This window comes from Pseudomonas sp. S1_E05 (assembly GCF_056337105.1).
The window spans coordinates 5,362,014-5,418,221 of sequence record NZ_JBFRHM010000001.1 but is presented as its reverse complement, the minus strand read 5'-3'; the positions used below and the strand labels follow the sequence as shown (position 1 = coordinate 5,418,221).

General features: G+C 60.9%; 57 protein-coding genes (2 of these 57 running past the window's edge). 29 read left to right on the top strand and 28 right to left on the bottom strand.

The annotated features are described in order from the left end of the window. Together AB4N33_RS25040 and AB4N33_RS25035 are read left to right on the top strand one after the other, a co-directional pair. On the top strand, positions 1-579 hold the 3' portion of the coding sequence (locus tag AB4N33_RS25040) for a DNA-3-methyladenine glycosylase (protein WP_476458846.1). The gene continues 120 nt to the left of window position 1, outside the view; only the last 579 of its 699 coding nucleotides appear in the window; the start codon falls outside the window, past its left edge; its stop codon occupies positions 577-579. Between the two features lie 147 nt (positions 580-726). Further along, positions 727-2,043 carry a bifunctional DedA family/phosphatase PAP2 family protein gene (locus AB4N33_RS25035; protein WP_460120549.1) on the top strand — a complete coding sequence of 439 codons (1,317 nt, stop codon included), beginning with the start codon at positions 727-729 and terminating at the stop codon, positions 2,041-2,043. Here the strand turns inward: AB4N33_RS25035 and AB4N33_RS25030 are convergent, their stop codons facing one another. The 3 genes from AB4N33_RS25030 to AB4N33_RS25020 are packed head-to-tail and all read right to left on the bottom strand — an operon-like array spanning position 2,044 to position 3,720. After that, entirely contained in the window at positions 2,044-2,634 is a 591-nt protein-coding gene (locus AB4N33_RS25030) for an LON peptidase substrate-binding domain-containing protein (protein WP_460120547.1), read from the bottom strand. It abuts the gene before it with no gap. Between the two features lie 10 nt (positions 2,635-2,644). Next, a complete protein-coding gene (locus AB4N33_RS25025) occupies positions 2,645-3,361 on the bottom strand; it encodes an LrgB family protein (protein ID WP_460120545.1) in 717 nt (238 codons plus the stop codon). Further along, positions 3,358-3,720, bottom strand: coding sequence for a CidA/LrgA family protein (locus tag AB4N33_RS25020; RefSeq protein WP_460120544.1), 363 nt, complete (start codon positions 3,718-3,720; stop codon positions 3,358-3,360). Before AB4N33_RS25020 ends, AB4N33_RS25025 begins: the two co-directional genes overlap by 4 nt. 183 nt (positions 3,721-3,903) lie before the next feature. Between AB4N33_RS25020 and AB4N33_RS25015 the strand changes: the two genes are divergently transcribed. The 3 genes from AB4N33_RS25015 (at position 3,904) to AB4N33_RS25005 (ending at position 6,850) form a co-directional block, all read left to right on the top strand. Then, complete coding sequence (locus AB4N33_RS25015; protein WP_460120542.1) at positions 3,904-4,359, top strand: MaoC family dehydratase; 456 nt, start codon at positions 3,904-3,906, stop codon at positions 4,357-4,359. A gap of 103 nt (positions 4,360-4,462) precedes the next feature. Next, a complete protein-coding gene (locus AB4N33_RS25010; RefSeq protein ID WP_460120540.1) occupies positions 4,463-6,181 on the top strand; it encodes a C13 family peptidase in 1,719 nt (572 codons plus the stop codon). Between the two features lie 27 nt (positions 6,182-6,208). Continuing rightward, positions 6,209-6,850 (top strand): oxidoreductase, encoded by a 642-nt coding sequence (locus AB4N33_RS25005; protein ID WP_476458462.1) that lies wholly within the window; start codon positions 6,209-6,211, stop codon positions 6,848-6,850. 121 nt (positions 6,851-6,971) lie between these two features. Here the strand turns inward: AB4N33_RS25005 and AB4N33_RS25000 are convergent, their stop codons facing one another. The 4 genes from AB4N33_RS25000 to AB4N33_RS24985 form a co-directional block, all read right to left on the bottom strand. Then, entirely contained in the window at positions 6,972-7,256 is a 285-nt protein-coding gene (locus AB4N33_RS25000; protein WP_476458461.1) for a YceK/YidQ family lipoprotein, read from the bottom strand. Continuing rightward, positions 7,249-7,881, bottom strand: a complete 633-nt coding sequence (ubiX, locus tag AB4N33_RS24995; RefSeq protein ID WP_460120534.1) for a flavin prenyltransferase UbiX — start codon at positions 7,879-7,881, stop codon at positions 7,249-7,251. The genes AB4N33_RS25000 and ubiX overlap by 8 nt, the downstream gene beginning before the upstream one ends. Then, positions 7,878-9,227 (bottom strand): UDP-N-acetylmuramate:L-alanyl-gamma-D-glutamyl-meso-diaminopimelate ligase, encoded by a 1,350-nt coding sequence (mpl, locus tag AB4N33_RS24990; RefSeq protein WP_460120532.1) that lies wholly within the window; start codon positions 9,225-9,227, stop codon positions 7,878-7,880. Before mpl ends, ubiX begins: the two co-directional genes overlap by 4 nt. Positions 9,228-9,382: 155 nt before the next feature. Next, positions 9,383-11,296, bottom strand: coding sequence for a sigma-54-dependent Fis family transcriptional regulator (locus tag AB4N33_RS24985; RefSeq protein WP_476458460.1), 1,914 nt, complete (start codon positions 11,294-11,296; stop codon positions 9,383-9,385). A gap of 298 nt (positions 11,297-11,594) precedes the next feature. Between AB4N33_RS24985 and exaC the strand changes: the two genes are divergently transcribed. The 12 genes from exaC to darG all read left to right on the top strand — a co-directional run bounded on the left by exaC (position 11,595) and on the right by darG (position 23,512). Then, positions 11,595-13,115 carry an acetaldehyde dehydrogenase ExaC gene (gene exaC / locus AB4N33_RS24980; RefSeq protein ID WP_476458459.1) on the top strand — a complete coding sequence of 507 codons (1,521 nt, stop codon included), beginning with the start codon at positions 11,595-11,597 and terminating at the stop codon, positions 13,113-13,115. A 204-nt stretch (positions 13,116-13,319) separates the two neighbouring features. After that, entirely contained in the window at positions 13,320-14,708 is a 1,389-nt protein-coding gene (locus AB4N33_RS24975) for an ethanolamine ammonia-lyase subunit EutB (protein WP_476458458.1), read from the top strand. Beyond that, entirely contained in the window at positions 14,705-15,541 is an 837-nt protein-coding gene (eutC, locus tag AB4N33_RS24970) for an ethanolamine ammonia-lyase subunit EutC (RefSeq protein WP_476458457.1), read from the top strand. Before AB4N33_RS24975 ends, eutC begins: the two co-directional genes overlap by 4 nt. Positions 15,542-15,655: 114 nt before the next feature. Beyond that, entirely contained in the window at positions 15,656-16,111 is a 456-nt protein-coding gene (locus AB4N33_RS24965; protein ID WP_476458456.1) for a GNAT family N-acetyltransferase, read from the top strand. Positions 16,112-16,382: 271 nt separating this feature from the next. Next, complete coding sequence (locus AB4N33_RS24960; protein ID WP_460140846.1) at positions 16,383-17,039, top strand: DedA family protein; 657 nt, start codon at positions 16,383-16,385, stop codon at positions 17,037-17,039. Between the two features lie 3 nt (positions 17,040-17,042). Next, a complete protein-coding gene (locus tag AB4N33_RS24955; protein WP_476458455.1) occupies positions 17,043-17,855 on the top strand; it encodes a M90 family metallopeptidase in 813 nt (270 codons plus the stop codon). A 90-nt stretch (positions 17,856-17,945) separates the two neighbouring features. Then, on the top strand, positions 17,946-18,473 hold the full coding sequence (gene ppa, locus AB4N33_RS24950; protein ID WP_007933577.1) for an inorganic diphosphatase: 528 nt from the start codon (positions 17,946-17,948) through the stop codon (positions 18,471-18,473). A gap of 226 nt (positions 18,474-18,699) precedes the next feature. Further along, positions 18,700-19,452 carry a S24 family peptidase gene (locus tag AB4N33_RS24945; protein WP_460140845.1) on the top strand — a complete coding sequence of 251 codons (753 nt, stop codon included), beginning with the start codon at positions 18,700-18,702 and terminating at the stop codon, positions 19,450-19,452. Positions 19,453-20,107: 655 nt separating this feature from the next. Further along, positions 20,108-21,028, top strand: a complete 921-nt coding sequence (locus tag AB4N33_RS24940; RefSeq protein ID WP_476458454.1) for a restriction endonuclease — start codon at positions 20,108-20,110, stop codon at positions 21,026-21,028. A gap of 181 nt (positions 21,029-21,209) precedes the next feature. Beyond that, a complete protein-coding gene (locus tag AB4N33_RS24935; RefSeq protein WP_476458453.1) occupies positions 21,210-21,785 on the top strand; it encodes a DarT ssDNA thymidine ADP-ribosyltransferase family protein in 576 nt (191 codons plus the stop codon). Continuing rightward, positions 21,786-22,430, top strand: a complete 645-nt coding sequence (gene darT / locus AB4N33_RS24930; protein ID WP_476458452.1) for a type II toxin-antitoxin system toxin DNA ADP-ribosyl transferase DarT — start codon at positions 21,786-21,788, stop codon at positions 22,428-22,430. It abuts the gene before it with no gap. Further along, positions 22,427-23,512, top strand: coding sequence for a type II toxin-antitoxin system antitoxin DNA ADP-ribosyl glycohydrolase DarG (gene darG / locus AB4N33_RS24925; protein ID WP_476458451.1), 1,086 nt, complete (start codon positions 22,427-22,429; stop codon positions 23,510-23,512). The genes darT and darG overlap by 4 nt, the downstream gene beginning before the upstream one ends. Positions 23,513-23,546: 34 nt before the next feature. Here darG and AB4N33_RS24920 read toward each other — a convergent pair whose 3' ends face one another. Genes AB4N33_RS24920 through AB4N33_RS24895 form a run of 6 tightly spaced genes read right to left on the bottom strand, consistent with a single transcriptional unit; the run spans position 23,547 to position 33,724 of the window. Beyond that, positions 23,547-24,353 (bottom strand): YfaP family protein, encoded by an 807-nt coding sequence (locus AB4N33_RS24920; protein ID WP_476458450.1) that lies wholly within the window; start codon positions 24,351-24,353, stop codon positions 23,547-23,549. Positions 24,354-24,356: 3 nt separating this feature from the next. Beyond that, a complete protein-coding gene (locus tag AB4N33_RS24915; protein ID WP_476458449.1) occupies positions 24,357-25,976 on the bottom strand; it encodes a DUF2300 domain-containing protein in 1,620 nt (539 codons plus the stop codon). 1 nt (position 25,977) lies between these two features. Next, complete coding sequence (locus tag AB4N33_RS24910; RefSeq protein WP_476458448.1) at positions 25,978-30,546, bottom strand: alpha-2-macroglobulin family protein; 4,569 nt, start codon at positions 30,544-30,546, stop codon at positions 25,978-25,980. After that, on the bottom strand, positions 30,543-31,208 hold the full coding sequence (locus AB4N33_RS24905; protein ID WP_476458447.1) for a DUF1175 domain-containing protein: 666 nt from the start codon (positions 31,206-31,208) through the stop codon (positions 30,543-30,545). The genes AB4N33_RS24910 and AB4N33_RS24905 overlap by 4 nt, the downstream gene beginning before the upstream one ends. After that, on the bottom strand, positions 31,178-32,890 hold the full coding sequence (locus AB4N33_RS24900; RefSeq protein WP_476458446.1) for a DUF2138 domain-containing protein: 1,713 nt from the start codon (positions 32,888-32,890) through the stop codon (positions 31,178-31,180). The genes AB4N33_RS24905 and AB4N33_RS24900 overlap by 31 nt, the downstream gene beginning before the upstream one ends. Positions 32,891-32,926: 36 nt before the next feature. After that, positions 32,927-33,724, bottom strand: a complete 798-nt coding sequence (locus tag AB4N33_RS24895) for a YfaP family protein (protein ID WP_476458445.1) — start codon at positions 33,722-33,724, stop codon at positions 32,927-32,929. Positions 33,725-34,197: 473 nt separating this feature from the next. On the opposite strand from AB4N33_RS24895, the gene AB4N33_RS24890 reads away from it, so the two are divergent. From AB4N33_RS24890 to AB4N33_RS24875, 4 genes are all read left to right on the top strand, one after another. After that, positions 34,198-34,440, top strand: coding sequence for an exodeoxyribonuclease VII small subunit (locus tag AB4N33_RS24890; RefSeq protein WP_007894317.1), 243 nt, complete (start codon positions 34,198-34,200; stop codon positions 34,438-34,440). Beyond that, the gene (gene ispA, locus AB4N33_RS24885) at positions 34,437-35,324 is read left to right on the top strand and encodes a (2E,6E)-farnesyl diphosphate synthase (protein WP_476458444.1); all 888 of its coding nucleotides are present in this window, start codon (positions 34,437-34,439) and stop codon (positions 35,322-35,324) included. Before AB4N33_RS24890 ends, ispA begins: the two co-directional genes overlap by 4 nt. Positions 35,325-35,415: 91 nt before the next feature. Next, positions 35,416-37,314: a 1-deoxy-D-xylulose-5-phosphate synthase gene (dxs, locus tag AB4N33_RS24880; RefSeq protein WP_460120497.1), complete on the top strand. Its 1,899-nt coding sequence runs from the start codon at positions 35,416-35,418 to the stop codon at positions 37,312-37,314. A gap of 79 nt (positions 37,315-37,393) precedes the next feature. Continuing rightward, on the top strand, positions 37,394-39,247 hold the full coding sequence (locus tag AB4N33_RS24875; RefSeq protein WP_476458443.1) for a TonB-dependent receptor domain-containing protein: 1,854 nt from the start codon (positions 37,394-37,396) through the stop codon (positions 39,245-39,247). Between the two features lie 116 nt (positions 39,248-39,363). On the opposite strand, the gene AB4N33_RS24870 is transcribed toward AB4N33_RS24875, so the two are convergent. From AB4N33_RS24870 to nrdR, 12 genes are all read right to left on the bottom strand, one after another. Then, positions 39,364-40,164, bottom strand: coding sequence for a cobalamin-binding protein (locus AB4N33_RS24870; RefSeq protein ID WP_476458442.1), 801 nt, complete (start codon positions 40,162-40,164; stop codon positions 39,364-39,366). Beyond that, positions 40,164-40,583: an MFS transporter gene (locus AB4N33_RS24865; RefSeq protein ID WP_460120491.1), complete on the bottom strand. Its 420-nt coding sequence runs from the start codon at positions 40,581-40,583 to the stop codon at positions 40,164-40,166. Before AB4N33_RS24865 ends, AB4N33_RS24870 begins: the two co-directional genes overlap by 1 nt. After that, entirely contained in the window at positions 40,580-41,197 is a 618-nt protein-coding gene (gene ribA, locus AB4N33_RS24860; protein ID WP_460120489.1) for a GTP cyclohydrolase II, read from the bottom strand. The genes AB4N33_RS24865 and ribA overlap by 4 nt, the downstream gene beginning before the upstream one ends. Positions 41,198-41,429: 232 nt before the next feature. Then, positions 41,430-42,161, bottom strand: a complete 732-nt coding sequence (locus AB4N33_RS24855) for a substrate-binding periplasmic protein (RefSeq protein ID WP_460120487.1) — start codon at positions 42,159-42,161, stop codon at positions 41,430-41,432. 23 nt (positions 42,162-42,184) lie between these two features. Then, entirely contained in the window at positions 42,185-42,688 is a 504-nt protein-coding gene (locus AB4N33_RS24850; protein WP_368555575.1) for a phosphatidylglycerophosphatase A family protein, read from the bottom strand. Beyond that, the gene (gene thiL / locus AB4N33_RS24845) at positions 42,685-43,650 is read right to left on the bottom strand and encodes a thiamine-phosphate kinase (protein ID WP_476458441.1); all 966 of its coding nucleotides are present in this window, start codon (positions 43,648-43,650) and stop codon (positions 42,685-42,687) included. The genes AB4N33_RS24850 and thiL overlap by 4 nt, the downstream gene beginning before the upstream one ends. Positions 43,651-43,668: 18 nt before the next feature. Continuing rightward, on the bottom strand, positions 43,669-44,169 hold the full coding sequence (gene nusB / locus AB4N33_RS24840; protein ID WP_460140838.1) for a transcription antitermination factor NusB: 501 nt from the start codon (positions 44,167-44,169) through the stop codon (positions 43,669-43,671). Further along, the gene (ribH, locus tag AB4N33_RS24835) at positions 44,166-44,642 is read right to left on the bottom strand and encodes a 6,7-dimethyl-8-ribityllumazine synthase (protein WP_224541369.1); all 477 of its coding nucleotides are present in this window, start codon (positions 44,640-44,642) and stop codon (positions 44,166-44,168) included. Before ribH ends, nusB begins: the two co-directional genes overlap by 4 nt. Before the next feature lie 91 nt (positions 44,643-44,733). After that, a complete protein-coding gene (gene ribBA / locus AB4N33_RS24830; RefSeq protein WP_460120481.1) occupies positions 44,734-45,825 on the bottom strand; it encodes a bifunctional 3,4-dihydroxy-2-butanone-4-phosphate synthase/GTP cyclohydrolase II in 1,092 nt (363 codons plus the stop codon). A 16-nt stretch (positions 45,826-45,841) separates the two neighbouring features. Continuing rightward, the gene (locus tag AB4N33_RS24825; RefSeq protein WP_460120480.1) at positions 45,842-46,507 is read right to left on the bottom strand and encodes a riboflavin synthase; all 666 of its coding nucleotides are present in this window, start codon (positions 46,505-46,507) and stop codon (positions 45,842-45,844) included. A gap of 45 nt (positions 46,508-46,552) precedes the next feature. Further along, positions 46,553-47,686 (bottom strand): bifunctional diaminohydroxyphosphoribosylaminopyrimidine deaminase/5-amino-6-(5-phosphoribosylamino)uracil reductase RibD, encoded by a 1,134-nt coding sequence (ribD, locus tag AB4N33_RS24820; protein ID WP_476458440.1) that lies wholly within the window; start codon positions 47,684-47,686, stop codon positions 46,553-46,555. After that, a complete protein-coding gene (nrdR, locus tag AB4N33_RS24815) occupies positions 47,683-48,147 on the bottom strand; it encodes a transcriptional regulator NrdR (RefSeq protein WP_460120476.1) in 465 nt (154 codons plus the stop codon). Before nrdR ends, ribD begins: the two co-directional genes overlap by 4 nt. A gap of 127 nt (positions 48,148-48,274) precedes the next feature. Here nrdR and AB4N33_RS24810 point away from each other — a divergent pair, with 127 nt between their 5' ends. The 3 genes from AB4N33_RS24810 (at position 48,275) to trxA (ending at position 50,441) form a co-directional block, all read left to right on the top strand. After that, positions 48,275-48,739 (top strand): YbaY family lipoprotein, encoded by a 465-nt coding sequence (locus tag AB4N33_RS24810; RefSeq protein ID WP_460120475.1) that lies wholly within the window; start codon positions 48,275-48,277, stop codon positions 48,737-48,739. Continuing rightward, positions 48,736-49,392 (top strand): class I SAM-dependent methyltransferase, encoded by a 657-nt coding sequence (locus tag AB4N33_RS24805; protein WP_476458439.1) that lies wholly within the window; start codon positions 48,736-48,738, stop codon positions 49,390-49,392. Before AB4N33_RS24810 ends, AB4N33_RS24805 begins: the two co-directional genes overlap by 4 nt. A 176-nt stretch (positions 49,393-49,568) precedes the next feature. Continuing rightward, positions 49,569-50,441 carry a thioredoxin gene (trxA, locus tag AB4N33_RS24800; protein ID WP_476458438.1) on the top strand — a complete coding sequence of 291 codons (873 nt, stop codon included), beginning with the start codon at positions 49,569-49,571 and terminating at the stop codon, positions 50,439-50,441. On the opposite strand, the gene AB4N33_RS24795 is transcribed toward trxA, so the two are convergent. Further along, positions 50,438-50,785, bottom strand: a complete 348-nt coding sequence (locus AB4N33_RS24795; RefSeq protein WP_460120469.1) for a hypothetical protein — start codon at positions 50,783-50,785, stop codon at positions 50,438-50,440. The genes trxA and AB4N33_RS24795 overlap by 4 nt on opposite strands. Positions 50,786-50,921: 136 nt before the next feature. On the opposite strand from AB4N33_RS24795, the gene AB4N33_RS24790 reads away from it, so the two are divergent. The 5 genes from AB4N33_RS24790 (at position 50,922) to AB4N33_RS24770 (ending at position 55,026) form a co-directional block, all read left to right on the top strand. After that, positions 50,922-51,512 carry a DUF2796 domain-containing protein gene (locus tag AB4N33_RS24790; RefSeq protein ID WP_476458437.1) on the top strand — a complete coding sequence of 197 codons (591 nt, stop codon included), beginning with the start codon at positions 50,922-50,924 and terminating at the stop codon, positions 51,510-51,512. Between the two features lie 138 nt (positions 51,513-51,650). Next, on the top strand, positions 51,651-52,361 hold the full coding sequence (locus AB4N33_RS24785; protein ID WP_460120465.1) for an ABC transporter ATP-binding protein: 711 nt from the start codon (positions 51,651-51,653) through the stop codon (positions 52,359-52,361). Between the two features lies 1 nt (position 52,362). Next, the gene (locus tag AB4N33_RS24780; RefSeq protein WP_476458436.1) at positions 52,363-53,628 is read left to right on the top strand and encodes an ABC transporter permease; all 1,266 of its coding nucleotides are present in this window, start codon (positions 52,363-52,365) and stop codon (positions 53,626-53,628) included. 11 nt (positions 53,629-53,639) lie between these two features. Continuing rightward, the gene (locus AB4N33_RS24775; protein ID WP_460120461.1) at positions 53,640-54,158 is read left to right on the top strand and encodes a DUF3299 domain-containing protein; all 519 of its coding nucleotides are present in this window, start codon (positions 53,640-53,642) and stop codon (positions 54,156-54,158) included. A gap of 169 nt (positions 54,159-54,327) precedes the next feature. Beyond that, on the top strand, positions 54,328-55,026 hold the full coding sequence (locus tag AB4N33_RS24770) for an OmpW/AlkL family protein (protein WP_460120459.1): 699 nt from the start codon (positions 54,328-54,330) through the stop codon (positions 55,024-55,026). A 78-nt stretch (positions 55,027-55,104) separates the two neighbouring features. Here the strand turns inward: AB4N33_RS24770 and AB4N33_RS24765 are convergent, their stop codons facing one another. Both AB4N33_RS24765 and AB4N33_RS24760 read right to left on the bottom strand, forming a co-directional pair. Then, positions 55,105-56,034, bottom strand: a complete 930-nt coding sequence (locus tag AB4N33_RS24765) for an NAD-dependent epimerase/dehydratase family protein (RefSeq protein ID WP_476458435.1) — start codon at positions 56,032-56,034, stop codon at positions 55,105-55,107. Beyond that, positions 56,027-56,208: the 3' end of a sugar nucleotide-binding protein gene (locus tag AB4N33_RS24760; protein ID WP_460120456.1), read on the bottom strand. Its footprint extends 703 nt past the window's final position; the window shows 182 of its 885 coding nt (coding positions 704-885); its start codon lies beyond the right edge, outside the window; the stop codon is at positions 56,027-56,029. Before AB4N33_RS24760 ends, AB4N33_RS24765 begins: the two co-directional genes overlap by 8 nt.

The following is a 56,208-nucleotide window of genomic DNA, read 5'->3' as shown; positions in this document are numbered from 1 at the left end:
CGAGTGGGCGATGTGTGGCTCAGCGCCCGCATTATCGAGACCGAGGCGTATTACTTCGAGGAAAAAGGCAGTCATGCCTCCCTCGGCTATACAGAAAAGCGTAAGGCTTTGTTTCTGGATGGCGGGCACATCTATATGTACTACGCCCGCGGCGGCGACTCGCTGAACTTCAGCGCGAAGGGGCCCGGCAACGCGGTACTGATCAAATCAGCCTATCCGTGGGTCGATGAGATAAGCGGCCCGAACAGCCTGGCGCAGATGCTGTTGAACAACCCCGACGCCCAGGGTCGCCCGCGCCCGTCGCAAAAACTCTGCGCCGGTCAAACGCTGCTGTGCAAGGCGCTGGGTTTGAAGGTGCCGGTGTGGGACGCCAAACGCTTTGATCATGAGGTACTGCTGGTGGAGGATGTCGGCCCGCTGTCGGGCCATATTATCCAGACTACCCGCCTGGGCATCCCCCAAGGCCGCGACGAGCATTTGATGTACCGCTTCGTCGATGCCGCCTATGCGCCGTATTGCACGCGGAACCCGCTGCGACGGGGGCAGGTCGAAGGTCGCGATTATTTTCTGGTTTCTTGAATTGAACAACGCTCCCCTTTAGGAGCGAGCTCGCTCGCGAAGCGCAGTGCCAGTCACTGACCCAATCGCTGACACACCGCCATCGCGAGCGAGCTCGCTCCTACAGGGTGTGCAGATGCATATAAAACAATCGATGGAGTTGTCTTTATGGGCCCATGGCTCGATAGCGTGACCGGATGGCTCGCGGCAAACCCGCAGTGGCTGGCCGCGGCCGTGTTCATTGTGGCTTTTGTGGAATGCCTGGCGATTGCCGGGCTGATCGTTCCCGGCACGGTGTTGCTGTTCGCGGTCGCCGTGCTCGCCGGCAGCGGCGCACTGTCGCTGAGCGAAACCTTGCTGCTGGGGTTCGTCGCCGGGGTGTTGGGCGATGTCGTGTCCTACTTCGTCGGGCGCCACTTCCACCAGAATATCCGGCGCTTGCCTGGCCTGCGCCATCACCCGGAATGGATCGCGGGGGCCGAAACCTATTTCCAGCGTTATGGCATCGCCAGCCTCCTGGTAGGACGCTTCATCGGCCCCTTGCGCCCAATGCTGCCCATGGTCGCCGGCATGTTCGACATGCCCTTCCCGCGCTTTGCCGCCGTCAGCCTGCTGGCGGCGGCCGGCTGGAGCGTGGCCTATTTGCTGCCCGGCTGGGCCACGGGCGCGGCCATTCGCTTGCCGCTGCCGGAAGGCTTCTGGCCTGAAGCGGGGATTGTTGCCGGCAGTATCGCGGTGATGATCGGCTTGAGTGTCACCAGCAGCCTGCGTCGCCACCGCAAGGCGACAATCCTGATCAGCGGTATGAGCCTGCTGATCCTGGCGGGCCTGTTCATCGGCTATCCACACCTGACCGCCCTTGATCAGGGCGTGATGACGCTGGTGCAGGAACACCGCAGTCCTTCACTGGACGAAGTTGCCGTCACCTTCACGCTGATCGGCGAGTTTCGCAACATGCTGCTATTCAGCGCCCTGCTGACCGCTTTGCTGGTGGTCACCCGGCAATGGCGGCAGGCGATCTTTGCCGGCAGCACCCTGTTGATCACCGCATTGGGCAACACCTTCACCAAACAGTTTTTCGCCCGCGTCCGCCCGGAGGTGTTGAGTGATCCGCTGACGAGCTACAGCATGCCCAGCGGCCATGCCTCGGGTTCTTTTGCGTTGTTTCTGACACTGGCGGTGCTGGCCGGTCGCGGCCAACCGCCACGCATGCGCTTGACCTGGTTGCTGCTCGGATGCCTGCCGGCGCTGGCGATCGCCCTGTCCCGAGTCTATCTGGGGGCGCACTGGCCAACGGATGTGCTGGCGGGAGCGATGCTGGCAGCGTGCGTCTGCGCGGCGACCCTGGGATTGATTCAACGGCAAACGCCCCTCGATGCCATGCCTCCCAGGATCTGGTGGCTGGTGCTGCCAGCGATGTTGGCGTTATTCGGGTTCTTTGCGTTACGGCACTTGCCGCATGCAATGCTGCGATATGCCTACTGATCAGGCAAACAACTCACCCTGCAATTCGTCCAACAATGCCTGGATCGCATCCAGGCGTTGCTGCGGATCATCCAGTTGCAGCAGGTCGATTTTGTCGACTTCGGCAAATGGCAGTAAATACGCCAATTGATTGGCCAGCGATTGCTGCCCGCTCGCCTCGGTGCCCATGTTCAGCGCTTCGACCATCGGGTGTTCGGCCAACGCCTTGAGTAAGGCGACCAGATCAGCGTCTTCATCCTGCAAGGGTTGTTCGGGCTCGTCCTCCAGCCACTCGACGTCAGCGACGGTCAACTGGTCGCGCTGGACCTCGGTGCGTAATACATGGAAACGCCGCCCCCCCTGCACGCGAATGCCCAGCAGGCCGTTGTCCTGCTGCTTGAAATCAGTGATCAACGCCTCACAGCCGACCAGCGCATAGCCCGCCGGAGCGATGCCGACCTCCTCGCCGTCGAGGATGCATACCACGCCAAAGCCGCCGCCCTGTTTCATGCAGCGGCTGATCATGTCCAGATAACGCGCCTCGAAAATCTGCAAGTCGAGGATGCAACCTGGAAACAGCACCGTGTTCAGCGGAAAAAGCGGCAGGCTCATAGACATTTCCTTACACCACCATCGACACTGCCAGTGGCAGCAGAACCGCCGTGGCCACACCCATCAGACTCATCGCCAGTGCCGCGAAGGCACCGCACTCTTCGTTTTCCTGCATGGCCACTGCCGTGCCTACCGCATGGGCGGTCATGCCCAGCGCCATGCCGCGTGCTTCCGGGCTGTGGACACCGAGCCGGGTCAACAGACTCGGTCCGAAGATGGCGCCGATCACGCCGGTGATCAACACGAACACGGCTGCCAGCGCCGCGACCCCGCCGATCTGTTCCGCCACCAGCATGGCAATCGGCGACGTCACCGACTTGGGTGCCATGGTCATGAGGATCATGTGCTCGGCGCCGAACCACCAGCCCAACAGCACACCCATGCTGGTGGCGACCACTCCGCCTATCACCAGCGTAGTAAATATCGGCCAGAACAACTGACGAATCCGTCGCAGGTTGAGGTAGAGCGGCACGGCCAGCGCCACAGTGGCGGGACCGAGCAAAATACTGAGGATCTCGGTGCTCTTGCGATATTCGGCGTAGGTCAAGCCGCAGCCCACCAGCACACCGATGACCAGCAGCATCGAGACCAGCACCGGCTGCAGGAAGATCCAGCGAGTTTTCTCGAATGCCGCCAGCACCAATTGGTAGGCGCCCAGGGTGATGCCGATGCCGAACAGTGGATGATGGATCACCGACGCCCACGCGCCTTGCCAGTCAAGAATCATTGCACGTCCTCGCGGTGCGCATGACGCTTGACCATGCGTTGCATCAGCACACCGGCGAACGCCATGGACAACAGCAGCGACAACACCAGCGCGCCGACAATCGCCCAGAAGTCTGCGGCAATGTCACTGGCATAAACCATTACACCCACGGCGGGCGGCACCAGCAGCAACGGCAGGTAACGCAACAGGCTGCTGGCGGCCTGGCTCAGTGGCTCGCCCACCTGTCCCCGTACGATCAGGAACATCAGCAAGAGCAGCAGGCCGATGATCGGCCCCGGCAACACCGGCACACACAAATGATTGATGGCTGTGCCCAACAATTGGAACAACACAAGCCACGTCAGGCCGCGTAACAACATCCGTCTTCTCCCCGCAAATTCGTGCCCGGCATTATAAGCATGCCAGCGCTATGGACCGGCATTCGCCAAAAGCATGGTCGGTTGACCGCAGCATTGGCTCATGGTGATCTACAGTGGTATTCCGGGAGGTCAAATCTCCCCCCCGACAAAACTATAAAACCGATGAATACAAGGAGAGTCTCAATGCCCTACGTTCCCGTTGCAGAGCTTAAAGACTATGTCGGCAAGGAACTTGGACGTTCCGAATGGCTCACCATCGACCAGGAGCGCATCAACCTGTTCGCCGAAGCCACTGGAGACTATCAGTTCATCCACGTCGATCCGGTCAAGGCCGCGCAAACGCCCTTTGGCAGCACCATCGCCCACGGTTTCCTGTCGCTGTCGCTGATTCCCAAATTGATGGAAGACATCCTCGTCCTGCCGCAAGGCCTGAAGATGGTGGTCAATTATGGCCTGGACAGCGTGCGCTTCATCCAGCCGGTCAAGGTCGACTCAAAAGTGCGGCTCAAGGTTGACCTGACCGAGGTCACCGAGAAAAAACCCGGCCAATGGCTGCTCAAGGCCACCGCCACCCTGGAGATCGAAGGTTCGGAAAAACCGGCCTACATCGCCGAGCCGCTGTCCCTGTGCTTCGTGTAAAACCTGCGAGATGCGAAGCAGCACATGCTGTTTCGCGACCTCTCTCTATATATGAGACATAGAGCTGCGGCATACTCGGTCGCCTAATTGCCCGGATCCCGCTATGCGCTCACTTGCACTGCTTACCCTGACCCTGATGCTCACCGCTTGCGGCAACGGCGAATCGCTGATGCCTCCCGACGCCCGCCTGCCGGACGGCGGACGCTATCGCGGTGACCTGGTCGACGGGTTGCTGCAAGGCCAGGGGCGTGTCGATTACCCGAACGGCAGCTGGTACGCCGGCAGCTTCGACAAAGGCCAATGGCATGGCCAGGGCGAATGGCACGGCAGCAACGGCGAAGTCTACCGAGGCAATTTCAACCAGGGGTTGTTCGATGGCCAAGGCACGCTGACCACCAGCGCCAGCAGCTACACCGGCGGTTTCAAGGCAGGTCGGCGCGACGGCGAAGGCCACCTCAAAGAAAACGGCATGACCTACCGCGGGGAATTCAAGGCCGATCAATATTCCGGATTGGGGCGCCTCGAACTCGATGACGGCAGTTCCTACCAGGGTCAGTTCGCCCATGGCAAACCCAACGGCGAAGGCCAGCGCGGCGACGGCAGTGGCAATCAGTTCACCGGCCACTTCAAGGATGGCCAACTGGAAGGCAACGGGACCTTCAACAGCGCGGATGGCGACATCTACGTTGGCGGGTTCAAGAACAACCAGTTACACGGCAAGGGCCGCTACGAGAACGCCGACGGCGATGTCTGGCTTGGCCAGTTCAAAGAAGGCGCGCTCAACGGCAAAGGCGAACTCATCGGCGCCGATGGCAGCCACTACATCGGTCAGTTCAGTGACTGGCGCTTCAGCGGCCAGGGTCGACTGAACCTGTCTGATGGCAGCTTCTACATCGGCCAGTTCGAGGGTGACAGCTACAACGGTCGCGGAACGCTGGTATTGACCGACGGCACCGTACAAAGCGGCACGTGGGCTAACGGCCAACGGGTACGCGATGCCGATGGCAAATTGCTGCCCGACAGCCTCGAACTTGGCCTGCTGGCCCAGGGTCGCCTGCTGGAGAATGCGCTGGCCAATGTGCCCGCCTCCACCTCTGCGGTTGAGTTGTATACGCTGACGCTCGGCGGCGACGGCAAGCAGAGCGTGTTCCTGCGCGAATCCGATTATGTCAGCAACATGCTCGCCAGCCGTTTTGGCGCGTTTGGCCAGATCCGCCTGGTCAATCATCGCGACCATCTTGTCGACCGACCGATGGCGACCCGGGAGAACCTGCGCCGCGCCGCCCTTACGCTGGCCGAACGCAGCGGGCCCGAAGACGTGATCTTCATCTACCTGACCAGCCACGGCACCAGCGAGCACGAACTGGTGCTCGATCAGCCGCGCATGGAGCTGGCCGACCTGCCGGCCGACGAACTTGCCGCCGTGCTCGCCCCGCTGAAAAGCCGCGACAAGGTCATTGTCATTTCGTCCTGTTACTCCGGCGGATTCATCCCTGCCCTCAAGGACGAACGCACCCTGATCATGACCGCTTCGCGGGCTGATCGCGTGTCCTTCGGCTGCTCGGAAGAAGCCAACTTCACGTATTTCGGCGATGCGCTTTTCGCCCAGGCCCTGAACCAGACCGACGACCTGGAACAGGCTTTCAAGCTGGCCAAGGCCACCGTGGCCGAACGAGAACTGGCGGACGGCTTCGAAGCGTCCGAACCTCAGATCTGGGCGCCCAAGACCGTACTCTCGCACTGGCAACTGCTGCGCAAACAGCAGGCACGAAAAGCACTACAAAGTGTCTCTATCAGCAGCGAGGATGCAAAGAGCAACTAAGCTGAACAGTATCAAGGGAGACACACTATGTACTTGACGCCTCAGCATGTATTGCTTGCCGGAGCTACCGGGCTGACCGGTGAGCACTTGCTTGATCGCCTGCTCAACGAGCCGACCATCACGCGCGTTTTGGCCCCTTCGCGCCGCCCACTGGCCGAGCACCCCCACCTGGAAAACCCGGTCGGTGACCCGGCGGTATTCCTGCCGCAGCTCAACGGCCGCGTCGACATCGCGTACTGCTGCCTGGGTACCACGATCAAGCAGGCGGGCTCCGAACAGGCGTTCCGCGCGGTCGATCTGGACATGGTGGTGGCCTTTGCCAAACGGGCGCGGGAAATGGGCGCACGCCATTTGATCGTGATCAGCGCCATCGGGGCCGATCCCAATTCATCTGTTTTCTACAACCGGGTCAAAGGAGAAATGGAACAGGCATTGCGCGCCCAGAACTGGCCGCAACTGACCATCTGCCGACCTTCCCTGTTGTTGGGAGAACGTATAGAGCCACGTCTGGCCGAGCAGCTCGCCGGTCCCTTGTCACGTTTGATTCCTGGCAAATACCGCGGCATCGAGGCATGCCAACTGGCTCGCGCGATGTGGCGGCTGGCGCTGGAAGAGCAGGATGGGGTGCGGGTGATCGAGTCGGATGAGTTGCGCAAGTTGGGCAAGTGATTTTCGGTGTCTGTGCAATCCAATCGCGGGCAAGCCCGCTCCTACAGGGCCTTGCGACATTCACAAACCTGTAGGAGCGGGCTTGCCCGCGATGGACGCGACACCGATCCAACGCCAAACGCTACAACCCACCTGTCGCCTGAAAACTCACGCCGATCACCGTCAACAACGACAACGGCAACAACAGCGTATCGAGCAGAGCACTGGCCGGCAGATCGACGCCTGGATAGCTGGGTGCCTCGGCGCCAAAACGGTCCATCGCGCAACAACCACCGTTCAACGCATACACATCCAGGCGCGTCCCGGCATAGACGACAGGCGCGCCCGGCTTGGCGGCGTCCAGCGTACGCGCCGTGGCGCAGCCCGTCAGTTGCAGCGCAAGCAAAATGGCCAGCAGCTTATTCATCGCTGCTCAGATGGTGCTCACCCCAGCGCGGCAGCATGTCCTGCGGAATGTTCAGCAGGTTGAGAATGCGCGCCACAACGAAGTCGATCAGGTCGTCGATGGTTTGCGGCTGATGATAGAACCCAGGCGAGGCCGGCAGGATCGTCACGCCCATGTTCGACAACTTGAGCATGTGCTCCAGGTGAATGCTCGAATACGGCGCTTCACGGGGCACCAGGATCAACTGGCGACGCTCCTTCAGGGTGACGTCGGCAGCACGCTCGATCAGGTTGTTGCAGGCGCCGGTGGCAATCGCCGACAGGGTTCCGGTCGAACACGGCACCACCACCATTGCCGCCGGGCTACCGGAGCCAGACGCTACCGGCGACATCCAGTCTTCCTTCCCGTACACGCGGATCTGCCCGTCGGCGGCACCGGTGTATTCGTTGAGAAACGCCTGCATCATCTGGGGCTTGGGCGGTAATGTAACGTCGGTCTCGGTGGCCATCACCAGTTGCGCTGCCTTGGAGATCAGGAAATGCACCTCGCGGTCTTCGCGGATCAGGCAGTCCAGCAGGCGCAAACCGTACTGGGCGCCTGAGGCACCGGTCATCGCCAGCGTGATGCGCTCAGGGCCATTGTTCATTGCAGCGCCTCGGCCAGCTTGCCGTGCAGGCCGCCGAAGCCGCCGTTGCTCATGATCACTACATGCGTGCCCGGCTGAGCCTGACTCTTCACCCGAGCGATGATGCCTTCCAGCGAATCGCTGACAATCGAAGGAACCGTGCACAAGGCTGCCGTCGCACCCAGATCCCAACCAAGGTTGGCGGGCGCATACCAGATCACCTGATCGGCATCGACCACGCTTTCGGGCAAGCCGTCACGGTGGGCACCGAGTTTCATGGAGTTGGACCGCGGCTCGATGATGGCGATCAACGGTGCATCGCCAATGCGCTTGCGCAGGCCGTCGAGGGTCGTGGCGATGGCCGTCGGATGGTGAGCAAAGTCATCGTAGATAGTGATGCCGTGCACCTCGGCCACTTTTTCCATGCGCCGCTTCACACTCTTGAATGCGCTCAAGGCTGCAATACCCATGGCCGGCACCACGCCAACATGACGCGCAGCAGCCAGGGTGGCCAAGGCATTGGCGACGTTGTGCTGACCCGTCAGATCCCACTCGACTGCGCCCTGAACCACGCCATCGAACATCACTTCGAAAGCCGATCCGTCTTCGCTGAGCAGCTTGACCTGCCACAGGCCACCGGCGCCGGTGGTCTGGACCGGGGTCCAGCAGCCCATTTCGATGACACGTTGCAATGCAGGCTCGGTGGTCGGATGAATCACCAGGCCTTCGCTCGGGATAGTGCGCACCAAGTGATGGAACTGCCGCTCGATGGCCGGAAGATCGGGGAAGATGTCGGCGTGATCGAACTCAAGATTGTTCAGGATCGCTGTGCGGGGGCGGTAGTGGACAAACTTTGAGCGCTTGTCGAAAAACGCACTGTCGTACTCATCTGCTTCGATCACGAAAAACGGAGTGCCGCCCAGTCGCGCCGACACAGAGAAGTTTTGCGGCACGCCGCCGATCAGGAAGCCCGGGCTCATGCCGGCGTGTTCCAGCACCCAGGCAAGCATGCTGCTGGTCGTGGTTTTGCCGTGCGTGCCCGCAACGGCCAACACCCAGCGGCCTTGCAGCACGTGGTCCGCCAGCCATTGCGGGCCGGAGACGTAAGGCAGGCCCTTGTTGAGTACGTATTCGACCGCCGGATTGCCGCGGGACATGGCGTTGCCGATCACCACCAGGTCGGGAGCCGGGTCGAGCTGCGCCGGATCGTAGCCTTGGGTCAATTCAATACCCTGGGCCTCCAGTTGAGTGCTCATCGGTGGATAGACGTTGGCATCGGAGCCGGTCACGTGATGGCCCAGCTCTTTGGCCAGGACCGCCATCGAACCCATGAAAGTGCCACAGATACCCAGAATATGAATGTGCATAGTCGACCTCGTAAAACATGGCCGCAGGTTAGCGTAGGGAGGGGAAAATCGCACCTTTGTTTCGATTGCGACGCACCGCCTCCCTGTAGGAGCGAGCTTGCTCGCGATGGCGTCCTCGAAATCGCCATCGCGAGCAAGCTCGCTCCTACAGGGGCTCAGCGGGAAATACCGTGCTTGCGCAGTTTGCGGTAGAGGGTATTGCGGCTGATGCCCAACTGTTGCGCGGTATGGCTCATGTGCCAGCGTTGCAGCTCCAGCGCAGCGAGCAACGCCAGCCGCTCGGCGTCCTCCAGCGGCTGCCCTGACGGATCCTGCACCGGCACTGTTGCGGCCGGCCTCGCCTGACGGATCATCGCCGGTAAATCCTCAAGGCCGATGCGCCCGCCGTCACACAGCGCTGCCAGGGTGCGCAACACATTGCGCATCTGCCGCACGTTGCCGGGCCAGGCGAACCCAAGCAGCGTCTGCCGAGCGGGCTCATCGATCAGCACCGTCTCGCCGCCCGCTTCCTGCGCCAGGAAGTAGTCGAGCAATTGCGCGCGATCACTGCGTTCACGCAAGGCCGGCAGACCGATTTCCAGCCCATTGAGCCGGTAATAAAGATCCTCGCGGAAGCTGCCGTCCTGCACCCGCGCCAACAGATCCCGGTGGGTCGCGCTGATGATGCGCACGTTGACCGACTCCGCCGCGCCGCCAATCGGCACCACTTGCCGGTCCTCGAGCACCCGCAGCAAGCGGGTCTGCAACGCCAGCGGCATGTCACCGATCTCATCAAGGAACAGCGTGCCGCCATCAGCCTGCTGCAACTTGCCGCGCATGCCCTCCTTGCGTGCACCGGTAAAGCTACCGCCGCGATAGCCGAACAGCTCGCTTTCGATCAGGCTCTCGGGAATGGCCGCGCAGTTGAGCGCGACGAAGGGCTTGTCGCTGCGTTGGCTGGCCTGGTGCACGGCCTTGGCGAACGCCTCTTTGCCGGAACCGGTCTCGCCGTTGATCAGCAGGGGCACGTCCCGCACGAACACACGCAGCGCCTTGCGAAAATCCGCCTGCAACCGTTCATCGCCCAGGCAAATACCCGCAACGTCCGACGGTTCGGCAACCGCAGGAACCGGCGCCACAGGCACTGCATGACTACGCGGCTGACCCCGCAACAGCGCAAACAGGCTACGACCATCACGGGTGCGCAGTGGCCAACTGGCGCTGGCATTCACACTCGCGCGGCCCAGCAACTCGTCCAAGGCGCAATCGAAAAACGCCTCCACTGGCTGCCCCAGCATAGAACCGCGACCATGCCCCAACAGGTTTAGCGCACTCTGATTGACCGCGCAGACCCGGCCCTCGCCGTCGAACGCCAACAGCCCTTCGCTGAACAGGCCGACGGATTCCGCCTGCAGGTGAAAACGCAACAGCCATTGATTGTCGAAGTAGCGCAGGAAATAACAGCTCTCGATCATCTTCGCCGACAGATTGACCAGGGCCATGGTATGAAACTGACTTTGCCGCGACACATCGTGCCGCGCCGAGGACACATCGAGCACCGCCAACAGCTCGCCATGAGGATCGAACACCGGGCTCGCCGAGCAGGTCAGGCCGGTATGACGGCCACGAAAGTGTTCGTCCTGGTGAATGGTCAGGGCCTGGCGTTCCACCAGGCAGGTGCCGATGCCGTTGGTGCCTTCGCAGGCTTCGCTCCAGTCAGCCCCGAGCCAGAGGCCGGCGCGCTCGAAAATCCTGCGTTCGGTGGGCGCGGTGACACAATTAAGGATCACCCCGCGAGCATCGGTGAGCAATACCGCATGGCCGGCACCGGAGAGTTGCTGATGCAGGCTGCTCATTTCATTACCAGCGATGTGCAGGACTTGCTGCAGACGCTCACGGCTTTCCAGCAGGCGACCATGTTCCAGCACGGTAGGCGCCATGGTCAGGCTCGGATCGAGGTGATAGTCCTCCAGGCAGCGTAGCCAGGAACGGGCAATCGAAGGATCGCTGCCAGGGCCCTGCAAGTGGGATTTGCCCTGGGTCACAGTCAGTACCTGCTGGGCATGGCGACTCAAATGGTTGTCGTGCATTTCCTTGTGTGCTCCCAGCAGGGTTGAGCCTGGCGCGTGAGCCTGAGCATCCTCCTGACCGTCGCGTAATGCAATGCTGGCTAAGCCGCGCCGCCACAAGCTGCGCCACAAACGATACAAAGTGTCACAGGCCACGTATCGAAAGCGTCACAGCGCGCATCCGCCCGTCCGACAAAAACCGCGCAACGCATTGATTTACCTGAGTGGCAAGGCGCTGGCCCAACCTTTGCTCTACGCTTGATGCACACGCAAAAATCGCGACTTCCTTATAAGTACAAAAAGCCAAGGAGAACCCACCATGCGTTACGCTCACCCCGGTACTGAAGGCGCTATCGTCACGTTCAAGAGCAAATACGGTAATTACATCGGCGGCGAATTCGTCGCGCCTGTCAAAGGTCAATACTTCACCAACACCTCGCCAGTGAATGGCCAACCGATCGCCGAATTCCCCCGCTCCACCGCCGAAGACATCGACAAAGCCCTGGATGCTGCCCATGCTGCTGCCGATGCGTGGGGTGCCACGTCCGTCCAGGCGCGCTCGCTTATCCTGCTGAAAATCGCCGACCGTATCGAACAGAACCTGGAAGCCCTGGCACTCACCGAAAGCTGGGACAACGGTAAAGCTGTCCGCGAAACCCTCAACGCCGACATTCCACTGGCGGCCGACCACTTCCGCTACTTCGCCGGCTGCCTGCGCGCCCAGGAAGGCAGCGCCGCCGAAATCGACGGCAACACCGTGGCTTATCACATCCACGAGCCCTTGGGTGTGGTCGGGCAGATCATCCCGTGGAACTTCCCGATCCTGATGGCCGCCTGGAAACTCGCTCCAGCCCTGGCTGCCGGCAACTGCGTGGTGCTCAAGCCTGCCGAGCAAACCCCGCTGGGCATCACCGTGCTGGTCGAACTGATCGGTGATCTGCTGCCACCGGGCGTACTCAACGTCGTTCAAGGCTTCGGAAAAGAAGCGGGCGAAGCGCTGGCCACCAGCAAACGCATCGCCAAAATCGCCTTCACCGGCTCAACCCCGGTCGGCTCGCACATCATGAAATGCGCGGCAGAAAACATCATCCCGTCCACCGTGGAACTGGGCGGAAAATCGCCGAACATCTTCTTCGAAGACATCATGCAGGCTGAACCGACCTTCATCGAGAAAGCCGCCGAAGGCCTGGTGCTGGCGTTCTTCAACCAGGGAGAGGTCTGCACCTGCCCTTCTCGTGCGCTGGTGCAGGAGTCGATCTACGACGAGTTCATGCAGGTGGTGATGAAGAAAGTCCTGCAGATCAAGCGCGGCGACCCCTTCGACACCGACACGATGGTTGGTGCCCAGGCTTCCGAGCAGCAGTTCGATAAAATCCTTTCGTACCTGGAAATCGCCAAGGGCGAGGGCGCAGAGTTGCTGACCGGTGGCAAGGTGGAAAAACTCGAGGGCAATCTGGCGAGCGGCTATTACATTCAGCCGACCCTGCTCAAGGGCACCAACAAAATGCGCGTGTTCCAGGAAGAGATCTTTGGCCCGGTGGTGAGCGTCACCACCTTCAAGGACGAAGCCGAAGCCCTGGCCATCGCCAACGACACCGAGTTCGGCCTCGGCGCCGGCCTGTGGACCCGCGACATCAACCGCGCCTATCGCATGGGCCGGGCGATCAAGGCCGGTCGTGTGTGGACCAACTGCTATCACCTGTACCCGGCGCATGCCGCATTCGGCGGTTACAAAAAGTCCGGCGTCGGCCGTGAAACCCACAAAATGATGCTCGATCACTATCAGCAGACCAAAAACCTGCTGGTGAGCTACGACATCAATCCATTGGGGTTCTTCTAAAGGCCTCGGGGTGACACTCAGAGATTTGTGTCGCCCCACCCATAGCCATCGCGGGCAAGCCCGCTCCCACAGGGTTTGGGCGTTCACACGTCCACTGTGGAAGCGGGCTTGCCCGCGATGGCGTCAGAGGGCTCTGGCTCAAGCCTTGCATGTTCGCAATACCCTTTCCCGGCAAGACATCAAACCTCAGGAGGACACCGCCCCATGGCCCTGTTCACCCACTCCATCGGCGCCCAGACCTATCGCTTCGAAAGCCTCAAGGAGGTCATGGCCAAGGCCAGCCCCGCGCGGTCGGGGGACTTTCTGGCCGGTGTGGCCGCGCTCAACGATGGTGAACGCGTTGCCGCGCAGATGACCCTGGCGGACATTCCTCTCACCCATTTCCTGCAGGAAGTGTTGATTCCCTACGAGGCGGATGAAATCACCCGGCTGATCATCGACACCCACGACAAACACGCCTTCTCCGTGGTCAGCCACCTGACCGTCGGCGGATTTCGTGATTGGCTGCTCAGTGATGCAGCCGACGAACAAAGCCTGCGTGCCCTTGCCCCCGGTCTGACACCTGAGATGGCCGCGGCGGTGTCAAAGATCATGCGCGTGCAGGACCTGGTGCTGGTCGCGCAGAAAATCCGTGTGGTCACCCGGTTTCGCGGCACCATGGGCCTGCGTGGACGAATGTCTACCCGCCTGCAACCTAACCACCCGACCGATGAACCGGCCGGCATTGCCGCGAGCATTCTCGACGGATTGCTGTACGGCAACGGTGACGCGATGATTGGCATCAACCCGGCCACCGACAGCATCGCCTCGATCTGTGCGATGCTGGAAATGCTCGACGCCATCATCCAGCGTTACGAAATCCCGACACAAGCCTGCGTACTGACCCATGTCACCACGTCCATCGAAGCGATCAATCGTGGCGTTCCGCTGGACCTGGTCTTCCAGTCAATCGCAGGCACGCAAGCCGCCAACGCCAGTTTCGGCATCAATTTGAACCTGTTGCAGGAAGGCTATGACGCCGGTCTCAGCCTCAAGCGCGGCGGTCAAAACCTGATGTATTTCGAAACCGGCCAGGGCAGTGCTCTGTCGGCCAACGCCCATCACGGCGTCGATCAACAAACTTGTGAAACCCGTGCCTACGCCGTCGCACGCCATTTCAAACCGTTCCTGGTGAACACCGTTGTCGGCTTCATCGGCCCGGAGTACCTCTATAACGGCAAGCAGATCATACGCGCCGGCCTTGAAGATCACTTCTGCGGCAAACTGCTGGGCGTGCCCATGGGTTGCGACATCTGCTACACCAACCATGCCGAAGCCGACCAGGACGACATGGACACCCTGCTGACCCTGCTGGGTGTTGCCGGGATCAACTTCATCATGGGCATTCCCGGTTCCGATGACATCATGCTCAACTACCAGACCACCTCGTTCCATGACGCGCTGTACGCCCGCAAGACCCTGGGGCTCAAACCTGGGCCGGAGTTCGAACAATGGCTGAAAAACATGGGCATCTTCACCCAGGCGGACGGCAGGATCGAATTCGGCAGCCAGCTGCCACCGGCGTTCCGCCAGGCCATGGCGCAATTGGGATGAGTGTCGATATGGAAAATCCGCCGGTTGATCCGCAAAACCCGTTGCTGCAATTGCGCCGCCTGACACCCGCCCGGATCGCACTGGGCCGTACCGGCACCAGCCTGCCGACTGGCGCGCAACTGGATTTCCAGTACGCTCATGCGCAGGCCCGGGACGCCGTGCACCTGGCTTTCGATCATGCTGGGCTGCGCGCGCAATTGGCCGACGGTGGAAGTAACACCTTGTTGCTGCACAGCGCGGCACACAATCGCGACCTCTACCTGCAACGCCCTGATTTGGGGCGCAGATTGAGCGACGAATCTGCGCAGACTCTGCGTGACCACGCCGCGGCACACCCTGGCGGCGTCGATCTGGTCATCGTGATCGCCGATGGCCTGTCGGCGCTGGCCGTTCACCGGCATGCGGTGCCCTTTCTGGCACGAATACAAGAACAGATTGCCGCCGACGGCTGGTCGGTGGCACCCGTGGTGCTGGTCGAGCAGGGACGGGTTGCGGTGGCCGATGAGATCGGCGAACTGCTGGGTGCAAAAATGGTGGTGATTCTGATCGGCGAACGCCCTGGGCTCAGTTCTCCGGACAGCCTGGGGTTGTATTTCACCTATGCCCCCAAGGTCGGCCTGACCGACGCCCATCGCAACTGTATTTCCAATGTCCGGCTGGAGGGCTTGAGTTACGGGATGGCCGCGCACCGCCTGCTGTATTTGATGCGCGAAGCCTGTCGGCGCAAGTTGTCCGGGGTCAATCTCAAGGATGAAGCGCAAGTGCCGACCCTGGCGTCGGACGCGAGAGAGGATATCAAAGGTAATTTCCTACTGGACACGCCGAAAACCTGAACCGTTTCCGCATTGCGTTTCGGCGTCCGTTTCAGGCAGGATCGATTCGCGGCCGCCAAGGGTTTCCTATCGCCGTCACGATGTAAGACAGCCACTTGAAGACGAGACCTATCGATGCGGATTATCCAAGCGACCCTCGAACACCTGGACCTGTTAACGCCGTTGTTTGTGAAGTATCGTGAGTTCTACGGCTCCCTGCCGTACCCGGATTCATCCCGCGCCTTCCTCGAGAAACGTCTACGCCGCAAGGAATCGGTGATCTATCTGGCCCTGTCCGATGACGACAAGCTGATGGGCTTCTGCCAGTTGTACCCGAGCTTTTCTTCGCTTTCACTCAAACGCGTGTGGATACTCAACGATATCTACGTCGCCGAAGACGCGCGCCGTCAGTTGGTCGCCGACAACCTGATCCGCACCGCGAAGAAAATGGCCAAGGAAACCAATGCCGTGCGCATGCGTGTGTCCACCAGCAGCGATAACCAGGTGGCCCAGAAGACCTATGAATCCATAGGGTTCAAGGAAGACACCGAGTTCAAGAACTACGTGTTGCCGATCAGCGAAGAGCTTTGACCCACCGTGAACCTTCAGGAGCGAGCTTGCTCGCGATGGCGGTGTTCCAGTCAACGATGATGTCGACTGACACGCCGCTATCGCGAGCAAGCTCGCTCCTACAGGGGATCATCTGACGAAATCCCCCGCTACAAACTCGACACGCTTTTCACCTGTCAGGCCGTATAATGCGGACCTTTCCGGCTTGTAAGAAAAACTACACTCGTGTGTAGGCTTTCGCGAAGTCATCCGCACAGGCCTGCCGAGTCGGGCCGCTTTTACAGGTGCCCCCATGGATTTCAACCCGCTCGACCTTGTCCTGCATCTCGATGTGTATCTCGACTTGCTGGTAAACAACTACGGGCCATGGATCTACGCCATCCTGTTCCTGGTCATTTTCTGCGAGACCGGCCTGGTGGTGATGCCCTTCCTGCCCGGCGACTCCCTGCTGTTCATTGCGGGCGCCGTTGCCGCGGGTGGCGGCATGGACCCGGTGCTGTTGGGGGGCCTGCTGATGCTGGCGGCTATCCTTGGCGACAGTACCAACTATGTCATTGGGCGAACGGTCGGCGAGCGACTGTTCAGTAACCCGAACTCGAAAATCTTCCGCCGCGATTACTTGCAGCAAACCCACGATTTCTACGACAAGCACGGCGGTAAAACCGTGACCATGGCGCGCTTCCTGCCCATCGTCCGCACTTTTGCACCGTTCGTCGCCGGCGTGGCGAAAATGCCTTATCCACGTTTCTTCTTTTTCAGCGTGCTGGGCACCCTCCTCTGGGTCGGCGGCCTGGTAACCCTGGGCTATTTCTTCGGCAACGTGCCATTCATCAAGAAAAACCTGTCGTTGCTGGTGGTGGGCATCATCCTGCTGTCGCTGGTGCCGATGATCATCGGTGTGGTCCGCAGCCGTTTCGGCAGTGCTGCATCCAAAGCCGAACCTCGCTGAGCGATGTGGTCGCTCAGCGCCTGGCGTCGTCGGCGCATCCTGGCCAGGCACCCGATTGACGATGATGTGTGGCAGCGGGTTCGCCATCACCTGAGCTTTCTCGACGGTATCACCGCCGAGCAGGACCAGTGGCTGCGCGAAGCCTGCGTGCTGTTCCTCGAAGACAAACACCTGACGGCCCTGCCGGGGGTCGAACTGCATCAGGAACAGCGGCTGCTGCTCGCCGCCCAGGCCCAGTTGCCCTTGCTCAACCTCGGCGAACTGAACTGGTATCAGGGCTTCCACGAAATCGTGCTCTACCCCGACGACTTCCTCAGTCCCCAGCGCCATCGCGATGCCAGCGGCGTCGAGCACGAGTGGGACGGCGAGCACAGCGGAGAAGCCTGGCAGCAGGGACCGGTCATTCTCGCCTGGCCTGGCGTCATCGCCAGCGGCGGCTGGGAAGGCTATAACCTCGTCATCCACGAACTCGCGCACAAACTCGACATGCTCAACGGTGACGCCAATGGCCTGCCCCCCCTGCATCCCGACATGCGGGTCAGTGAGTGGGCCAGGGTCATGCAAACCGCCTTTGATGACCTTGATCAGCAACTTGAACGCAATCCGGACGCCGAAACCGCCATCGACCCCTACGCAGCGGAGAATCCCGCCGAGTTCTTCGCCGTCACCAGTGAATACTTCTTCAGCGCCCCCGACCTGCTGCACGCGGCCTATCCAGAGGTGTATGAACAGTTGCAGCTTTTTTACCGCCAGGACCCGCTGGCCCGGCTGCGGCAACTTCTGGCGCACGACCCTGTCTATCAGGCACGCGACTAAGGTCCAGCCGACTTCTGGCGCATAGCGCCCAGAGCGGAATATGCCTATAATCGCCGCCACTTTTTGGTCAACTAACGGGGGCACAGCCCAATGAGCTACAGCAAGATTCCAGCTGGCAAAGACCTGCCGAACGACATCTACGTCGCGATCGAGATTCCGGCCAACCACGCGCCGATCAAATACGAAATCGACAAAGACAGCGATTGCCTGTTCGTTGACCGTTTCATGGCCACCCCGATGTTCTACCCGGCCAACTACGGTTACATCCCCAACACCCTCGCCGACGACGGTGACCCCCTCGACGTGCTGGTCGTAACCCCTTATCCGGTTGCTCCAGGCTCGGTGATCCGCGCTCGTCCGGTCGGCATCCTGAACATGACCGACGACGGCGGCGGCGATGCCAAGGTCATCGCGGTTCCACACGACAAGCTGTCCCAGCTGTACGTCGATGTTAAGGAATACACCGACCTGCCAGCGCTGCTGATCCAGCAGATCGAGCACTTCTTCGCGAACTACAAAGATCTCGAAAAAGGCAAATGGGTGAAGATCGAAGGCTGGGACGGCGCAGATGCCGCCCGTGCTGCGATCACCAAGTCGGTTGCTGCCTATAAAGGTTAAGAGCAGCTGCGAGCTCTGAGCTGCAAGCTTCAAGAAGAACCCCGGTTGAGCCGGGGTTTTTTTATGCCTGCAAGGCCACTTTCCACACAGCGTTTAACAATTGGATCGCTCGATTTTCCCTGTTTATTTTCTACAGGATAAGTCTTACATGAGGTCGCAAATTTCCTGCGTAATTTGAACGGGTCGTTTATTCAAAGCCCCGTGCTGCGGGCATAGACTCGTGTTTATGAAAAAGAACAAAACCTGCGGCCTCCGCTTCAAAATGCTCCTGAAAATGGCGGACATCACGACGACCGGCTTCGCCGATGTCCTGAATATCACCAACGCACAAACCGTTCATAACTGGTACTCCCGTGGCGTGCCCGACTACCGGATAGAGGAAGTGGCCAGGAAGCTCTCGGTCAACAGCGAATGGCTGAAAACCGGTGACGGCCCCAAAGACGCCCGACACCTGCGCCTGGTCAGCGATACCGGTGACACCTTCGATGCGCAGGCCTTGCGGGGCGTTTACACCGTTGTCGAACCCATCGATGTCGATCTGCCTTTTTACAAGGAAGCGCCGGCGACTCCAGGCTCCAGCAAAACCCACGTCGTCGTGGACAAGAGCCAAGTCATGCGCCTACCCCGCAGCTACCTCGACTCGCTGGAAATCAATTACGGCGACGCCATTTGCGCCACCATGATTGGCAACAGCATGGCCGAAAAAATTGCCGACGGCTCGACCGTCGCCATTGATCGCGGCCTGACCCAGATCGTCGATGGGGAAATCTACGCAATCGAGCACGATGGCATGCTGAGGATCAAATACCTGCACCGCCTGCCCGGCAACGGTTTACGACTACGCAGCCACAACAGCGCTGAATACCCGGATGAAATCTTCAGGGCCCCACAGATCGAAGAGCAGAACATCCGTGTGTTGGGCTGGGTGTTCTGGCGTGCCACCCTGAACAAGTCCCGCCCGCCTGTGCCGTTTTTATAAACCCACGCCTACAGGGGTGGGTGAACACCGCGCTGGGAATTTCACAAAAAAATCAGTATGCTGCGCCCCACATTTGCGCATCGCCCCGCCCTGCGGCGCAGAATCGCACTGACAAAGCAGATGATTTTCTCGCCGAGTCCCACAGCCGGACGCAAGATCCGGGTGTACGTTTTGAAGGCTGGCGAGGTTTACCAAAAATGAACCGAGCCAGTCCCCGAGAAGCCGGCCACAAGCCGGCTTTTTAATGTCTGAAAGAAACTTTTTAGCCGCACAACCTCTCAGAATCTTTAGCCGTAAAACTCTCCGAGTTTGCTCGCAATGAAGGCATCCTGGTCATTCAAAAGAATGATGCGAATCCAGGACAAAGAAACTCACTAACATCGAAATAAAGTTTCTTAACTCGCCCATCAGAAAGTTCAACCTCCAGTGATAGCGCCTGGACAAAGTTCCGTATGCCAGACGGCGGAATTTTGCGCAGGGAGGTTCTGTAGGACAAAACCTTTATCGGACAGCCACTCGGCGTATAAGTGAGCCGTTACACAACGGCTTACGCTTTCGTGGCACCAGCGCTAACTCTCGAGGGCATCCTCAACGAGCGTTAATTTATACTCGCCCTCCGGTCAGTTCAAAACACCATCAGCACAGAGATGCGCCCATGTCCGTTCCAACCTACGATCAGTTCATTGAGCCGATCCTGCGTTTTCTCGTCACAAAACCCGAGGGTGCAATCGCTAGGGACGCCCACGAGGCAGCAGCAAAAATGCTGCAACTGACCGAAGCACAGCGTGAAGAAGTGATCGCCAGTGGTCAGGCCACCTATAAAAACCGATCAGGCTGGGCACACGACCGTCTCAAGCGTGCCGGACTTTCGAGCAGTGCTAAGCGCGGTTATTGGAAGTTGACTGATGCGGGTGTGCAGTACGCCAAAGAGCATGCATTTCCACTGTCGGCCAAAGACGTGGAGCATTTAGCAATTGGCTACATGAACGTGAAGCTGAAAGTCGCACCGGACGCCGAGCCGTTGGATGAACAGCCAAGCATTGAGCCCGATCTGGCCTCCGCCACCGAAAGCCCCGACGACCGACTGGAGCGAGCGCTGAAGGAATTGCGCGATGCCACGGCGGCAGACCTTTTGGACAACCTTCTCCAAGTCAGCCCCAACCGCTTTGAAGTGATCGTGCTGGATGTGCTTCATCGCTTGGGTTACGGCGCCAGCCGCAATGACTTGCAACGTGTCGGCGGTTCCGGTGATGCCGGCATCGACGGCATTATCTCACTCGATAAATTGGGGCTGGAGAAGGTTTACGTTCAGGTCAAGCGCTGGCAGAACACGGTTGGCCGACCTGAATTACAGGCTTTCTATGGCGCGCTCGCAGGACAAAAAGCCAAACGAGGTGTGTTTATCACCACCTCTGGCTTTACGGCGCATGCTGTTGACTTCGCCAAATCAGTGGACGGCATTGTGCTGGTAGACGGTACGCGACTGGTGCACCTGATGATGGATCATGAGGTGGGTGTGACATCGCGTTTGTTGCGGCTGCCGACGCTGGATCGCGATTACTTTGATGAGGAATGAGCTCAGGAGCAATTCAATTTGGTCCATTGATCAATTTCCCTATTTGGCTTGCGGTTAAAAATAGTGGCACATTAGAATCTCAGCGACTGTTCTACCAACCCCGCGGATCGAGGGTTGCATCAGCGGGGCGAGGCTGGGACTGATTCCAGTTTAGGTTGATGTGCAGGTCAAGGAGGCCACAATGTCGGAAGTCAATATCAAGGATCAATTCTTCGTATACCACCTCACCTCTGTTGAAAATTTGATTGGGATTTTCAAGGATGGCCTAAAGCCCCGCGCCGACCTTGAAAATTTTACCGATGTAGCGGACAGCGAAATAATCAAGAAGCGCAAAGCTCATAATCTTGATCGCTTTGTACCTTTTCATTGGTTCGCTGCAAATCCTTTTGATGGACGGGTACAACTCAATCGGCCAAAAGAGAAATTTGTCCTGATCTCGGTCTTTCGGACATTCGCCAAACAGAACAGCTGGAAAGTCATCCCACAGCACCCCCTCGCCGATGACGACATTCAGGTGCTGGAATACAACGAGGGCTTTGAAGCAATCAATTGGGAGTTGATGAGCACCCGGGACTACCAGAATGCCGAATGCAAAAACGTCTGCATGGCCGAATGCCTTTCTCCCGGTGTGGTAAACCCCAAAACCTTTTCGAGGATTTATGTTCCGAACGAGGAGGTCAAAACGCTTTGTGAGGCTAAAATGCGCGAGGCCAAACTTACGACCCCTATCACCGTGAATCCCGGAATGTTCTTATAAATGACCTATACCAGCCTGAATCCAGAGAAAGCTCTGATTTGGCGTATCGTCCATCGCGATAACCTGCCCTGGATTCTGGACAACGGTCTGCATTGCGCTAACTCGAAGGTACAGGCACCTCAGTACGTGAACATCGGCAACGTCGACTTGATCGACAAGCGCCGTTCCCGTCAGGTGCCTATCGCACCCGAAGGGGTGCTGGCCGACTACGTGCCCTTCTATTTCACGCCCTTCTCGGTGATGATGCAGAACATTCACTCCGGGTGGAGCGTGCAGCAACGCAGCAATGACGAGATCCTGATTCTGGTCTCGAGCCTGTACCGCGTTCAAGAACTCGGCCTACCGTTTATCTTCACAAACGCGCATGCCTATCCGAGTTGGACAGACTATTACAGCGATCTGGCGAATCTCGATCAGATCGATTGGTCTATCCTCCAACGGCGAGACTTCAAGCGCGACCCTGATGACCCTCGCAAAATGGAGCGTTATCAGGCAGAAGCGCTGATCCACCATCACTTACCGATTACGGGACTACTGGGCATCATGTGCCACACCGATGCAATGAAAGTTCGCATAGAAGCAGACATCGCCGCCAGAGGGCTGACGTTGCCGGTCCATGCGCGTCCCAAATGGTATTTCCAATGATCAGATTCACCCAAGGCAACCTGCTGGAAGCCAAAACCGAAGCCCTCGTCAACACGGTGAATACAGTTGGCGTGATGGGTAAGGGCATCGCCTTGATGTTCAAGGAACGCTTTGCGCAGAACTATCGCCTGTATGCCGCGGCGTGCAAGGCTGGTGAAGTGGAAACCGGCAAGATGCACGTGACCGCCACAAACGAACTTGATGGCCCTCGCTGGATCGTTAACTTCCCAACCAAACGCCATTGGCGCTCCCCATCGCAAATGGCCTGGATAACGGAGGGCCTCTACGATCTGCGCAGGTTTCTGATTGAAAACGAGGTCAAATCCGTCGCTGTCCCGCCACTAGGTGCTGGTAATGGTGGATTGAAATGGCTTGAGGTCCGCGAACAGATCGTTGGGATCCTGAGTGATCTGGATGTTGATGTATTGGTGTTCGAACCTATAAATCAGTATCTGAACGTCGCCAAACGTAGTGGCGTAGAAAAACTCACGCCAGCCCGCGCCCTTATCGCCGAACTGGTTCGGCGCTACTGGATTTTAGGCATGGAGTGCAGCCTGCTGGAGATTCAGAAGCTGGCCTGGTTTCTAGAGCGCGCTATCGAGCAGTTTCCGAATACCGAAAATCCTCTGAATCTGAGGTTTGTCGCACATAAATATGGCCCGTACGCCAATCGGCTGGAGCACCTGCTTAATAACCTTGATGGCAGTTACCTGCATTGTGACAAGCGCATAAGTGACGCGGGTATTAGCGACGTGATCTGGTTTGATCAAGAGCGCAATGCCTTTTTGCAGACGTATCTGAAGACTGAGGCCAAGGAATACTCGCTAGCGTTGGAGCGTACGGCTCAACTGATCGACGGTTTTGAATCGCCATTCGGTATGGAGTTATTGGCGACGGTCGATTGGCTGTTGAGCCAGGAAGGGGTATCTGCGACCGTTCCTGCGGTGCGCGAAGCATTGAAACATTGGGACGGTGGTGCCGATGCTGCGGCTCGCAAGAACAAGCTGTTCGATGATCAAGCTCTTGAAATTGCTCTCAAACGCCTGACCTCCAGTAGTTTCCGGCCTGAATTAGCGGCCTGAGGGAGATTGGGCAGCAGCCAACTGCCCAATCCCCTCACGGATAACTGAACCCCTTCACCAACGTCAGCTCCCCCACCGCCCGCATCGGCACCAGGAACGTTTCCATCTTCTCATTCGGCGTCCCCTCCTCGGTAATCACTGTTACCTGGGCCGTGGTCAGCGCTTGTACCGCTTCTTCCTGCCCGTCTTCTTCCTGGCGATAACCACCGCCGAAGTAATTCACATAGACCAGGTACTGCCCCTTGATCGGTGCAGGCATGGCGAAAATTTCCGGGCCGTAGCCGGTGGTGACGTCGACATCCAGCGCTGCGCCGTTGGGTGCGACGCGGTCGCCGTACCAGATGTGGGCGCCGTCGGGGGTAATGAGGTGCAGGTCCAGGTCGGTGCCGTCGCTGTCCCAGGCCAGCAGCACGCGCAACTTCGCCGGCGTCGCTCCGCCGCTGGAGTTGAGGAACTGGGTACGGCGGCGTTGCTGGCCATCGGGGCTGCGCACCTCGACGCTGTTGCTGCCATTGGGGAACGAGAATGGACGGTCGAAGCGCCCGGCGGAGTCGACCTTGAGCGGCATGCTCACGCCATTGACGATCAGCCGGCCCGGCTCGCCGGACTTCGGCGTGGCCTTGATCTGGCCGCTGATGCGCGCGGTGTTGGCCTGTCCTGCGGGCGTATTGACCGATGAAGCCGGGTAGTTGACGGTTTGGCGAAAACGTTCGCCTTCACCCTCGGCCGCGCCGGTACGCCAACCGCCCACAGGGGTGTCGAGATCGACAGCAGCGTAAGTCGACGGCAACGCACCCAGTGCGTAAAGGAACAGCAAGACCTGGGGATAACGGAGTTTCATGGACTATTCCAGCAAGAGGTGGCGGGCGAGCCCTTCGATGTAAGTTTCATCCTGGCCGTTGGGATGTGCCTGGAAGGCCAGGTGCAGGTATTCGTGAGTCAGGTCGAGGCGATCTTGCAGCGTCAACACCCCGCGCACGTAGATGCGCTGGCGCTCGCGGTCGACGTAGGGGCGACCGAATGCCAGCCTGCAGACGGCGAAAGTGCTGACATCGGTGTAACCCACTTCACTCTCCAGGCGCTGGCGCCAGCTCCGGCGCTGGCTCTTCAGCCAATCTTGAGCGGCGGGCAGTGCCTGGCATGAAGCAACAGGGTTGTCCCAGCGGCTGAGGCTGGCACGTGGGTAGGCGTGCAGCAGGATGGTGTCGTAGCGTTGGCCGGCATTGGCCTGCTCGACAGCGTGTTGCCAGGACAGCTTGTCCGGGCCCGGTTGGTCGGAATGATAGGTGACGGTACTACCGGCCAGGACGAGGTCGCTGGTCCAGGCGGCGATGTTGCGTGATTCAGGTGAGGCCGGACGTGGTGCAACACGCTGACGGTTGCTGCTGTCGTCGATGCTCAGGCAGTCACCATTGCGCGAGGCGTTCTGCAGCAGGTAGGTGCGAATGGCGACGGCCAGGGCCTTGGCAGCTTCGACCGGTTGCGCCTTGGCTTCGCGCTGCAGGACGCGGGCGACGTACTCTTCGCGATCCAGGCGGGCGACGAGTTTGTCGTTGAGCAAAAACAATTCGCCATCGCTATGGATATCGAGTTGGTTGCCATTGCTGAACTCGACACGGTAATTACCCTTCATCGGGCCGGACGCCACCACACGCTCTGCGGCCAGCACCCGCTTGATCGGGTATCGGGCGAACAAACCGACTTCAACGCAACGCCCCGCATCCGCCGGCCAGGCCACCGGCAGCACGGACGCCAATGCGGCGCCGTAATGGCGCAAGACCCTTTGACTGGTGCCGCGGCCACCTGCCCAGATCGGCGTGCCGTCAAGGGTCCAACCGGCGAACCCACCCTGGCGCGATGCGGGGTCCAGATCACCCAGCCAGCTCCAGGTCTTCACACGCAGCCGACCGCCGAGTTCACCCACCACATTGCCATCCGCCGCGTTGAGCACCACATCAAGCAACACTCGCCGTGCCTGTTCCTGGGCCGGCATGGCGGCCAGCACCTGGAGCAACTCGACGACCGGCACACGCGCAGCAGGCTGCAACGATGGCAACTCCAGCAGCCATGGCGGTGCCCGCCGGGCCTGCCAGTATCGGCTCCAATCGGTGTCGACAATGCCCAGGCGCGCTGGCTCGAAATACAATCCGCAAGACTTCACCAGCGCCTGATCGCGACCTATGTGCTCACCCGTCGCGCAGCAATACACTTCCTCTTTCGACTGCCCGCGACACTCATAAGGCGGTTCCTGGGCGCCTGTGTCCACCAGCCAGGCGTATACGAACAATTTCCACAGGCTGCCCAGGGGTGTCTGCACGTTAGCCGAAAGCGGTTCGCGGGCAATCAGTTGGGTACGACTCAGCGATAACAGCTCACCGTTAAAACCCAGGCGCAGCGGTCCTTCCTGCGCCGTTGCCAGCGCAGGGATCAAATACAACCAAAACCCGAGCCAACGCCAGGGCATGTCAGTGGACCGTGACCTGGCCAAGCGCCGGTTTTTGCTCCTGGGCCTGATGTTGCGGTGCGTAGACCTGAGTGAAGCGTACCGGTGGCAGATTGAACTGCCCCTTTTGTGAGAAACGCACCAGATGCCGCAGGCGCAGCTCGCCGCTCAGGGCATCCACGGGAACCGCATAGGTCATCTGCCCCGGTTCGAACCGCGCCTTCTCCAGCGCCGTCGGTTCGCTACCTGCCTTGCCCAGTAACTTGATACCCCAGGTGGTTCGCTCGACATCCGCACCCGGCGGCAGCGGCACTTCGAGCATGCCGTAGCGCAGCGGTTTGGCGGCTTTGCTGGTGATGATCACTTCGTCCAGGTACAGGCTGTCGCTGGACAACGGCTGCGGGCCGACGGCTTCGAGCTTGAAGGTGAAGGCTTCGTCACCCGGCACCAGTCGCGACAGGCGGCGGGTAATGCTCACCGCCATCGGGTCAAGCGCCGGCTGTTGGGTCTGATAGCTCAGCATCGCGCGCAGCGGACGTTCCTGGGTGCCGCTCAGAGACAGCACACTCGGCACGGGCGCAGGGCCCTGCCACGTCCAGAACATCTCGCCGCTGGCACCGTAGCGTTTCTTCCAGCCTTCGCCTGGCGCCAGCGCAATGGTCGGCGACGCCTGCTCGATGCTGCGCTGCAGCCAGGTCAGCGCCAGTGCCCGCTCCAGGGTCGACTGCTGCGGTAACAGACGCTGCAACAACGCTTGTGCGCGGCTCTGATCGAAGGCCTGCAACGACAGGTTCAAGGCCTCGGCAAACGGCTGCGAGCTGACCGCCAGACGCTGTTGCGCCTCCGTCAGGCGGCGGTTGAACGCGTCCGGCAGATTGACTTTCGCCTGCCTGGCCAACGCGGCGGTCAATGTACGCGCTGCCGCCAGCCCCAAGGCCGAATCCGGGTCGCTCATGACCAGGCTGTCTTCACCATCCTCCATCGGGTTCGCGGCATGGCCCTCGCCTGCTGCGGCGAGATCGTCCATCAAGCCGCTGAGCAAGGTGTTGACCGGCAATTGCATCTGTTTGGCAAACGACAGAATCAGCGCCCGTTGCAACAACGGCGTGTTCCTGGCCTGTTTGGAGTAGACCTCCAGTACTCTCTGCCAATGCTCCGGCGGCAGGCTCAGCTCCAACGCTTTGCTCGCATGCCAGTCGGCGTAGTAGGCATACGCAGTGAGGAAGGCATCCGGTTCGCCGTCCATGCCCCACCAGGTAAAACTCGCCGATGGCCCGGCCATTTGCACCAACCGCAGACGGCTGTTCTGCATGATCAGGCGCAAGCGATCACGAATCTGCGGGTTCGACGCCAGTGTCGGATAGGCAATGCTCAACGGCAGCAAACGGCTGGCGGTCTGCTCGACGCCGCCGTACGGGTAGCTCAGCAGATCGTCGAGCGCCGAACGGAACAGCGCTTGCGGGCTGTCGTCCAGCCGCAGGCGAATGTCCGTCGCATCGCTCGGCACATTCAACGCAGTATCACCGCTGGTGGCGTCCAGGCTTTGGCTCTGCGTGACCTGCCAGCCGTTACCGCTCAACGCCAGGTTCACGGCCAGGGCATCCACGGTTTTGCCATCCTGGACCAGCTCGGCGCGCCACTCGCCATCGCTCAGGGCAAACGCTGGAAGCGCGACGTAGTTGATGCCGTTGCTCAGAGTGACCGGCAAGCGCTGTTCGCTGCCGGCGTAATGGATCAGCAACTCGGCCTTGACCGGTTGCTCGGCCTGGCTGAACGCGAACACACCAAGATCCGGTTTGTCGCCATTACGGAACCGGGTCGGACCGCTCCACTTCAGGTACAGCGGCTTCTCCGAACGCACGAACTGCTTCTTCTGCCCAACCTGCCCGTCATCGGCAATGGCCCGGGCGGTGATGCGCCAGCGGGTCAACGAGTCGGGCATGGTGAAGGTGAAGCGGGTTTTGCCACTGGCGTCGGTGACCAGTTCCGGCTGCCACGCAGCGGTGTCGACGTCTTCGCGACGCGGGCGCTCCAGTACTTTTACACCGCGCTCGCTGCGATTGGCCTTGCCCGGCGCACCAAGGCTACCCGGCAACGCAACGTCGTAGCTGATGAACGACAGACTGGCGCTGGTACGCACGTTGTTACGCCGTGGGTGGTAGAAGAACTGGTCGATGCTGGGCGCGACTTCCGGTTGCAGCGCGTAGACCATTTCATCGACCACACTGACCGTCAGGTGCGCCGCAATCGGCTTGCCGGCGAATGCAGCGGTGAGGTCCACCGACACGGTTTCACCTGGCTGATAGGCCTCTTTGTCGGTCGCGATGGCGACGTCGATCTGCGGCGCGATCACTTTGATGCCGGCGTTCTGGAAGCTGTACTGACCACCCTTGGTGTACAGCACGGAGAAAGTCAGGTTCGGCGCGAAATTATCCTTCACGGGAATACGCGCGCGGTATTGGGTGTCGCTGAGTTTTTCCATCTTCAGCCAGTCGCCGCCCTTGGACATCAGCGCCGTGGCCTCGACCTTGTCACGCTCCAGGGAAAGCAAGGCATCACTGACCGGCTCCGGGAAAGTGATCAGCGCCAGGGCCTCGTCACCTGCGTTGTACTCGGCTTTGTCGAGGACGATTTCCACGGTCCCGGGTACCGCCTTGATGCCGTCACCGGTGACCGAATGGCCGGTAGCGCCGACCACCCGCCCATGCTCGTCTTTCAACGTCAGGTTGTAGGTGCCTGGCCGTTCGAAAGCCAGGGTAAAGCCCTGGTCGCTGGCCGTGAGTTTGCCCTCACCGGTGCTCTGGTCTTCCAGGCGCACCCAGCTGTAAGCGCTCGGCGTCAACGCCTTGCCCTGCTCGCTGCCGCCTTCATTGAGGTAGTTGAAAACCACCTTGTCACCCACCGCACTGAAGCGTTGCGGCGCGCTTAACCGGAAGGTCGCGGCACCACGATCGATGAGGATTTCCTTGGTGGTCTTGACCCGATACGCCGCGCCATCGCTGGCGAACACGGTGAGCATGTAGCGGCTCGGTTTGTCGGTCGCCGGCAGGTCGAGGGTCGCAGTGCCCTTGGCGTCCGAGGTCAGTTCGGCGCTGGTGAGCTCCACCGGGAATTGCCCGAGGTATTGCAGCTCGTTGTCGACCATCGACAGTTGTTGCGCACGCAGGCTCAGGCTCAACTTGGCGTTGGCCACCGGCTTGCCGTCCGGATAGAGCAACACCAGGTTGCCCTTCACCGGCTCGCCGGTGCGGTAATCCTGTTTTGCCAGGTTCAGGGCAATTTCGAAGTGCGGCTTGATGTATTCGGCGACACGGAAGGCGCTGCTGTAGGCCTGATCCTTGTAGTTGAAACGCAGCTCATAACCACCGGCCACCGCGTTCTCCGGCAACTGGAAACGGCCCTGGGTGCCCGCCTTCGAATCCAGCTTGAGTGCCAGCGATTGCAGCGCGGTGCCCGTGGCGTCGAGCACGGTCAGGTTGACGTCGGCGGCGCCGGGCGCCACCGAGTCACGAGCGTTTTTGAACTCGCGCCCAACGATCTTCAGCGACACCCAATCCCCCGGCCGATACAGCGGCCGATCGGTAAAGGCATAGAGCTTGGTGTCGTAGATTTCGCTGTCGTAATAGAAGTTCTCGGAGACGAACACCCCGCCCTCTTCGTCCTCGCCGATCACGAACGAACGCTCGGGGCTGACGTGTTTCAAACGCAGCAGGCCATCGGCGTCGGTCGCGCCGCTGCTCATCACGCCCAGGCCATCTGTCCACAGCACATCCACCTTGGGCACCGAACTGCCTTCGTGTTTGCGCGCCGCCCATACCAGCAGTTCATCACCGGCAATCTTGCTCACCGCCACGGTGTTGGAGACGAACACCATGGTGGTGGCGCGGTACTTGCCGATCAGCGCTTCCACCAGGTACAGGCCCGGTTTGAGGTTGCCCAACGGAATGTAGACGTTACCCGGTGCGACGCTGACGAACTCACTGGACGAGCCGGCCAGGTTGACACCGGGTGGTGGCTGGATCGGCTTGGCTTGCCACAGCGGGTAGCGGAACTGGCTGACCACCGGCAAGCCCGGTATCAGGGCGAATTGCGGTTGCGCGTCGTAAGGTGTCGGCGCGGCGATCGCGGCGCCCATCTTCAACTCAGGCACCTCTTCGGTGACCTGCTGACGGGATTCGTAGGAAAACGCCCGTTGCATCACCCGACGGGATTTGCGGTACCAGTTGTCCCACAGGTAAGCGAGGGTGTTGGACAGGCCCTCGCCCTTGAACTGACCGTCGCTGACCACCCGATGCAGGTTCTTCTGGCGCTTGAGGAAGTCCAGTGGCTTGTCGATGCGGTAGACACGAATATCGGCGCCGCCGTAGGGCTCCATGCGGAAACGACGATAGTCGCGACCCGGCGCTTCAAGGCGCACCATCGCCTGTTCGTCGCTGGCAAAACTGCTGTCGGCCAGCAGGAAGAAACTTTCACCGGCCACCGGCGTGTAGCCGCTCGGCTCAACGGTGTCTTCGGCGTGGGCCAACGGCACCAGCAGCGCCAACAACAAAGAAATTCGTGAGCAAATGCGCAGCATGCGGGCACCGGTCATTGGGTGAGAAAATTCAGTCGATAGACGCCGATGAAGTTGGGGTTGGCTGCATCGGGTATCCATCGGGTGTCCTTCCATGTCATGAGTTGTTGCAGGCTTGCCGAGCGCATGCCGTTGTCAGTAGGGGTGGTGGTGCCGGTGTGGTAGGCGATGTAGCGGCCCATCCAGATCATCAGGTGCTGGTCGTCACCCTGATCGAAAAACATCAGGTCGCCGGGCCGCGCTTGCGTCACGTCACGGCCCACCAGGTGGCTGTTGAACTGGATCAGTTTGATCGCATTCACATACGGCCCGATCTTGCCGCCGCCCTGTTGCCATTGCTGCGCCAAACCGCGCTGGGCCTCGCTCAATTGCATTTCCGGTGGCAGGTAGCGGTTGGACAGGCCATTGCTGCGCAGCCATTTGTCGTCGTGCACCTTCAGCGCTTCGTTGGCGGCAAAACGGACCAGGCCCGCGCAGTCCTGCTGAAACCAGCGAGGGCTGGGCCCCTGGCTCAATTGTTCCTGGGCGATGCGCACAAACCAGGCGCGGAAGACCTGGGATTGCTGCGGATCGAGTGCGGCCGCCTCATTGGCGAATGCGCGACCGCCCAGCAACAGCGCCAGCAGGCCGAGGCTGCGGATAAGCGACTTCACAGCGCCTTCCACTCCAGTGGCAGCCATTGCCAGTGACCGTCAGGCTCGCTGCCTTCTGGCAGGGTCAGCGCATATTTGCCGTAGCCGCCGAACTTGCGCAGCTTGGGGATCAAGTAGGTTTGTGCGGCGTTGTAGAACACCGGTTCCATGTCTTGCGGCAGGCTGTCGAGGGTTTCGCGCTGCATCAGTTGCGCCATGGAATCGGGGCCGAAATAGACCGGCATCAGCAGGTCCTTGGGCACCACGTCGGCCATTGGCGGGAAGTGCTTGTCGAGGGTGTCGAGCGCCTTGCCCACCAGCTTGTCGTCGAGGGAAAACAACAGGGTCGAGCCATGGCGCGCCAGGCTGACTTTCATGAACGCCTTGCCCGTGATCGCGTCGGGGTTCTCGGCGTCTTTGGCCTTGTACGGGCCAAAATTGGAGCTGACCTGACGCACCCACTGATGGCTGGCGCCTTCCTGCTTCTCCGCTATCGGGAATACTTTATCTTCGACATTGCCCTCATAGGCGCCGACCATCGAGCCGAACAGCGTGCCCAACTCGCCGTCGAGACTGGCGTTGTCTTTGTCGTTGAGGCTGGCCACCAGCAGCGGCGTGTACAACCGCGAATCGGCGTACCAGCAGAGCCCGGCGGCGCCCGCCAGCTGTTCGGTCAGCGCCTGGGCGACCTTTTCCTCGGCACCCAACTTCACCAGCAGGGGCCTCTGCTGCTCGGCGGCCAGTGGCAGCGCCACGCAGGCGCTGGCGCCCATCGGCATGGCTTGCCAGATCGGCTTGAAGTCGAAGTCCGGCTGGTTCTCCAGCTCGTCCATGGCCAGGTAGCTGTGCCAGCCCTTGTCGTCCATGTCAAAACGCAATCCGGCGAAGTTGGGGATGAAGCGTTGATACCCCATGGCCAGGACGCTGGCATTGACGGCCAGGCGTTGCTTCACTTCGGGTGCACGAGGGGCGAGGCCAAAGGCTTCAGGGAACAGTTTGTCACCGCTGAGCAAGGCGCCAATGGCTTGCGTCGAGACGTTGCCCGGCTCCTGCTGCTCGCCGGATTGCGCGTCATAGAGTTTCGTCGGGTTGGACAGCACCACCAGTTTGTCGCCATGGGAAGCGAACAACAGCGCCTTGCTGGCGCTATAAGTCAGTTGATAAAGCGCCACATCGTCGGCCCCGACTTTCACGTCGCCGACCTTGCTCAACTGCGTATCGTCCAGCGCCACTTTCGCCAGTGGTTCCAGCACCTTGGCCAGGCCACCGCGATCCATCACCAACAAGAAGTCCTTCAGGCGGCCATCCGCCCCGCGCCACAGTGCCACGTCTGCCGGTTGGTCGAAGAGTTGTTCGATCAGGCTGTCCTGCAACTTCAGGTCATGCTCATAGATGATCCGCCGCAGACTGCCGATCAGGCCGAGGCGATCGGCATGGGTTTGGTAATAGAAGACGAAATCTTCCGTCAGGGTTTCCTTCAGGAAGGGCACCGCCAGCAAGTCCTTGGGCAACTGGCTCAAGGAGTGGGTTTCGAGCAGGCCGTCCGGGCGGCTCATGCCCAGTTTGTCGCTGGCCAGTTGTGCGGCTGGCAACTTGGGCTTGTGCAGGAACCAACCCAGCCCGCCCGCCACGCCGGCCACCAGGCACAAGCCAATCAGCAACGCCGGCCAGCGGCGGGGAATCTTGCCGGCAGGTGCTTCGGCGGCCGGGGTAACAGTGTTATCGCTCATGTTCACAAAGCCCAATTCATCCGTGGAGCGGGATGCTTAATAGTTGAATGTCTTGACCAGCAGCAGGTCACCGATGGCGCGCAGGGGGACGACGAAGGTCTCGCGTTTTTCGTCGACGGTGTTCTCGTTGAGCACCAGATTGATCTGCGAGGTGATCACCTCGTTCTGGTTGCTGGTCTCATCGAAGTTATAGCCGCCGCTGCCGAAGTTGCCCCAATAGTTCACGTAGACCAGATAGGTGCCGCGCATGGGAGCGGTCATGGTGAACATCTCGGGGCCCGGGCCGTCGACGCCGTCCGGGTCCAGGCCGCCACCATTGGTCAATGCCGTGTGGGCAAAAAACGCATGCTGGCCGTCCGGGGTAATGATATGCAGGTCGAGTTCGGCTTTGGGGTCGTCCCAACCCAGCACCACGCGAATTCGGGCCGGGGTGCGCAGGTTATTGGCTTCATAGAACTGAACACGCCTGAGCGACTGGCCCTCGGCGCTGCGCACTTCGACGCTGTTGGAGCCCGCGCCAAAGGCGTACGGCCGGGCGAAACGGCCCGTATCGTCGGTGTAAAGGTTCAATGGGTTGCCGTTGACCGCCAGCGTATGCGGCCCGCGCTGGCGGCCGATGGCCTTGAGCTGACCTTCGATCATCGTGCGATTGCGCTGCACGCCCCGGGCAATGGGTGGCGTGGGGTAGGCCACTCGAGGGTTTTCACTGCGATCGAGCAAGCCGTTGTAACGCCAGCCGCCCACCGGCTCGGACAACTCGGCCGTCGGCCCGGCCCAGGCTGCCGATGCAGCTACCAAGCCCAGGCCCATCAGCACCAGAATGAATGAACGCATGTGACGCCTCCTGCCATGCACAACGAAACCTTGCACCCGATCCTCGGCGCGTTACAGAGGCAAAACCTGCGTTTCGTCAGAAAGCCCCATGACCGTTGGGTCAGGGAAGGCGCGAAGGTTAGCCATTTGGTGGCTTTTTAACAATTGGTGGCCTTCTTAAATGCGGCCCCGTTCACGTCTGTTGCTGGACGGTGAGCCGAATAAAGCGATTATTCGGCTCATCTCAACCCGGAGCGAAGCGCCATGGCACCGCAATGGATCTGGCAGCAACCGGATTGGCCCAATACCCTGTTGTTGGGCCATCCTTCTCGCGATGTCGGTGTGTCAGTCAACATTGAGCTGCAAGACACTCCGCTATCGCGAGCAAGCTCGCTCCTACAGGGGAAGGGTCGCGATTCACACCCGTCAATTTGCCCATAACCCCCCTATCTGCTAGTGTCCCGCCGGTTTAACGTCAACCGGAATTAGCCGCCATGGCCCGCAAAAAAGCTGCACTGGATTTCGAACAATCCCTCGCCGACCTGCAAACGCTGGTGGAGCGACTGGAGAACGGCGAATTGTCGCTGGAAGACTCGCTGACGGCTTTCGAGCAAGGCATCGGTCTGACCCGTGATTGCCAGGCGGCGCTGGCCCAGGCCGAGCAGAAAGTGCAAGTGCTGCTCGAGCGAGACGGCGAACTGGCTGAAGAACCTTTCGACGCGGACCAGCCAGAATGATTGCTGCGTACTCCGCGACCAGCCAGGCCCGCGTCGACGCGGCACTGGAAAGACTGTTCACCGCGCCGAGCCCTGAGCTGGCACGGCTTTACGAAGCCATGCGCTACAGCGTGATGAACGGCGGCAAGCGCGTTCGTCCATTGCTGGCCTATGCCGCTTGCGAAGCGCTGGGTGGCAAGGCCGAGCAAGCCAACGGCGCCGCTTGCGCAGTTGAACTGATCCACGCCTATTCCCTGGTGCACGACGACCTGCCGGCTATGGACGACGACGATCTGCGTCGCGGCCAGCCGACCACCCACAAGAAATTCGACGAAGCCTGCGCGATTCTCGCCGGCGACGGCTTGCAGAGCCTGGCCTTCAGCGCTTTGTTGGATCCGGACCTTAGCTCGGTCGATGCCCAAATCCGCCTGCAAATGGTCAGCGCGCTGGCATTGGCCGCAGGTCCCGCGGGCATGGTTGGCGGTCAAGCCATCGACCTCGGTTCGGTGGGTTTGAAGCTTGACCAGAAAGCCCTCGAATACATGCACCGGCACAAGACCGGCGCGCTGATCGAGGTCAGCGTCAAACTCGGTGCCCTGGCCAGCGGCCGTGCCGAAAAAGACGAACTGAAGTCGCTGAAGACTTATGCACAGGCCATCGGCCTGGCGTTCCAGGTGCAGGACGACATTCTCGACGTCGAAAGCGATACCGAGACCCTGGGCAAACGCCAGGGTGCCGACATCGCCCGCGACAAGCCGACCTACCCGGCCTTGCTGGGGCTCGACGCGGCCAAGGCCTACGCCTTGGAACTGCGCGATCAGGCGCTGCACGCGCTGCGACCGTTTGACGCGGACGCAGAACCATTGCGCGACTTGGCCCGGTATATCGTCGGCCGCCGCAGCTGACGGCGTATCGGCCAAAAAAGACCAACGCGTGGGCAGGGGGCGATGCATCAGGTAAACTGCCGCATCTTTTATACCTATAACGATTCGCCTGATGCCCACGACGTTTCATGAGATTCCCCGCAAGCGCCCGACCACGCCCCTGCTCGACCGCGCCAACACGCCGGACGGCCTGCGCCGGCTAGGTGAAGCCGAGCTGGAAACCCTGGCCGATGAGTTGCGCCTGGAATTGCTCTACACGGTCGGCCAGACCGGTGGGCATTTCGGTGCCGGCCTGGGCGTCATCGAGCTGACCATCGCGCTGCATTACGTCTTCGACACCCCGGACGACCGGCTGGTGTGGGACGTCGGTCATCAGGCCTATCCGCACAAGATCCTCACTGGCCGTCGCGAGCGCATGGGCACGCTTCGCCAGAAGGACGGCGTAGCCGCCTTTCCGCGCCGCTCCGAGAGCGAGTACGACACCTTTGGCGTCGGTCACTCCAGCACCTCGATCAGCGCCGCGCTGGGCATGGCCATTGCCGCTCGCCTGCAAAACAGCGAGCGCAAGGCGATTGCGGTGATCGGCGACGGCGCGTTGACCGCCGGCATGGCCTTCGAGGCGCTGAACCACGCGCCGGAAGTGGACGCCAACATGCTGGTGATCCTCAACGACAACGACATGTCGATTTCGCGCAATGTCGGTGGCCTCTCGAACTACCTGGCGAAAATCCTTTCCAGCCGCACCTACGCCAGCATGCGCGAGGGCAGCAAAAAGGTCCTGTCGCGCCTGCCGGGCGCCTGGGAAATCGCCCGCCGCACCGAAGAATACGCCAAGGGCATGCTGGTCCCCGGCACCCTGTTCGAAGAGTTGGGCTGGAACTACATCGGTCCTATCGACGGCCACGACCTGCCGACGCTGATCGCCACCCTGCGCAACATGCGTGACCTCAAGGGCCCGCAGTTCCTGCACGTGGTCACCAAGAAAGGCAAAGGCTTCGCCCCGGCGGAAGTCGACCCGATCGGTTACCACGCGATCACCAAGCTTGAGCCGGTCGATGCCCCGGCCACTGCGCCGAAAAAGGCCGGCGGGCCAAAGTATTCCGGTGTGTTCGGCGAATGGCTGTGTGACATGGCCGCCGCCGACCCTCGCCTGGTGGGCATTACCCCGGCGATGAAGGAAGGCTCCGACCTGGTGGCGTTCAGCGAACGTTTCCCGCTGCGTTATTTCGATGTGGCGATTGCCGAGCAACACGCCGTGACCCTCGCCGCCGGCATGGCTTGCGAAGGCGCCAAACCGGTGGTGGCGATTTACTCGACGTTCCTGCAACGCGGTTACGATCAGTTGGTGCACGACGTCGCGGTGCAAAACCTCGATGTGCTGTTTGCCATTGACCGCGCCGGCCTGGTAGGCGAAGACGGCCCGACCCACGCAGGCAGTTTTGACCTGTCGTTCCTGCGCTGCATTCCCGGCATGCTGGTGATGACCCCAAGCGACGAAAACGAACTGCGCAAGATGTTGACGACCGGCCATCTGTACAACGGCCCGGCGGCGGTGCGCTATCCGCGCGGCACCGGCCCGAACGCAACCATCGAGAAAGACCTGCAACCGATCGAGATCGGCAAGGGGGTGGTTCGTCGCCGCGGTCAAAAAGTCGCGCTGCTGGTGTTCGGCGTACAACTGGCCGAAGCCCTGAAAGTCGCCGAGACGCTGGACGCGACCGTGGTCGACATGCGTTTCGTCAAACCGCTGGATGAAGCCCTCGTGCGCGAAATCGCCGGCAACCACGATCTGCTGGTGACCATCGAGGAAAACGCGATCATGGGTGGCGCCGGTGGCGCGGTCAGCGAATTCCTCGCCCAGGAAAACATCCTCAAGTCGATCCTGCACCTGGGCCTGCCGGACACGTATGTCGAGCACGCCAAACCGGCGCAGATGCTGGCTGAGTGCGGCCTGGATGAAGCGGGGATCGAGGCGTCGGTGCGCAAGCGCCTCGCATTGTTGAACACTTAAATTTCACACCCAATACAAAACCTGTGGGAGCGGCGGTGCGACGGTTCGACATTTGTTTTTAGTGCCAAATGGATTACCCATGAACCTCCCCCGCCTCGCCCTGGCGTTGACCCTCGTGCCATCCGCCCCGCTGCTGGCCGACACCTTCGAACGCGACCAGGCCCTCAAGCTGCCAGACGTGTTGATCAGCGCCAATCGCCAGGTCGAGGCACGCAATGACAGCAGCGCCGCCAATACCGTATTTACCCGCGAAGACATCGACCGCCTGCAACCGAGCAGCGTGACTGATCTGCTGCGACGCGTGCCGGGCGTGCAGGTTGGGCAAACCGGCGGTCGCGGCAGCCTGCCGGGCGTCTACATTCGCGGCACCAAATCGGCACAGAGCCTGGTATTGGTTGATGGCCAACGCATCGGCAACTCGACCTCCGGCGACAGCAACCTGCAACACATCAACATTGAGCAGGTCGAGCGCGTCGAAGTGCTGCGCGGCTCGCGCTCGGTGATCTACGGCAGTGACGCGATTGGCGGGGTGATTCAGATATTCACCCGACGCGGTGGCGAGCAGGGCCTGCAGCCGCGCCTTCACGTGGGTTGGGGCAGCAACCAGACCTGGGAACGCAGCGTGGGCTTGTCCGGAGGTGACGAGCAAACCCGTTTTAATCTCGGCGCCAGTCTCGATGAAACCGCCGGGATCGATCGCACCCGGGAGTCCTATCCCAACGATGGCGATCATGATGAGTACCGCAACAAATCCATCAGCCTTTCCTTGAGCCATGCGGTCAACGAAGACCTGGAAGTGGGCGCCAACCTCCTGGATAACCGCGGTAAAAGCGCGTTCGACAGCCCCTTTGTCCAGCAGCAACCCTACAACCGCTTCACCGTCAGCAGCCTGAGCAGTTACATCGATGGGCGTGTCAACGAACGGTGGAAAACCCGAGTCGAATTCGGCCACAGCGAAAACCGTGAAAAAACCTTCGATGAGCTCAGCGACGAACGCAGCGTATTCAACACTTACCGCGATTCGGTGACCTGGCAGAACGACCTCACGCTCGACGCCCGCAACAGCCTGATCCTGGGCGGGGACTGGTACGAGGACCGCATCAACAGCAGTACTGCCTTCGATGAAGACAGTCGCTGGAACCGTGCTGCGTTTGTGCAACATCGCTTCGAGGCCGACAGTTTTTCCACGGAACTGGGCCTGCGCCGCGACCAGAACCAGCAGTTCGGTAGCCAGAACAGTTGGAGCGGCACCGTCACCCTGCCGCTGAACGCGGACAATGACCTGCTGCTGACCTACAGCGAGGGCTTCCGCGCCCCGACCTTCAACGACCTGTACTACCCGGATTTCAGCAACCCGGACCTCAAGCCGGAAACCTCGAAAAGCTACGAGCTGCAATGGCGCAGCCAACTGACCGATACCAGCCGGCTCGAAGCCTCGCTGTACCGCACCGACCTCAAGGACGCGATCATCTTCGGCAGCAACAATCGCCCGCAGAACGTCGCCTCGGCGCGGATCAACGGCTTTGAGGCGGGATTAAAGCAAGAACTGTTCGGTTGGCAGAGTAATCTCGGGGTCGCGATCATCGACCCGCGCGACCGCGACAGCGGCCACACCCTGGCCCGGCGTGCGCGACGCACCTTGAGCCTGGACCTGGACCGTCAGTTCGGTCGCCTGGGTCTCGGTGCCAGTTGGCAAGCGGTGAGCAGCAGTTTTGACGATGAGAACAATCTGCAGCCGCTGGGAGGCTACGCGCTGCTGGGACTGCGCAGCAGTTGGGCGCTCAATCGCGAAGTCACGCTGGAGCTGAAGGTGGATAACCTGCTGGACAAGGGTTACAGCCGGGCGCTTTACAGCCATGACGGCGGTGAGTACGGGTATCGTGAGGAAGGTCGGGCGTGGATGTTCGGGGTGACCTGGACGCCGCAGCTCTGATCCGGATTGTTCGGTGTATTGACTGGCCTCATCGCGGGCAAGCCCGCTCCTACAGATTTCAAGAGCGCCACAACCCCCTGTAGGAGAGAGCTTGCTCGCGATAGCCGCACCTCGGTTCAACGGTCAGGCGCAATCACCCGGCACAACCTGGCCGTCGCCTCAACCATCTGCCCACTCGGCCGCTCCAGGCCTTTGTCAGTCACCAGCAGCAACCTGTCACCCGCCACCGCAGCCACCTGCGGCCAGGCCCGCCACGCATTGAGCTGCGCCTGATCACCGGCCAGGATCACCTCGGGATTACGCTGCAACACGGCCTCGACACTGACCTGCGGCGCCGGCAGCGTCAGGTCGGCGAACACGTTGCGTGCCCCGCAAACCTGAAGCGCATCACTGATGATCTGTCCGCCGCCGACGGTATACAGCGGGCGATCCCAGACCTGATAAAACACTCGCAGTGGCTCATCACGCCGATACCGCTGGCGCAGCGATGCCAGGCGTTCGCGCAAGCCGCTGGCCAATGAAGCGCCACGCTCGGGTCGACCCAGTTGCACGGCAATGGATTCGATTTGCGCGGTCATTTGCTCAAGGTCGTGCGGTTCGGCGACGTAGGTGGGGATACCCAGGCGCTTGAGCTGGTCACGTTGGGCCGGACCCACGCTGCCAGGCCAAAGCAGCAGCAAGTCGGGTTGCAGGCTGAGCAGGCGCTCGATGTTCAATTGGCCATAACGACCCACGGACGGCAGCGACCTGATTTCAACCGGGCGCTCTCCAGCATCCAGCACACCAACGAGAAGGTCGGCGGAGCCCAGTTCAATCACGACTTCGGATAATGACGGCGCAAGGCTGACGACACGCTCGGCAGCGCTGGCCAAACCGCTGGCAGCCAGTAACAGAACCGCCAGCCAGGCACGCGGCATCAGCTGAGTTGACGCGGGATGCGGTAGAGGTAAAACAGCACGGCAGTCGAAATGGCCAACAGCACCAGGGGCACCGCCTCCAACCCTACGAACACGGCCAGAGCGCCGATCCAGGCGGGCAGGCCAGCCGCGAGAAAGGCCGCGCGACGTCGGGCGGCCAGGATGATCCAGGCAGCGGGCTCTTCAGGCGTATCGAGGGCTTTTCCGGTGGCAATCAATGCATGTTTGTAGCGATTGAAAAACTTCAAGCTGACAAACATCGATGCCATGCCGGCGATGAACATTGGCATCGCCAGCACCGGCAGAAATGGCTCACTGGTGCCAAACACGCCATTGATCACGAACAGTGGCAACAGACCCAGCGCCAGGTATTGCCACCAACTGACGGCCAGTCGCCGTCGCACTTGGCCACGGGTCACGCCCGATCTACCTCGCCCTGGTGCTCGTTCCCCATCATATGGTCGAGCTTTGTCGCCTTGGTCGCCAGATAGAGTTTGTTGTGCGGGTTATGGCCGGTGTGCAGCGGCACACGCTCGGCGACCACGATGCCCATGTCGGTCAGGGCTTTGACCTTGCGCGGGTTGTTGGTCATCAGGCGCAGGGACTTCACCCCCATGTGTTCAAGCATCGGCAGGCACATGGCGTAGTCACGCTGGTCGGCGGCGAAACCCAGGCGCTCGTTGGCTTCCACGGTATCGGCACCGCCATCCTGCAATTCATAGGCGCGGATCTTGTTCAAAAGACCGATGCCCCGGCCTTCCTGGCGCAGATACAGCAATACGCCACGGCCTTCACGGGCGATGGCCCGCAGCGCGGCTTCGAGTTGCGAGCCGCAGTCGCAGCGCTGGCTGAACAGAGCGTCACCGGTCAGGCATTCGGAGTGCAAACGCCCGAGTACCGGCGTGCCGTCGTCGAACTCACCCAGGCTCAGCACGACGTGCTCTCGCCCACTTTCCTCATCGAGGAAACCATGCATGGTGAATTGCGCAAAGGGCATTGGCAGCTTGCAAGCGGCGACAAAAACGACGGACACCGGGGTGCTCCTGATCTAGGTACTGGAGTTTCACAGAGGCGGCATTGTAACAGCACGTTCCGAGAGACGCTTAGGCTGAATTATGGGGCATAACGATCCAAATGTTTGATCGCTGCTCGCTCATCGCTGTCTGTAGGAGCGAGCTTGCTCGCGATGGCGGTGTGTCAGGCGACTACAACGCCGACCGAAAGACCGCCATCGCGAGCAAGCTCGCTCCTACAGGGATGGCGGGCTATTCAAAGGGGTATGGCTGCTTCCAGCGCTCGAAGATCGGTTTCAACTGGCCGTTTTTCACCAACAAGTCCATACGTTGGTCGAACAGCGCCATCAATTTTCGCGCCTTGGGGTTGTCGGCAAAGCACAAGTACAGCGGCAGCTCGGCAACGTGCGTACGCCGGAAAAGCGACGGGTCCTTGGCCCGGCGGATCACGTAATCCACCTCTGTCAGCGCGTCGATGTAGTAGTCCACGCGGTTGTGCAGGAGCATCGAAAGAATGCCGGTACGGCGCACGACTTCGTTATAACGAGTCACGTTGGGCAAGCGATCCTGGTAATCGTAGCCACGAACCCAGGCCAGTCGATAATTGCCCAGGGTCTGCGCTGTTGGCACCGGACTGCTCGCCAGGCCCAGGGCATAGATGTGATCGGTATCGAAGTTCCAGCGTGGGTACAGCAGGTCGCTGACTTCCTTATGGTAGGAACCCACGCACGCGTCCACTTCGCCGTGCTGAGCCAGGCCGATGGAGCGGGTGTAGGGTTCGGTGCGGATGTCCAGTTTGACCCCGGCCGGTTCGAACACCTCGCGCAGAACGTCCCAGCCCAGGCCATGGCCGTCGGCGGCGGTGTAGTCCTCCCAGTCTTCGCTGGCCAGATGAATGACCGTGGGCGTCGTCATGTCCTCTCCCGCCTGGGCGAGAGCGCCGAACACCGCAAATACCATCACCGCCAACCAGCGCCGAGCCATCCCAGCCCTCCTTTTCTCGCCAATCAGGCGAAGATCCATACCAACCCTTGCATCGCCAGCCATGCAAACACCCCGGCCAGTACGTCGTCGAGCATGATCCCGACGCCGCCATGCACATGCCGGTCGACCCAGTGTATCGGCCACGGTTTGAGGATGTCGAAGAAACGGAACACGACAAAACCCGCGAGCAACCAGTACCAGCCTTCAGGCACCAGCCAAAGGGTGATCCACATACCGACCATTTCGTCCCAGACGATGCCTTCGTGGTCGTGCACTCGTAAATCGTCGGCCACCTTGCCGCACAGCCAGAAGCCGAACAGCATGGTGATGCCCAACATCAGCCAGTAACCCCAGTCTGGCAACATTTGCCACAACGGGATGAAGGGTAGCGCAACTAGCGACCCCCAAGTGCCTGGCGCCTTGGGCAAGGTGCCCGAACCGAAGCCAAACGCGAGAAAATGCCAGGGATTGCGCCAGACCGACGGCGGAACGAACTCTGCCGGCACCTGTTTGGGATGATCTGTCACGTTGTCTCCCGAAAATGTTGATAACCCCGTGTCTGCGGGGTGATGTCTTGTCCATCGGTATCGAGCAGCACAACGCCCTGCCCCGCTACGACTTGCCCGATCACATGGATTGGCCAGCCATCTGCCAACAGGCGCGGCAACTCGACGGACGGCAAGGTGAAGGCCAGCACGTAATCGTCGCCACCGCTCAGTGCCGCCTCTTGCGCACCAGACGCGCCGAGAAAGGCCACCAAGGCTTTCGACAACGGCAATCGGTCCCGTTCAACCTGAATGCCGACCTTCGACGCAAGCGCGATATGCCCGCAGTCGGCGAGCAGGCCATCGGAGATGTCCAGCGCTGAAGTGGCTTTGCCACGCAGTGCCTGCCCCAGCGCCAGTTGCGGACTTGGCGACCAGTAATGTGCCAGCAGGGCATCGGTGACCTCAGCGGGCGCCGTGCGTTGGCCGAGCACCAGTGGCAACGCGCCTGCGGCATTACCCAGATCGCCGCCAACGCACAACAGATCGCCCACCCGGGCGCCGCTGCGGGTCAACGCCTGGCCGGCCGGCACGCGACCGAACACGGTCACGGTCAGGCTCAACGGCCCGCGTGTGGTATCGCCGCCCACCAGCGCCACGCTGCATTGCTGCGCCATCACGTTCAAACCACGGGCATAGGCTTGCAGCCAATCGGCGGTCACCGTCGGCAAGGTCAGGGCAAGGGTAAAGGCAACGGGCGCGGCGCCCATGGCCGCCAGGTCGCTGACGGCCACGGCCAGCGAGCGCTGGCCGAGCAGAAACGGATCGCAAGGATCGGCAAAATGCACACCGGCCACCAGGGTGTCGGTGGAAATCGCCAGTTGTTCCCCGGCGGGAACAGCCAGCAGGGCGCAGTCATCGCCGATCCCGAGGGCAACACCTTCGCCGCCCTGCGCACAAGGCGCGGCGGCGAAGAAGTTGCGAATCAGCTCAAACTCACCCATCGCAGATGCAAGCGCGGATCAGCGCTTGAACGCCTTCACTTCAGCTTCACGCAGGCTTGGGGCCAGCTTGTCGAGTACGCCGTTGACGAATTTGTGGCCGTCGGTGGAACCGAAGACTTTCGCCAGCTCGATACCTTCGTTGATGACAACGCGGTACGGCACGTCGACGCGCTTGAGCAGCTCCCAGGTGGACAGGCGCAGAACGGCCAGTTCAACCGGGTCCAGCTCTTCGATGGTCAGGTCCAGGCAAGGCTTGAGCGCGGTGTCGATTTCAGTCTTGAACTGCGGAACCCCGTGGAGGATTTCGCGGAAATACGCGCCATCGACATCGGTGAAATCGTTATCGACCCGGAACTGAGCTTCGATCTCGTTCAGCGACTGCTTGGCCATGTGCCATTGATACAGCGCCTGGGTCGCGAGCTGACGAGCTTCGCGGCGCTTGGCGCTTTTCGATGGTTTGCCAGCATCCGCAGGCTTGGGATCGCGCGGGTTGAAACGATCGCTATCGTCGCTAATCACTTGGCCTCCAACTGCGCCAGCAGGCTGACCATTTCCAGAGCGGACAGGGCAGCTTCAGCACCTTTGTTACCGGCCTTGGTGCCGGAACGTTCGATGGCTTGCTCGATGGAATCAACGGTCAGTACGCCGAAAGCGACCGGTACACCGAACTCCATGGACACCTGGGCCAAGCCCTTGGTGCATTCGCCAGCCACATATTCGAAGTGCGGAGTACCGCCACGAATGACCGCACCCAGGGCGATGATTGCCGAGAATTCGCCCTTCTGAGCGACTTTCTGCGCAACCAGCGGAATTTCGAAGGCGCCAGGGGCACGGATGATGGTGATGTCGCTTTCGCTCACGCCATGGCGAACCAGGGCGTCAACGGCACCGCTGACCAGGCTTTCAACGACGAAGCTGTTGAAACGGCCTACTACCAGAGCGTAGCGGCCTTTAGGGGCGATGAACGTACCTTCGATGGTCTTCAGGGTCATTCGATAGATCTCTTAAAGAGCCGGGACGCGTCTAATGCGCGTCCCTCAGTGATATTTGAACCGCGAATACAGGGCCGGGAACAACCGATCCTTATTCGGAGGGCACGTATTCTACAACTTCCAGGTCGAAACCGGATATCGCATTAAACTTCATCGGCGCACTCATCAGGCGCATTTTGCGCACACCCAGGTCCCGCAGGATCTGAGAACCGGCACCGACGATGCTGTAGGTGGTCGGTTTTTTCACGACGGCCTGATCGGTGCTTTCGCGAATATGCGCCAGCAACACGTCACCATCGAGCGGGTGACCGAGCAGCAGTACCACGCCACTGCCGGCTTCGGCTACCGCGGCCATGGCGGCACGCAGGCTCCAGCGGCCGGGTTGCTTGACCATCAACAGGTCGCGCAGCGGGTCCATGTTGTGCACCCGCACCAGGGTTGGCTCCTCGGCGCAGACATTGCCCAGGGTCAGGGCCATGTGCACGTCGCCTTCCACGGAATCACGATAGGTCACCAGGTTGAATTGGCCCAGTTCGCTGTCCAGCGGCTGCTCGGCAATCCGCTGAACGGTACGTTCATGGATCATCCGGTAGTGAATCAGGTCGGCGATGGTGCCAATCTTGATGTTGTGCTCGGCGGCAAAGGTTTCCAGTTCAGCGCGACGGGACATGGTGCCGTCGTCGTTCATCACTTCGCAGATCACGCCGCTTGGCTCGAAACCGGCCATGCGCGCCAGGTCGCAGGCCGCTTCGGTGTGGCCGGCGCGAGCCAGCGTGCCACCGGCCTGGGCCATCAGCGGGAAGATGTGACCTGGGCTGACAATGTCTTCAGCCTTGGCATCCTTTGCAGCCGCAGCCTGCACGGTGCGCGCGCGGTCGGCGGCGGAGATGCCGGTGGTCACGCCGGTGGCGGCCTCGATCGACACGGTGAACTTGGTGCCAAAACCGGAACCGTTGCGCGGCGCCATCAGCGGCAGCTTGAGCAACTCGCAACGCTCGCGGCTCATCGGCATGCAGATCAGGCCACGGGCGTGCTTGGCCATGAAGTTGATGTGCTCGGGCTGGCAGCACTCGGCGGCCATGATCAGGTCGCCTTCGTTCTCGCGGTCTTCGTCATCCATGAGGATGACCATCTTGCCTTGGCGGATGTCTTCAACCAGTTCTTCGATGCTATTGAGCGCCACAGGGCACCCCCTTCTTTCAGGATTTGAGGTAGCCGTTGGCGGCCAGAAAGCTTTCGGTAATGGTGCTTGAAGCGTTTGGCTCGGCGGCCTTGTCGCCCAGCAGCAGACGCTCCAGGTAACGGGCCAGCAGGTCGACTTCCAGATTCACCCGGCGACCCGGCTGGTAAGACGCCATGATCGTTTCGCTGAGGGTGTGCGGGATGATGGTCAGCAGGAACTCGGCGCCATCGACTGCGTTTACCGTCAGGCTGGTGCCGTCGACGGTGATCGAGCCTTTGTGGGCGATGTATTTGGCCAGTTCTTTCGGTGCGCGGATGCGGAACTCCACGGCGCGCGCGTTCTCGGTGCGGGCAACCACTTCACCCACGCCATCGACGTGACCGCTGACCAGATGCCCGCCGAGGCGAGTGGTGGGTGTCAGGGCTTTTTCCAGATTGACGGGACTTCCGCTTTTCAGATCGTTCATGGCGGTACAGTCGAGGGTTTCGCGGCTGACATCTGCTGCAAAACCATTGCCCGGCAGTTCGACTGCAGTCAGGCACACACCGTTTACCGCAATGCTGTCTCCCAGTTTGACGTCGCTCAGATCGAGCTTGCCGGTTTCTACATGTACCCGCACATCTCCGCCTTTTGGGGTCAATGCACGAATACTGCCGATGGATTCGATGATGCCGGTAAACATGGAGTTCTCCTCGAGAACAGGGCCGTCGTGTGGCGCAGCCGGGGATTATACGCTCGCCTTGGGTGCAGGAATGGCAGTGACTCGCCAGTCATCGCCCACCGCGCGAATGTCAGTGATTTTGAGCTCGGGCGCATCCTTCATGTGCACCAGTGGCCAGTCCAGCAGCGGCCTGGCCGTGGACCCGAGAAACTTGCCGGCAATGAAGATCTGGAATTCATCCACCAGGCCTTGTTGAGCGAAGGCACCGGCCAGGCGCGGGCCGGCCTCGACCAACACTTCGTTGACACCTCGACGGGCCAGTTCGACCAGCAACTGATGCAAGTCGACCAAGCCATCGCCGCCGGCCACGATCAGGCACTCCGGACCGTTGGCGTACTGTTCCTCAACGGCCATGCAGGTAGCGACCAGCGCCGGGCCGGCCTTGAAAAACGGCGCATCCAGCGGCACCCGCAGACGGCCATCGATCAACACCCGCAGCGGCGGGCGACTCATGACCTGCGCGGTTTGCCCGGCATCGAGGCCCAGCTCATCGGCGCGCACGGTCAAGCGGGCGTTATCGGCCAGCACGGTATCGGCGCCAGTCAGGACGACGCTGGCCTGGGCACGCAGGCGTTGCACCGCCGAACGTGCGGCTGCGCCCGTGATCCATTGGCTCTCGCCGTTTTCCATCGCCGTGCGGCCATCCAGGCTCATGGCCAACTTGACCCGCACAAAAGGCAGTCCGTGTTCCATGCGCTTGAGGAAACCTTGATTGAGGTGGCGCGCCTCGCTTTCCAGCACGCCACTTTCGACAGCGATCCCGGCCTCTGCCAGGCGCTGCAGGCCGCGTCCGGCGACCGACGGATTCGGGTCCTGCATCGCTGCCACCACGCGGGCGACGCCGGCATTCACCAGCGCATCGGCGCAGGGCGGCGTGCGACCGTGGTGGCTGCACGGCTCAAGGGTCACGTAGGCGGTGGCGCCTTTGGCCTTGTCACCCGCCGCGCGCAGGGCGTGAACCTCGGCATGGGGTTCGCCAGCGCGCTCGTGCCAGCCTTCGCCGACAATCTGCCCATCACGCACCACCACACAGCCGACCCGTGGGTTGGGGTGAGTGGTGTAATGACCCTTGCGCGCCAGTTCGAGGGCGCGAGCCATGTAATGGGCATCGAGGATGGCTTGCTCGGCAGACGCGCTCATTCTTTCTCCGGCTCACTGGCCAGGCGATCGATCTCTTCGCGGAACTCGTTGAGGTCCTGGAAGCGGCGATACACCGAGGCGAAACGGATGTAGGCGACTTCATCGAGCTTTTTCAGCTCGGTCATCACCAGTTCGCCGACTACGAGGGATTTGACCTCGCGCTCGCCGGTGGCGCGCAGTTTGTGCTTGATGTGCACCAATGACGATTCAAGGCGTTCGACACTCACCGGGCGCTTTTCCAGCGCCCGCTGCATGCCCGCACGCAGTTTATCTTCGTCGAATGGCTGACGGCTGCCGTCAGTTTTGATCAGGCGCGGCAACACCAGCTCAGCGGTTTCGAACGTCGTGAAACGCTCGCCGCAGGCCAGGCATTCGCGCCGGCGGCGCACCTGTTCGCCCTCGGCGACCAGACGCGAGTCGATGACCTTGGTGTCGTTGGCACCGCAGAAGGGACAGTGCATGGTGGCAGGCAACAAAAAAAGGGAGGGCCATGGTAGCGCATCCCCGTGGCAAGACAAGCCATAGGGTTTGCGGTATACAGACTGGCAATCGTGTCAATTCATGGATTTCATCTTGCTGGAGCACCTAATGCCCCTAAAACCGCTCGTACTGCTCAGTGTTTTCAGCTTGCTGGTGGCCTGCGGCAGTGACGCCCCCAAGCCCCAGCCGCCCACTCCCGGCCCTGCCCCCCAGGCGGCACAGAAGAAAGCCCGACAGGCAACAGAGCTCGGCCCGCTGCCCGCTTACCAACGCGAACTGAGCGGCACGCTGCAAGGCGTCCCGGAGGGCGCCGAGGTAGAACTGGCCCTGCTGGTGATCGACGAAAAGGACCGTCCGCAACAATTGCTCGCCAGTTCCAGCCTGATCGGCACCAACCAGGTGCTGCCCTTTCACCTGCGCTTCAACCCGGATGCCTTTCCCGTCGGAGCCCGGGTTGAACTGCGCGGTCGCGCCAGCCAATCTGGCCAATTGATTCTGCATCTGCCCTCGCAGCTCATTACCCAGCCGACGACCCAGGCCCTGGGCGAGCTGCAATTTGTCAAAGCACCATGATGGCACCGCAGGACCTGCAACAGGCATTGAGTGAACTGTTGGGCGATGCACGACTGGTGACGTGTGAGTTGCCGGACACCGAGCTCAAGCTTTGGCTGATCGACGGCGACCGCATGGACCGCGCCTTCAGTCCCGAAGAAACGCGACGGATTCTGCATGAACCGCCGTACTGGAGTTTCTGTTGGGCCAGCGGGCTGGCGGTGGCCCGTTACCTCGCCGAGTTTCCCCATTGGGTCAAGGGCAAGCGCGTGCTGGATTTCGGCGCAGGCTCCGGGGTCGCGGCGATAGCGGCGGTGAAAGCGGGCGCGCTGGAAGTGGTGGCCTGCGACCTCGACCCGCTGGCACTGGCCGCTTGCCGGGCGAACGCCGAACTCAACAATGTGCAGCTGGAATATTCGGCGGACTTTTTCGCCGAAACCGACCGCTTCGACCTGATCCTGGTGGCCGACGTGCTGTATGACCGAGCCAACCTGCCGCTGCTCGATCAGTTCCTGAATCGCGGCAAGGAAGCACTGGTGGCTGATTCGCGCGTCCGGGACTTTCGTCACCCGACGTATCAGCGCATCGAGATGTTGCAGGCATTAACCCTGCCGGACCTGGCCGAACCCGAGGAGTTTCGGCATGTGAGCCTGTATCACGCACGCCGGCGTTAAAATCCCCCTGCAGGAGCGGACTTGTCCGCGATGGATTCAGCACCACCGCTGGGCATCAGGTACCCCGCGTCATCGTTGGCCACCATCGCGGACAAGTCCGCTCCTACAGGGGCGCTTCCGGCCACCCCCCGCCAAGCCGTATAGTGAACCCAATCTAGCTTGCCAAGAGATCCCCCATGAGTCAGGAAACGCCCTACATCTTCGACGCCACGACCGCCGACTTCGAGCAGTCGGTGATCGAGAACTCCTTTCACAAGCCGGTGCTGGTGGACTTCTGGGCCGAGTGGTGTGCGCCCTGCAAAGTGCTGATGCCGATGCTGCAGACCATTGCCGAGAGCTATCAGGGCGAGTTGCTGCTGGCCAAGGTGAACTGCGATGTCGAACAGGACATCGTGGCCCGCTTCGGTATTCGCAGCCTGCCGACCGTGGTGCTGTTCAAGGATGGCCAGCCTGTAGACGGTTTTGCCGGTGCTCAACCGGAGTCGGCCGTGCGGGCGATGCTCGAGCCGCATGTGCAGATGCCGCCTCCGGCCGCAGCCGACCCGCTCGAACAGGCCCAGGCGCTGTTCGACGAGAGCCGTTTCGCTGATGCCGAAGCCGTGCTCACCGTGCTGCTGGGTGAAGACAATACCAACGCCAGGGCGCTGATTCTCTACGCCCGCTGCCTGACCGAGCGCGGTGAGCTGGGCGAGGCTCAAACCGTGCTCGACGCGGTCAAGACCGATGAGCACAAAGCGGCCCTGGCAGGTGCAAAGGCGCAGATCAAGTTCCTCGGCCAGGCCAGGGATCTGCCGGACGCCGCGGACCTGAAGGCGCGCCTGGCGAAAAATCCGCAGGACGATGAAGCGGTGTATCAACTGGCGATCCAGCAACTGGCGCGCCAGCAGTACGACGCGGCCCTGGATGCGCTGCTCAAGTTGTTCATCCGTAACCGCAGCTACAGCGAGGGCTTGCCACACAAGACCTTGCTGCAAGTGTTCGAACTGCTGGGCAATGATCACCCACTGGTGACCACTTATCGCCGCAAACTGTTCGCTGCCTTGTATTAAGCCTGACCGATCCAGCTATAGAGCGGCGTGTCCCCGCCGCTCGACACTTTCACCTCGGCACAATGGCGCAGGCGCACCAGCAGGCGTTTGCCTGACGCCCCGTTGCCGGTCAGCCCTTGCAACTGATCGAGCAAATCCGGCCCGGTCAATTGCCCTGCCTTGCGCAGCAGATCCTTCGCGATTTGCCATTGCGTGTCGTCCTGGCTTTGCGCTCGGGTCGGCGCCGCACTGGCTTCAGGTTTGTCCACCTGAACCTGTGCTCCGAGCCGCGCCCAGTCGGCGTCGTCCATCTCCAGGGTCAAATCCACCGGCCAGTCGCCGATGGTTCCGCGTATCCGCACCATAAGTCTGCTCCCGCACATTTCTGGCTCACATGCTCCCATGGGACTTGTGCAACGCCAAGCAGACAGTCAAACTCTGCGCACCAACGTTATAAGATTACATAACAAATTATTCATCTCAGGTTCCGGAGACTTCCCCATGCGTCGTTTGCTCCTCGCTTTGCCGTTCGCCCTGTTGCCACTTGCTGTCGCTCAGGCGGCGCAAGAACATAACCACGACCATGAGCACGGCAGCCTCGGTGCCCACGAACATGGCGTCGGCCGCCTGAATGCCGCGCTCGATGGTCAGACCCTGGAGCTTGAGCTGGAAAGCCCTGCGATGAACCTGGTGGGGTTCGAACACGCCGCCACGACCGACGCCGACAAGGCCAAGGTCGCTGCTGTCCGCGCACAGCTTGAAAAGCCATTGGCCCTGTTCAGTCTGCCGAAAGCTGCCGGTTGTGTGGTCGCGAGCCAGGCACTGGAAAGCCCGTTGTTCGGTGACAAACCCGAGGCCGACGATGATCACGACCACGACGAGGACGCCAAGGGCGAGCACCACCACGAGCACAGCGAAATCCACGCTCACTACCAATTCACCTGCGCCACGCCTGGCGCGCTGAACACCCTGGATCTGGCAAACATCTTCAATACCTTTCCAGCCACCCAGAAAATTCAGGTACAACTGATCAGCCCGAGCGGCCAGCAAGGTGTTGAAGTGACGTCCAAGGCAGCGGCGCTGAAGTTCTAACTCCTGACGCTTGAATGCTCCCGATGGAGGTCAACGATAACGCGGGCTGGAATGATGCCCTGCGCAAGTCTTGAGTCCATCGCGAGCAAGCTCGCTCCTACAGGGTAAGTAACGAGTCATTCACCCAATCGGTTTCACATGACCCAAGCACTCATCGAACTGTCAGACCTGGGCTTCAGCTGGCCCGGTCACCCGCCACTGCTGGACATCCCGGCGTTTCGCCTAGAGCCCGGAGAAACCCTGTTCCTCAAGGGCCCCAGTGGCAGTGGCAAGACCACCCTGCTCGGGCTGCTTGGCGGCGTGCAGAAGCCGGATCGCGGCAGCATCCGCCTGCTCGGCCAGGAACTCACTGAACTGGGCGCCGGAGCCCGTGATCGCTTCCGTGTCGACCACACCGGCTACATCTTCCAGCAGTTCAACCTGCTGCCGTTTCTTTCGGTGCGCGAGAACGTCGAGTTGCCCTGCCACTTTTCCAGGCTGCGCGCCGAACGCGCGAAGCAGCGCCACGGCAGCGTCGACCAGGCCGCAGCGACGCTGCTCGCGCATCTGGGCTTGAAGGATGAAAGCATCCTGGGTCGGCGCGCCGACTCGCTGTCCATCGGCCAGCAACAACGGGTGGCTGCCGCTCGCGCGTTGATTGGTCAACCGGAACTGGTGATCGCGGACGAACCCACTTCGGCCCTGGACTACGACGCGCGGGAAAATTTCATCCGCCTGCTGTTTGCCGAGTGCCGTGAAGCGGGATCGAGCCTGCTGTTCGTCAGCCATGACCAGAGCCTCGCGCCGCTGTTCGATCGCAACCTGTCGCTGGCCGAACTCAATCGCGCCGCCACGCCCGCAGAGGTCTGAGATGTATTTGTTTCGTCTAGCGATGGCCAGCCTGGCTAACCGCCGTTTCACCGCGATCCTCACCGCCTTCGCCATCGCCCTGTCGGTCTGCCTGCTACTGGCAGTGGAGCGTGTGCGAACCGAGGCCAAGGCCAGCTTCGCCAGCACCATCAGCGGCACCGACCTGATTGTCGGCGCCCGCTCGGGCTCGGTGAACCTGCTGCTGTATTCGGTGTTCCGCATCGGCAACGCCACCAACAACATTCGCTGGGACAGCTTCGAACACTTCGCCAACAACCCGAAAGTGAAGTGGGCGATCCCGATGTCCCTGGGCGATTCCCACCGCGGCTATCGCGTCATGGGCACCACCGAGGCGTACTTCGAGCATTATCAATATGGGCGCCAGCAGCATCTGGAGCTGGCGGACGGACGCGCCTTCGCCATCGATCCGTTTGAAGTGGTACTGGGCGCAGAAGTGGCCGAGGCACTGCATTACAAACTCGGTGACAAACTGGTGCTGGCCCACGGTGTTGCCGCGATCAGCCTGGTCAAGCACGACGATAAACCCTTCACCGTGGTGGGCGTTCTCAAACGCACCGGCACCCCGGTAGACCGCACGTTGCACATCAGCCTCGGCGGCATGGAGGCGATTCACATCGACTGGCACAACGGTGTCCCGGCGCGGGGCAACGGGCGGATCAGCGCCGATCAGGCACGCAACATGGACCTGACACCCCAGGCGATCACAGCGTTCATGCTGGGCCTCAACAGCAAGATTTCCACCTTCGCCCTGCAACGCGAGATCAACGAATTTCGCGGCGAGCCGATGCTGGCGATCCTGCCGGGCGTGGCGCTGCAAGAGCTGTGGAGTTTGATGAGCACCGCGGAAAAAGCCTTGTTCGTGGTGTCGTTGTTCGTGGTGCTGACCGGGTTGATCGGCATGCTGACGGCGATTCTCACCAGTCTCAATGAGCGCCGTCGCGAGATGGCGATTTTGCGCTCGGTTGGCGCCCGGCCATGGCACGTCGCGACATTGCTGGTGCTGGAGGCGTTCGCCCTGGCGCTGTCGGGGGTGATTGCCGGCGTGGCATTGCTGTACGTGGGCATCGCCGCTGCACAGGGTTACGTGCAGGCCAATTACGGTTTGTATCTGCCGCTGGCCTGGCCAAGCGAATATGAATGGACGCTGCTCGGTGGCATCCTGATCGCTGCTCTGCTGATGGGCAGCGTGCCGGCCTGGCGCGCGTATCGCCAATCCCTGGCCGATGGCCTGTCGATCCGTTTATGAGGAAGTTGAACATGCCCCGCGCTTTGCTTGCGCTGTTGATGCTGGTCGCCCTGCCGCTCTGGGCCGCCGAGCCGAAAGAACTGACCTGGTCGGAAATGATCCCGCCGGATGCCATGCCCGAAGTGCCGGACATGAGACCCCTGCACGACCTTTCGCAGATGAGCAATGCGCTGTCCGCCGAGTCGGCGCCAGCGGCCAAACAGGCGATGCCCAACGCACCGGTGGTGATGAGTCTGGATGGACAGAACATTCGACTACCGGGCTACATCGTGCCGCTGGAAGTCAGCGAGGAGGGCCGCACCACGGAGTTCCTGCTGGTGCCGTATTTCGGCGCCTGCATCCACGTGCCGCCACCGCCGTCGAACCAGATCGTGCACGTGAAAAGCGAAGTGGGGGTCAAGGTCGACGAGCTGTATCAGCCGTACTGGGTGGAAGGAGCGATGCAGGTGAAAGCGTCCACCAGTGAACTGGCCGATGCTGGATATCAGATGGAGGCGGACAAGATTTACATGTATGAGTTGCCGGAGTGAATCGAGGCGCCGGTATCCTCTGTAGATGCGGGCTTGCCCGCGATGGGGCCCTCGAAGTTCCGCAAAAATTTCACCCATCACTGTTTCATTGAGCTGAATCAAAAGACCGTATCAGGCGGCTCCGTACCATTGGGACATCAAACATTTAAAACGTCCTTTGGGAGCCTCCATGCACAAGTCTTTGCTCAGCGCTTCATTGTTCGCCCTCGCACTCGCCGCCCCGATCGCCCACGCCCACGAAGCGGGCGACATCCTGATCCGGGCCGGTGCCATCACCGTCAACCCGAAAGCCGACAGTTCCAGCGTGAAGGTCGATCAGGGCCCGCTCAAAGGTGCTGACCTGGGCGGCAAGGCAACCATGGACAGCGACACCCAACTGGGTCTGAACTTCGCTTACATGCTCGACAGCCACTGGGGTATCGAGCTGCTGGCCGCCACACCATTCCAGCATGACGTGAAACTCAAGAACACGGCGCTGGACGCAGCCAACGGCAAACTCGGCAGCCTGAAACACCTGCCGCCTACCCTGAGTGTCGTGTACTACCCTCTGGATTCGAAGTCGGCGTTCCAGCCTTATGTCGGCGCCGGCATCAACTACACCTGGATCTTCGATGAAGAGCTGAGCAGCGATGCCAAGTCCAGTGGCTTCAGCAACTTCAAGGCGAAAAACTCCTGGGGCATGGCCTTCCAGGTCGGTGCCGACTACATGATCACCGACAACATCCTGCTCAACGCCCAAGTGCGTTACATCGACATCGATACCCAGGCGACCGTTGAAAACAATGCCGTCGCACCGGGTACTCGGGCGAAGGTCAACGTGGATGTCGACCCGTTCATCTACATGGTCGGCCTGGGCTACAAGTTCTAAAATCGTTCACGTGGTGGGAACGAGCTGCAAAAAAAAGGCGCCTGTGAAGGCGCCTTTTTCTATTGCCGCGGCATCCGCTCAACGTCCGAGCAGACGCGCCAAACCGACACTCATCGACGTGCGGGCAGGCAAGACAAAACGCGCCTGCAAGCGTTGGTTATTCGCCCGTGAGTGGCGGATATCGCCAGAACGCGCCGGACCGTAATTCACCGGTGGCAGTTCGCCGACCACTTCTTTCAAGGCATCGAGCATCTGCTTGAGACTGGTGGCCTGGTTCCAGCCAACATTGACCGCTCCCACCTCGGGCTGCGGTTGCTCGATCGCCTGCACCAACACATCGACAAGGTCTGCGACGTAGACAAAATCCCGCGTCTGCTCACCGTCGCCGAACACGCTGATCGGCAAGCCCTTCTGCGCACGCTCGCTGAAAATGCTGATGACCCCGGAGTACGGCGAGGACGGATCCTGGCGCGGGCCGAAAATGTTGAAGAAGCGGAAAATCACCGGTTCCAGTTTGTGCTCGCGGCGGTAGAAGTCGAAGTAATGTTCGCTGGACAGTTTGTCCGAAGCGTAGGGCGTCAACGGCGCCTTGGGCGTGTCCTCGTCAATCGACTCACCTTCACCGTTGTTGCCATAGACCGCCGCGCTGGAGGCAAACAGCACACGCTTGACCCCGGCCTGGCGCATGGCCTCGCAGACGTTGAGCGAGCCGATGAAATTGCTTTGGTGGGTCCTCACCGGATCGTCCACCGAAGCTTGCACCGACGCGACCGCTGCCAGGTGCGCCACCGCGCTGCAACCACTCATCGCCTGCGCAACCAGCGTCGCATCAGCGACATCGCCGACGATCAGTTCGACCCTGGGGTTATCCAGCGGTAGATTGCTGCGCTTGCCCGTGGACAGGTCATCGACAATCCGCACCGAGTAGCCCTTGGCGAGCAAGGCATCGGTCAGGTGCGAGCCGATGAAACCGGCACCACCGGTAATGAGAACGGGGCCGTCAGCCATGGCGATAAAACCTGTCCAGTAAACCCGGGAGTGCCGCACGCCAGGCGCGTGGTTTGATCCCGAAGGTGTGAAGAATTTTCTTGCAGGCCAGCACCGCGTGTTGCGGCTCTTCGGCAGCGTCCGGGCGCGCGGCGTGAGCCTGGGCGGTGGGCTCTTCGATGGCCAGCGGATGCA

Bases quoted from the DNA above. Each gene is read 5' to 3' on its own strand.
- AB4N33_RS24955 (WP_476458455.1), top strand. From the start codon at position 17,043: ATGTGGTCGCTCAGCGCCTGGCGTCGTCGGCGCATCCTGGCCAGGCAC.
- AB4N33_RS25035 (WP_460120549.1), top strand. From the start codon at position 727: ATGGGCCCATGGCTCGATAGCGTGACCGGATGGCTCGCGGCAAACCCG.
- AB4N33_RS24940 (WP_476458454.1), top strand. From the start codon at position 20,108: ATGTCCGTTCCAACCTACGATCAGTTCATTGAGCCGATCCTGCGTTTT.
- AB4N33_RS24895 (WP_476458445.1), bottom strand. From the start codon at position 33,724: ATGCGTTCATTCATTCTGGTGCTGATGGGCCTGGGCTTGGTAGCTGCA.
- AB4N33_RS24795 (WP_460120469.1), bottom strand. From the start codon at position 50,785: ATGGTGCGGATACGCGGAACCATCGGCGACTGGCCGGTGGATTTGACC.
- mpl (WP_460120532.1), bottom strand. From the start codon at position 9,227: ATGCACATTCATATTCTGGGTATCTGTGGCACTTTCATGGGTTCGATG.
- AB4N33_RS24945 (WP_460140845.1), top strand. From the start codon at position 18,700: ATGAAAAAGAACAAAACCTGCGGCCTCCGCTTCAAAATGCTCCTGAAA.
- AB4N33_RS24960 (WP_460140846.1), top strand. From the start codon at position 16,383: ATGGATTTCAACCCGCTCGACCTTGTCCTGCATCTCGATGTGTATCTC.
- eutC (WP_476458457.1), top strand. From the start codon at position 14,705: ATGAGTGTCGATATGGAAAATCCGCCGGTTGATCCGCAAAACCCGTTG.
- ubiX (WP_460120534.1), bottom strand. From the start codon at position 7,881: ATGAACAATGGCCCTGAGCGCATCACGCTGGCGATGACCGGTGCCTCA.
- AB4N33_RS24915 (WP_476458449.1), bottom strand. From the start codon at position 25,976: ATGCCCTGGCGTTGGCTCGGGTTTTGGTTGTATTTGATCCCTGCGCTG.
- AB4N33_RS24790 (WP_476458437.1), top strand. From the start codon at position 50,922: ATGCGTCGTTTGCTCCTCGCTTTGCCGTTCGCCCTGTTGCCACTTGCT.
- AB4N33_RS25020 (WP_460120544.1), bottom strand. From the start codon at position 3,720: ATGTTGTTACGCGGCCTGACGTGGCTTGTGTTGTTCCAATTGTTGGGC.
- darT (WP_476458452.1), top strand. From the start codon at position 21,786: ATGACCTATACCAGCCTGAATCCAGAGAAAGCTCTGATTTGGCGTATC.
- AB4N33_RS24765 (WP_476458435.1), bottom strand. From the start codon at position 56,034: ATGGCTGACGGCCCCGTTCTCATTACCGGTGGTGCCGGTTTCATCGGC.
- AB4N33_RS24900 (WP_476458446.1), bottom strand. From the start codon at position 32,890: ATGAGCGATAACACTGTTACCCCGGCCGCCGAAGCACCTGCCGGCAAG.
- AB4N33_RS25000 (WP_476458461.1), bottom strand. From the start codon at position 7,256: ATGAATAAGCTGCTGGCCATTTTGCTTGCGCTGCAACTGACGGGCTGC.
- AB4N33_RS24920 (WP_476458450.1), bottom strand. From the start codon at position 24,353: ATGAAACTCCGTTATCCCCAGGTCTTGCTGTTCCTTTACGCACTGGGT.
- AB4N33_RS24775 (WP_460120461.1), top strand. From the start codon at position 53,640: ATGCCCCGCGCTTTGCTTGCGCTGTTGATGCTGGTCGCCCTGCCGCTC.
- AB4N33_RS24890 (WP_007894317.1), top strand. From the start codon at position 34,198: ATGGCCCGCAAAAAAGCTGCACTGGATTTCGAACAATCCCTCGCCGAC.
- AB4N33_RS25025 (WP_460120545.1), bottom strand. From the start codon at position 3,361: ATGATTCTTGACTGGCAAGGCGCGTGGGCGTCGGTGATCCATCATCCA.
- ribD (WP_476458440.1), bottom strand. From the start codon at position 47,686: ATGAGCGCGTCTGCCGAGCAAGCCATCCTCGATGCCCATTACATGGCT.
- AB4N33_RS24985 (WP_476458460.1), bottom strand. From the start codon at position 11,296: ATGCACGACAACCATTTGAGTCGCCATGCCCAGCAGGTACTGACTGTG.
- AB4N33_RS24870 (WP_476458442.1), bottom strand. From the start codon at position 40,164: ATGCCGCGTGCCTGGCTGGCGGTTCTGTTACTGGCTGCCAGCGGTTTG.
- AB4N33_RS25010 (WP_460120540.1), top strand. From the start codon at position 4,463: ATGCGCTCACTTGCACTGCTTACCCTGACCCTGATGCTCACCGCTTGC.
- AB4N33_RS24810 (WP_460120475.1), top strand. From the start codon at position 48,275: ATGCCCCTAAAACCGCTCGTACTGCTCAGTGTTTTCAGCTTGCTGGTG.
- AB4N33_RS24785 (WP_460120465.1), top strand. From the start codon at position 51,651: ATGACCCAAGCACTCATCGAACTGTCAGACCTGGGCTTCAGCTGGCCC.
- AB4N33_RS24905 (WP_476458447.1), bottom strand. From the start codon at position 31,208: ATGGCTGCCACTGGAGTGGAAGGCGCTGTGAAGTCGCTTATCCGCAGC.
- trxA (WP_476458438.1), top strand. From the start codon at position 49,569: ATGAGTCAGGAAACGCCCTACATCTTCGACGCCACGACCGCCGACTTC.
- thiL (WP_476458441.1), bottom strand. From the start codon at position 43,650: ATGGGTGAGTTTGAGCTGATTCGCAACTTCTTCGCCGCCGCGCCTTGT.
- AB4N33_RS24910 (WP_476458448.1), bottom strand. From the start codon at position 30,546: ATGACCGGTGCCCGCATGCTGCGCATTTGCTCACGAATTTCTTTGTTG.
- ppa (WP_007933577.1), top strand. From the start codon at position 17,946: ATGAGCTACAGCAAGATTCCAGCTGGCAAAGACCTGCCGAACGACATC.
- AB4N33_RS24825 (WP_460120480.1), bottom strand. From the start codon at position 46,507: ATGTTTACCGGCATCATCGAATCCATCGGCAGTATTCGTGCATTGACC.
- nrdR (WP_460120476.1), bottom strand. From the start codon at position 48,147: ATGCACTGTCCCTTCTGCGGTGCCAACGACACCAAGGTCATCGACTCG.
- ribH (WP_224541369.1), bottom strand. From the start codon at position 44,642: ATGACCCTGAAGACCATCGAAGGTACGTTCATCGCCCCTAAAGGCCGC.
- AB4N33_RS25005 (WP_476458462.1), top strand. From the start codon at position 6,209: ATGTACTTGACGCCTCAGCATGTATTGCTTGCCGGAGCTACCGGGCTG.
- AB4N33_RS24770 (WP_460120459.1), top strand. From the start codon at position 54,328: ATGCACAAGTCTTTGCTCAGCGCTTCATTGTTCGCCCTCGCACTCGCC.
- AB4N33_RS24975 (WP_476458458.1), top strand. From the start codon at position 13,320: ATGGCCCTGTTCACCCACTCCATCGGCGCCCAGACCTATCGCTTCGAA.
- exaC (WP_476458459.1), top strand. From the start codon at position 11,595: ATGCGTTACGCTCACCCCGGTACTGAAGGCGCTATCGTCACGTTCAAG.
- AB4N33_RS25030 (WP_460120547.1), bottom strand. From the start codon at position 2,634: ATGAGCCTGCCGCTTTTTCCGCTGAACACGGTGCTGTTTCCAGGTTGC.
- AB4N33_RS25015 (WP_460120542.1), top strand. From the start codon at position 3,904: ATGCCCTACGTTCCCGTTGCAGAGCTTAAAGACTATGTCGGCAAGGAA.
- AB4N33_RS24875 (WP_476458443.1), top strand. From the start codon at position 37,394: ATGAACCTCCCCCGCCTCGCCCTGGCGTTGACCCTCGTGCCATCCGCC.
- dxs (WP_460120497.1), top strand. From the start codon at position 35,416: ATGCCCACGACGTTTCATGAGATTCCCCGCAAGCGCCCGACCACGCCC.
- AB4N33_RS24780 (WP_476458436.1), top strand. From the start codon at position 52,363: ATGTATTTGTTTCGTCTAGCGATGGCCAGCCTGGCTAACCGCCGTTTC.
- ispA (WP_476458444.1), top strand. From the start codon at position 34,437: ATGATTGCTGCGTACTCCGCGACCAGCCAGGCCCGCGTCGACGCGGCA.
- AB4N33_RS24935 (WP_476458453.1), top strand. From the start codon at position 21,210: ATGTCGGAAGTCAATATCAAGGATCAATTCTTCGTATACCACCTCACC.
- AB4N33_RS24855 (WP_460120487.1), bottom strand. From the start codon at position 42,161: ATGGCTCGGCGCTGGTTGGCGGTGATGGTATTTGCGGTGTTCGGCGCT.
- AB4N33_RS24965 (WP_476458456.1), top strand. From the start codon at position 15,656: ATGCGGATTATCCAAGCGACCCTCGAACACCTGGACCTGTTAACGCCG.
- AB4N33_RS24805 (WP_476458439.1), top strand. From the start codon at position 48,736: ATGATGGCACCGCAGGACCTGCAACAGGCATTGAGTGAACTGTTGGGC.
- darG (WP_476458451.1), top strand. From the start codon at position 22,427: ATGATCAGATTCACCCAAGGCAACCTGCTGGAAGCCAAAACCGAAGCC.